Source organism: Micromonospora terminaliae (assembly GCF_009671205.1).
Lineage (GTDB): Bacteria > Actinomycetota > Actinomycetes > Mycobacteriales > Micromonosporaceae > Micromonospora > Micromonospora terminaliae.
The window spans coordinates 5,908,023-5,965,563 of record NZ_CP045309.1; the positions used below are offsets into that span (position 1 = coordinate 5,908,023).

The following is a 57,541-nucleotide window of genomic DNA, read 5'->3' on the forward strand; positions in this document are numbered from 1 at the left end:
GCTGCGCGATCACCTGCCGGAGGCGATCCGGCTCGACGCCGGCCTGGGACCGGCCGCCGCCGCCCGCCCCTGACCGTCCGGCCGCGCCCCCGCCGGCCTGTTTCCGCGAGTTAGGCCCCCCTCAGCGCATACAGGTGTAACGCCGGTCATAGACTCCAACCCGATCGGCTTGTGAAGCATTTCACGAGCATGCGGGAGGAGGCGCGGATGACCGCGGTGGAGAACGACGCCGACGTCATCGTCGTGGGCGCCGGTCCCGGAGGATCGGCGACGGCGTACCACCTGGCGCGGCACGGCGTACGCGTGCTGCTGCTGGAGAAGACCGAATTTCCCCGGGAGAAGGTCTGCGGCGACGGGCTCACGCCCCGGGCCGTGCGGCAGCTCGTCCGGATGGGCGTGGACACCTCGCCCGAGGCCGGCTGGCTGCACAACAAGGGCCTGCGGGTGATCGGCGGCGGCATACGCCTGGAACTGGACTGGCCCGAGCTGGCCAGCTTCCCCGGCTACGGCCTGGTCCGGACCCGGCTCGACTTCGACGACCTGCTCGCGCAGCGGGCCGTGGCCGCCGGGGCGAAGCTGCGGACCAGCGTCAACGTCCTGGCCCCGGTGCTCGACGCCGACGACCGGGTGATCGGGGTGCAGGCCGAGGTGGGCCCGGAGAAGGAGCCCGCCACCTTCCACGCGCCGCTCGTCGTCGCCGCCGACGGCGTCTCCGGTCGCTTCCCCCTCGCCCTCGGGCTGGCCAAGCGGGAGGACCGGCCGATCGGCGTGGCGGTCCGCCGCTACTACCGCTCGCCCGCCAAGCACGACGACGACTACCTGGAGTCGTGGCTGGAGCTGCGGGCCAAGGGCAGCGACGCGCTGCTGCCCGGCTACGGCTGGATCTTCGGCCTCGGCGACGGCCGGGTGAACGTCGGCCTGGGCGTGCTCAACTCGTCCTCGGCCTTCGGCAAGACGAACTACCGCCGGCTGCTCACCGACTGGCTGGCCAACACCCCCGAGGACTGGGGGATGACCGACGAGGCCAACGCGGAGGGGCCGATCCTCGGCGCCGCGCTGCCCATGGGCTTCAACCGCGTGCCGCACTACACCCGCGGCGTCCTGCTGGTCGGCGACTCCGGCGGCATGGTCAACCCGTTCAACGGCGAGGGCATCGCGTACGCCATGGAGTCCGGCGAACTGGCTGCCGAGGTCGCGGTGCAGGCGCTCGCCCGCCCGGCCGGCGCGGAGCGGGAGCGGGCGCTGCTCGCGTACCCGCAGGAGCTGAAGGCCCGCTTCGGCGGCTACTACCGGCTCGGCGGGATCTTCGTGAAGCTCATCGGCCGGCCCGAGGTCATGCGGATGGCCACCAAGCACGGCATGCCGCACCCGATGCTGATGCGCTTCGTGCTCAAGCTGCTGGCCAACCTCACCGACCCCCGGGGCGGGGACGCCATGGACCGGGTCATCAACGCGATGACGAAGGTGGCTCCGGCCGTGTAGACCACCGGTCCCGGGCCCCGGGACCGACAAAGATCGACCCCCGCCGCCGAGGTCGTGAGGGACGTGAATAGTGTGATTTTCGCCAACCACCGAGGTCAGGGAAGGACGAGCAGGAGACAACGATGACGCTCTCTCCTTACGCACCGATCATCGGGCTGTTCGCCCTCGCCGCGGGGTTCGCGCTGTTCTCCGTGGCCGCCGCCCGATTCGCCGGCCCCCGGCGACTGAACAAGGCCAAGCTCGAGGCGTACGAGTGCGGCATCGAACCGAGCCCGCAGCCCGTCGGCGGCGGCCGGTTCCCGATCAAGTTCTACCTGACGGCGATGCTCTTCATCGTCTTCGACATCGAGATCATCTTCCTCTACCCCTGGGCGGTCTCCTTCGACGCCCTGCCGATCTTCGGCTTCGTGGAGATGGTCCTGTTCATCGTCGCGGTCTTCGTCGCCTACGCCTACGTCTGGCGGCGCGGCGGCCTGGACTGGGACTGAGGGAGGTACGTCAGATGGGCATCGAGGAGAAGCTCCCGGCCGGCGTCCTGCTCACCTCCGTGGAGAAGCTGGTCAACTGGTCGCGGAAGTCGTCCGTCTGGGGCGCCACCTTCGGCCTGGCCTGCTGCGCCATCGAGATGATGGCCGCCGGTGGCCCGCACTACGACATGGGCCGCTGGGGCATGGAGGTCTTCCGGGCCTCGCCACGGCAGGCGGACCTGATGATCGTGGCCGGCCGGGTCAGCCAGAAGATGGCCCCGGTCCTGCGCCAGATCTACGACCAGATGGCCGAGCCCCGCTGGGTCATCTCCATGGGCGTCTGCGCCAGCAGCGGCGGCATGTTCAACAACTACGCCATCGTGCAGGGCGTCGACCACGTCGTGCCGGTCGACATGTACCTCCCCGGCTGCCCGCCCCGGCCCGAGATGCTCATCGACGCGGTCCTCAAGCTCCGCGAGAAGATCATGTACGAGCCGCTCGGCGCGAACGGCCGCAAGATGCTGGAGGCCCGCAAGGAGCGCGGCGACGTGCCCGTGGTGCCGTACGGCTCGATGCCGTCGTCGTACCGCAGCGACAAGGCCCGGCGCGCCGAGTGGACCCAGGCGGTCCGCGAGGGGCGTGAGGAGCAGTTGCGGATCGAGAACTGGATGAAGGCGCAGAACCACCTCCAGTCGCAGGGGGGCCCGAAATGACGGCACCGAACGACAAGAACAACGACGGCGGCGTGCCGGTCCCGACCACCCCGGCCGGCGCCAGCAGCACCGCCCCGGCGGAGTACCCGCCGGCCAGCCCGGCCGGGCGCGGCATGTTCGGCAACCAGGGCACCGGCGACGTCTCCGGCTACGGCGGTCTGGTCCGCCAGCGCAAGCCGATCGAGGAGGCCGCCCGGCCGTACGGGGGCTACTTCGACGAGGTGCGCGACGCGCTGGAGGAGGCGTACCCCCAGTTCGGCGACGCGATCGAGAAGGTCGTGGTCGACCGGGGTGAGCTGACCCTGCACGTCCGCCCGGAGCGGATCGCCGAGGTCTGCCAGGTCATGCGCGACGACCTGGCGCTGCGCTTCGAGCTCTGCTCCTCGGTGTCCGGTGTGGACTACCTGGGCGCCGACGGGCGCCGGCTGCACGTGGTCTACCAGCTCACCTCGATGACCTACCGGCGCCGGGTCCGGCTGGAGGCCGCGGTCTCCGCCGAGGACCCGCACCTGCCGAGCGTCACCGCCGTCTACCCGACCGCCGACTGGCAGGAGCGGGAGACGTACGACATGTTCGGCATCGTCTTCGACGGCCACCCCAACCTGACCCGGATCCTCATGCCGGACGACTGGGAGGGGCACCCGCAGCGCAAGGACTACCCCCTGGGCGGCGTCCCGGTGGAGTACAAGGGCGCCGAGATCCCGCCGCCGGACCGGAGGAGGTCCTACCAGTGACGACGTCGAACTACGCGACCGAGCGCGAGACCACCGAGGGCAAGGTCTTCACCGTCACCGGTGGGGACTGGGACCAGGTCGTCTCCGGCACCGACCCGATCAACGACGAGCGGATCGTCGTCAACATGGGTCCGCAGCACCCGTCCACGCACGGCGTGCTCCGGCTGATCCTGGAGCTGGAGGGCGAGACGGTCCGCGAGGCCCGCTCGGTCATCGGCTACCTGCACACCGGCATCGAGAAGAACCTCGAATACCGGAACTGGGTCCAGGGCTCGACCTTCGTGACCCGGATGGACTACCTCTCCCCGCTGTTCAACGAGACGGCGTACGCGCTCGCGGTGGAGAAGCTGCTCGGCATCGCCGACGACATCACCGAGCGGGCCACCACCATCCGGGTGCTCATGATGGAGCTCAACCGGATCTCGTCGCACCTCGTCTGGCTGGCGACCACCGGCATGGAGCTGGGCGCCATCAACATGATGTTGTACGGCTTCCGCGAGCGGGAGTACATCCTCGACATCTTCGAGACCATCACCGGCCTGCGCATGAACCACGCGTACGTGCGGCCGGGCGGCGTGGCGCAGGACGTGCCGGACGACGCGATCGTCAAGATCCGCGACTTCCTGAAGCTGATGCCGAAGAAGCTCAAGGAGTACGAGGACCTGCTCTCCGGCCAGCCGATCTGGATCGAGCGCACCAAGAACGTGGCCGTGCTCGACGTGACCGGCTGCCTCGCGCTGGGCGTGACCGGCCCGGTGCTCCGCTCGGCCGGCCTCGCCTGGGACCTGCGCAAGACCATGCCGTACTGCGGCTACGAGACGTACGAGTTCGACGTGCCCACGCACACCGACGGCGACGTCTGGGGCCGCTACCTGGTCCGGCTGGCCGAGATCCGGGAGTCGCTGAAGCTGGTCGAGCAGGCCCTCGACCGGCTCAAGCCGGGGCCGGTGATGGTCGCCGACCGCAAGATCGCCTGGCCGGCGCAGCTCGCCATCGGCGTGGACGGCATGGGCAACTCGCTGGAGCACGTCGCCAAGATCATGGGTCAGTCGATGGAGTCGCTGATCCACCACTTCAAGCTCGTCACCGAGGGCTTCCGGGTCCCGCCGGGCCAGGTGTACGTCGCCGTCGAGTCGCCTCGCGGCGAGCTGGGCGTGCACGCGGTCTCCGACGGCGGCACCCGGCCCTACCGGGTGCACTACCGGGAACCGAGCTTCGTCAACCTCCAGGCCCTCCCGGCCATGGCCGAGGGCGGCCTGATCGCCGACGTGATCGCCGGTGGCGCCTCGCTGGACCCCGTGATGGGTGGTTGTGACCGATGACTGTGTTTACCGAAGAGACCCGGGAGCGGGCGCGCGAGATCATCGCCCGGTACCCGGCGGACCGGTCCCGCTCGGCCCTGCTGCCGCTGCTGCACCTGGTCCAGTCCGAGGAGGGGTACGTCTCCCCGGCCGGCGTCGAGTTCTGCGCCGAGGTGCTCGGCCTGAACAAGGCCCAGGTCGGCGCGGTCGCGACCTTCTACACCATGTACAAGCGCAAGCCGACCGGTGACTACCTGGTCAGCGTCTGCACCAACACCATGTGCAACGTGCTCGGCGGCCAGGAGGTCTACGACACCCTCGCCGAGCACCTGGGCGTCGGGCACGACGAGACCACCGCGGACGGGAAGATCACCCTGGAGCACGCCGAGTGCCTGGCGGCGTGCGACTACGGCCCGGTCATGACGGTCAACTACGACTTCTTCGACAACGTCGACCCGCAGGGCGCGCTCGGCGTGGTGGAGGAGCTGCGGGCCGGGGGCCGGCCGATGCCGACCCGGGGCGCCCGGCTCTGCACCCTCAAGGAGATGGCCGTCCAGCTCGCCGGTTTCGCCGACGAGCGGGACGGCGCGGTGGCCGACGGCGGGCCGGGCGAGGCGACCCTGCGCGGCCTGCGCCTGGCCGAGCAGCACGGCATTTCGGTGCCGGGCTTCGACCCGAACACCCCGATCCGCAGCAAGGCCGAGGCCGACAAGGCCGCCGCCGAGGCGAAGGCGAAGGCCGAGGCCGCGAAGCCGGCCCCGGCCCCCGAGCCGGTGAAGCCCGCGGCGGCCACCGGGAGCACCGCGCCGGACGTGAAGGCGCCGGACGACAAGTCGCCGCAGGTGCGTACCGCCGAGACCCGGCAGCCGGACGCGAGCACCGCGGTGGCGGACGCCCCGGGCACCAAGGTCCCGACGGACTCCACGGCGCCGGCGCCCCGCGACGCGCAGGCGGCCGAGTCCGCCGGCGTGGCGGCCAACCCGCCGGCCGGTGACGGCAAGCCCGCCGGCGACGAGGCCGGGGCGCAGCAGCGCAACCTCAAGGAAGCGGAGGCCGGGGCGGGCGCCAACGGCGCGGGCCCGGCGGTCGCGAGCGAAACGGGGGTCCAGAAGTGACCGCTCCTCGGCCGGAGACGCTGGCCAAGCTGACGCCGGTGCTCACCAAGCGCTGGCTGTCGCCGGACGCCTGGCGGATCGGCACCTACGAGAAGCTGGACGGCTACGCCGCCCTGCGCAAGGCGCTCAAGGCGCACCCGGACGACCTGATCCAGCTCATCAAGGACTCCGGGCTGCGCGGCCGTGGCGGCGCGGGCTTCCCGACCGGTCTCAAGTGGGGGTTCATCCCGCAGGGCGACGGCAAGCCGCACTACCTCGTCGTGAACGCCGACGAGGGCGAGCCGGGCACCTGCAAGGACCTGCCGCTCATGACCCACGACCCGCACTCGCTGGTCGAGGGCGTCATCATCGCCTCGTACGCGATCCGGGCCAACCGGGCGTACATCTACATCCGGGGTGAGGCCGTGCACGCCGCCCGCCGGCTGCGCAACGCCGTGCAGGAGGCGTACGCCAAGGGCTACCTCGGCCGGAACATCCAGGGCACCGGCTTCGACCTCGAGCTGGTGGTGCACTCCGGCGCCGGGGCGTACATCTGCGGCGAGGAGACCGCGCTGCTGGACTCGCTGGAGGGCTTCCGGGGCCAGCCTCGGCTGCGCCCGCCGTTCCCGGCGACCCACGGCCTGTACGCCAGCCCGACCGTGGTGAACAACGTAGGCACCATCGCCAGCGTGCCGTACATCGTGCTGGGCGGCGCCGACTGGTGGAAGACCATGGGCACGGAGAAGTCGTCCGGCCCGATGATCTACTCGCTCTCCGGCCGGATCGCCAACCCGGGCCAGTTCGAGTGCTCCATGGGCATCACCCTGCGGGAGCTGATCGAGCTGGCCGGCGGCATGCAGCCCGGGCACAACCTGAAGTTCTGGACCCCGGGCGGCTCGTCGACGCCGCTGCTCACGGCCGAGCACCTGGACGTGCCGCTGGACTTCGAAGGGGTGGCGGCGGCCGGCTCGATCCTGGGCACCACGGCCACGCAGATCTTCTCCGACCAGGACTGCCCGGTGTACGCGACCTACCGGTGGCTGGAGTTCTACCACCACGAGTCGTGCGGCAAGTGCACCCCGTGCCGCGAGGGCAACTACTGGATGGTCCGGGTCTACCGGCGGATCCTCGCCGGCCAGGGCACCCACGAGGACCTGGACACCCTGCTCGACACCTGCGACAACATCCTCGGCCGTTCGTTCTGCGGCCTGGGCGACGGTGCGACCAGTTCGGTGACCTCGTCGCTGAAGTACTTCAAGCAGGACTACCTCGACTACATCGAGGGACGTACCGCGCCGAAGCTCTCCGAGAAGCAGCTGGTGGGAGCCCACTGATGACCGACGTAGCCAAGCAGACCGAGACCGTCACCCTGACCATCGACGGCGTCCAGGTCACCGCCCCCAAGGGGGCGCTGCTGATCCGGGTCGCCGAGCAGTTGGGCACCGAGATCCCGCGGTTCTGCGACCACCCGCTGCTGGCCCCGGCCGGCGCCTGCCGGCAGTGCCTGGTGGAGGTGGAGGGCCAGCGCAAGCCGGTCGCCTCCTGCACCCAGACCGTGGCCGACGGCATGGTGGTCCGGACCCAGCTCACCTCGCCGGTCGCCAAGAAGGCCCAGGAGGGGGTGATGGAGCTGCTGCTCCTCAACCACCCCCTGGACTGCCCGATGTGCGACAAGGGCGGCGAGTGCCCGCTGCAGAACCAGGCCATGTCCACCGGCCGCACGGACTCCCGGTTCCACGAGCACAAGCGGGAGTACCCGAAGCCGCTGCCGATCAGCACCCAGGTGCTGCTCGACCGCGAGCGCTGCGTGCTCTGCCAGCGCTGCACCCGGTTCTCCGAGGAGATCGCCGGCGACAAGTTCATCGACCTGATGGGCCGGTCGTCCGCCGAGGAGATCAACATCTACCGGGACGACGCCTATGGCGAGCAGGGCGACGAGGGTGACGTCCCCTTCAACTCCTACTTCTCGGGCAACACCGTGCAGATCTGCCCGGTGGGCGCGCTGACCGGCGCGCAGTACCGGTTCCGCGCCCGCCCGTTCGACCTGGTCTCCACCCCCAGCGCCTGCGAGCACTGCGCGGCCGGTTGCGCCCAGCGCACTGACTGGCGGCGGGGCAAGGTGCTGCGCCGGCTGGCCGGTGACGACCCGGCGGTGAACGAGGAGTGGAACTGCGACAAGGGTCGCTGGGGCTTCCAGTACACCCGCGCGTTCGACCGGCTCACCACCCCGCTGGTGCGGGACGAGCGGACCGGCGAGCTGCGTGAGGCGTCCTGGAGCGAGGCGCTGACCCGGGCCGCCGAGGGGCTGCGTGCCGCCCGGGACGGCGGGTCGGGCACGGCGGTGCTGACCGGCGGCCGGCTCACCGTCGAGGACGCCTACGCGTACGCGAAGTTCGCGCGGGTGGGCCTGCACACCAACGACATCGACTTCCGGGCCCGCCCGGTCTCCCGCGAGGAGGCCGACTTCCTGGCCAGCAGCGTCGCCGGGGTCACCGACGTGACCTACGCGGACGTGGAGAACGCGCCCGCCGTGGTGCTGGTCGGCCTGGAGCCGGAGGAGGAGTGCCCGATCCTCTTCCTGCGGCTGCGCAAGGCGTACCTGAAGAAGAAGCTCACGGTGTACGCGCTCGCGCCGTTCGCCACGCGCGGCCTGGAGAAGCTCGGGGCCAAGCTGGCCCGGGTCGTGCCGGGCGAGGAGGCCAGCGTGCTGGCCGAGCACGCCACGGTGGCCGAGGCCCTGAGCCAGCCGGGTGCCCTCCTGATCGTCGGCGAGCGGCTGGGTGCGGTGCCCGGCGGCCTGTCCGCCGCGGCGGACGTGGCCCGGCGTACCGGGGCCCGGCTGGCCTGGGTGCCGCGGCGCGCGGGTGACCGCGGCGCGGTCGACGCGGGCTGCCTGCCCAACCTGCTTCCCGGTGGCCGCGTGGTCACCGAGCCGGCCGCCCGCGCCGAGCTGGGCGAGGCGTGGGACATCCCGGCCGGGGTGATCCCGAGCCAGGCCGGGCGGGACACCGACGGCATCCTCGCGGCCGCGGCCAACGGTCAGCTCGGCGCCCTCGTGGTGGCCGGCGTCGACCCGGCCGACCTGGCCGACCCGCGCCTGGCCGAGCAGGCCCTGGACGCGGTGCCGTTCCTGGTGAGCCTGGAGCTGCGGATGAGCGCGGTGGCCCGCCGGGCCGACGTGGTCTTCCCGGTCGCTCCGGTGGTCGAGAAGGCCGGCAGCTTCCTGGACTGGGAGGGCCGGCTGCGCACCTTCGAGAAGGTGCTGGACACCGGTGCCATGACCGACGGCCGGGTGCTCGACGCGATCGCCGCGCAGCTCGACGTGCGGCTCGGCACGGGCGACGTGCAGAGCGTCCGCCGCGAGCTGGGCGCGCTACCGCCGACCCGGGTGGACCGGCCGTCCGCCCCGTCGGTCGAGCCGGCCGCCGTGCCGCAGCCCGGCGCCGGGGAGGCCGTGCTGGCGACCTGGCACCAGCTCCTCGACCTGGGCAGCCTCACCGACGGCGACGAGCACCTCGCCGGCACCGCCCGCCCGCCGGTGGTCCGGCTGGGCAAGGGCACGGCCGAGGCGCTCGGCGTCGCGGACGGCGACCCGGTGACCGTCGGCACCGACCGCGGCGCGGTCACCCTGCCGACCGCGATCACCGAGATGCCGGACGGCGTCGTCTGGCTGCCGACCAACTCACCCGGCTCGACCGTCCGGCGCAGCCTCGGCGTGGCGTCCGGCGAGGTCGTGAAGGTCTCGGCCGCGGCGGTCGCCGCGGACGTGGCCGGCCGTCCGGGTCCGCTCCTCAACACCGGGAGTGTCCAGTGAACCTCTACCTCGCGGCGCAGGACCCGACGCTGGCCGACTTCGGCAAGGACCCGTGGTGGCTGGTCCTCGGCAAGATCGTCTTCGCGTTCGTGTTCGGCCTGCTGGCCACGCTGCTCGGCGTCTGGTTCGAGCGCCGGGTGGTCGGCCGCATGGCCGTCCGGCCCGGCCCCAACCAGGTCGGCCCGTTCGGCCTGCTGCAGACCCTGGCGGACGGCCTGAAGATGGCGTTCAAGGAGGACATCCTCCCGCGCGCCGCCGACAAGGTGGTCTTCTTCTTCGCGCCGACCATCTCGGTGATCTGCGCGGTCACCGCGCTGTCGGTGGTGCCGTTCGGCCCGAAGGTGAGCATCTTCGGCCACTGGACGCCGCTGCAGGTCACCGACGTGTCGGTGGCGGTGCTGGTGATCCTGGCCTGCTCCTCGATGGGCATCTACGGCATCGTGCTCGGCGGCTGGGCCTCGGGCTCGACGTACCCGCTGCTCGGCGGTCTCCGGTCCAGCGCCCAGATGATCTCGTACGAGGTCGCCATGGGGCTGAGCATCGTGGCGGTGTTCATGACCGCCGGCACGATGTCGACCAGCGGGATCGTCGCCGCGCAGGGGGACGCCACGCAGCTCACCATCGCCGGCCAGCAGATCCCGGCCCCCGGCTGGTACGCGATCCTGCTGCTGCCCAGCTTCGTCATCTTCTTCATCGCCATGGTCGGTGAGACCAACCGGGCGCCGTTCGACCTGCCCGAGGCGGAGTCGGAGCTGGTGGCGGGCTTCATGACCGAGTACAGCTCGCTGAAGTTCGCGCTCTTCATGCTCTCCGAGTACGTCTCGATGGTGACCATGTCCGCGGTCACCACCACGCTGTTCCTCGGCGGCTGGCGGGCCCCCTGGCCGATCACGCTCTGGGCGGGCGCCAACTCGGGTTGGTGGCCGATGCTGTGGTTCTTCGGCAAGGTCGTCGCCCTGGTCTTCGTCTTCGTGTGGCTGCGGGGCACCCTGCCCCGGCTCCGCTACGACCAGTTCATGCGCTTCGGCTGGAAGGTCCTGCTGCCGATCAACCTGGTCTGGATCCTGGTCCTGAGCGGGCTGCGCTCGATCGAGGACTGGCAGACCAAGGACCGGCTGCTCGCCACCGCCATCGGCGCGGGCGTGCTGCTGCTGGCCACGCTCTTCTGGCCGAGCCGGAAGAAGGCGCCGAAGCAGCCGTTGCAGGAGCAGGTGAACACCCGTCCGCACGGCAGCTTCCCGCTGCCGCCGATGGATCTTCAGGTTCCGCCGAGCCCGCGTACCAAGCGCGTGGTCGCCGAGCGGGAGCCGGCCAACGTCGTCGCCGGCTCGGAGTCAGGGGAGGTGTGACGTGGGCGCGATCACCGGAACGTTCAAGGGCTTCGGGGTCACCTTCTCGCACATGTTCAAGAAGGTCGTCACCACCGACTACCCGTTCAAGCCGCCGGTCTCGGCGCCGCGCTACCACGGGCGGCACATCCTCAACCGGCACCCGGACGGGCTGGAGAAGTGCATCGGCTGCGAGCTGTGCGCGTGGGCCTGCCCGGCGGACGCGATCTACGTGGAGGGTGGCGACAACACCGAGGAGCAGCGCTTCTCCCCGGGTGAGCGGTACGCCAGCGTCTACCAGATCAACTACGCCCGGTGCATCTTCTGCGGGCTCTGCATCGAGGCCTGCCCGACCCGCTCGCTCACCATGAGCAACGAGTACGAGCTGGCCCGGGACAACCGGCAGGACCTGATCTTCACGAAGGAGCAGCTGCTCGCGCCGCTGCTGCCCGGCATGGAGCAGCCGCCGCACCCGATGCGGCTGGGCGACAGCGAGAAGGACTACTACGTCGGCGGGCTGACCAACCCGGGCACCTCGGCCGGCGCCGAGCACTCGCCCATGGGCCCGGGCCGGTACCAGGTGGAGGAGCACCCCGGCGTGACCTTCCCCGGCGCCGAGCAGGCCGCGCAGCGGGCCGAGGCGGGCAAGGGAGCAGGAGCATGACCACGCAGACGGTGCTCGCCGCGGCGGGCCAGGTGTCCGGGGGTGAGGAGGTCACCTTCTGGATCCTCGCCCCGCTGGCCCTGATCGGGGCCATCGGCATGGTCTGGGCGCGCAACGCCGTGCACTCGGCGCTCTGGCTGGTGCTGACCATGCTCTGCCTGGGCGTGTTCTACGTCCTCCAGGCCGGCCCGTTCATCGGCATGGTGCAGATCATCGTCTACACCGGCGCGATCATGATGCTGTTCCTGTTCGTGCTGATGCTGGTCGGCCGGGACGCCTCCGACTCGCTCATCGAGACGCTGCGCGGCCAGCGGGTCGCCGCCGTGGTGCTCGGGCTCGGGTTCGCCGGCCTGGTCGGCTCCGGGCTCTACCGGGCGCTGGAGGGCGTGCAGGCCGTCGGCCTCGACCGGGCCAACGCCGAGGGCAACGTGCAGGGCATCGCCCGGCTGCTCTTCACCAAGTACGTCTTCGCCTTCGAGCTGACCTCCGCGCTGCTCATCACGGCGGCGGTGGGCGCGATGGTGCTGGCGCACGTGGAGCGGCGCAAGGAGGACCGGATGGACCAGATCGCCACCATGAAGGCCCGGTTCCGTCCCGGCAACTACCCCGGCCCGAAGCCCGGACCGGGTGTCTTCGCCACGTCGTCCTCGGTGGCCACCCCGGCCCGCCTGCCCGACGGCCGGCTGACCGACCGCAGCATCCCGGAGATCATGCCGGTGCGGGAGCTCACCGCCGAGGAGACCTCGTTGAAGGGGACGGAGAAGTGACCCCGGACTACTACCTGATCCTCGCGGCGGTGCTGTTCACCATCGGCGCCGTCGGCGTGCTGATCCGGCGCAACGCGATCGTGCTGTTCATGTGCGTCGAGCTGATGCTCAACGCGGCCAACCTGACGCTGGTCACGTTCAGCCGCATCAACGGCGACCTGAACGGCCAGATCATGGCGTTCTTCGTGATGGTGGTGGCCGCGGCCGAGGTCGTGGTCGGGCTCGCCATCATCATGTCGATCTTCCGGACCCGGCGCTCGGCGAGCGTCGACGACGCCAACCTGCTGAAGTACTGAGGGGCTCGTGGTGGAAGAGACTGTGGAATTCGCCCAGGCCAGCGGGCTGTTGGGCAGTGTCTGGCTGCTGGTGGCCATCCCGCTGGTGAGCGCGGCGATCCTGCTGCTGCTCGGCAAGCGGGCGGACCGCTGGGGCCACTGGCTGGGCGTGGCGGCCATCGGCGCCGCCTTCGTGCTCGGCCTGACCTACTTCTTCCAGCTCCGTGGCCTGGAGAACAAGCAGGTCGAGCAGAGCCTCTGGCAGTTCATCACGGTCGGCGACCTTAAGGTGGACTTCGGTCTGCTCTTCGACCCGCTGGCCGCGGTGTTCGTACTGCTGATCACCGGGGTGGGCTTCCTGATCCACCTCTACGCGGTCGAGTACATGGCGCACGACGAGGGCCGGCGGCGGTTCTTCGGGTACTTCAACCTGTTCGTCGCCGCGATGCTGCTGCTGGTGCTCGGCAACAACTACGTGATGCTCTACTTCGGCTGGGAGGGCGTCGGTCTGGCGTCGTACCTGCTGATCTCCTTCTGGTACGGGCGGCCGAGCGCGGCCACCGCCGGCAAGAAGGCGTTCCTCATGAACCGGGTCGGCGACGCCGGCCTGGCCATCGGCATCTTCGTCATGTTCGCCATGCTCGGCACCACCCAGTACGACGAGGTCTTCAACGGGGTCGGCTCGCTGACCTCGACCACGGTGCTGGTGCTCGGCCTGCTGCTGCTGCTCGGCGCGACGGGCAAGTCCGGCCAGTTCCCGCTCCAGGCGTGGCTGCCGGACGCCATGGAGGGCCCCACCCCGGTCTCCGCGCTCATCCACGCCGCGACCATGGTCACCGCGGGTGTCTACCTGATCGCCCGCTCCAACCCGATCTTCTCGGCCGACCACACCCTCCAGCTCGTGGTGGTCAGCGTCGGCGCGGTCACGCTGCTGATGGGCTGCATCATCGGCGCGGCCAAGGACGACATCAAGCGGGTGCTGGCCTGGTCCACGGTGAGCCAGATCGGCTACATGTTCCTCGGCGTCGGCCTGGGCGGCGCGGCGTACGCGCTGGCCATCGTGCACCTGCTGGCGCACGGCTTCTTCAAGGCCAACATGTTCCTCGGCGCCGGCTCGGTCATGCACGGCATGAACGACCAGGTGGACATCCGCCGCTTCGGCAACCTGTCGAAGTACATGAAGGTCACCTGGCTGACCTTCATGACGGGCTGGCTCGCGATCATCGGCATCCCGCCGCTCTCCGGTTACTTCTCGAAGGAGCCGATCATCGCGGCCGCGTTCGAGCGGGAGGGCTGGACGGCCTGGCTCTTCGGCCTGGCCGCGCTGCTCGGCGCCGGGCTGACCGCGTTCTACATGACCCGGCTCTTCGTGCTCACCTTCCACGGCCCGAAGCGGTGGACCGAGGACATCGAGCACCCGCACGAGTCGCCGAAGCTGATGACCATCCCGCTGATCCTGCTGGCGATCGGCTCGGTGGCCGCCGGTGGCCTGATGGCCACCACCGTGCCGGACTGGCTGGAGGCGACCGCCGGCCTCGGCGGTGAGCACGCGGAGCACGCCCCGGTCCTGGCGCACTGGCTGATCACCGCGCTGTCGGTGCTGGTGACCCTGCTCGGCGCCGGGCTGGCCTGGTTCCTGTTCCGCAACGGCACGGCCACCGAGCCGCAGCCGGCCGGCGTGCTGGTCACCGCCGCCCGCCGGAACCTCTACACGGACGCCGTCAACGAGGCGGTCTTCGAGAAGCCGGGCATCTTCCTCACCCGGGCGCTGGTGTTCCTCGACAACCGGGGCGTCGACGGGCTGGTCAACGGCCTCGCCGCCGCGGTGGGCGGTGGCTCGGGCCGGCTCCGGCGGCTGCAGACCGGTTTCGTGCGGTCGTACGCGACCTCGATCCTGACCGGCGCGCTGCTCGTGGTGGCGGCGTTCCTGGCGGTGCAGGCGGGGTGGCTGGCGTGATCGACCTCAACGCGGCCGCCCCCGCCGGCGGGCCACGCAGTCACGACGGAGGTAAGGCCGAATAATGTCCAACTTCCCGTTCCTCTCGGTGCTGACCGTGGCACCGCTGGTCGGCGCCCTGATCGTGGCCCTGCTGCCGCGACGCAACCCGGACCTGGCCAAGCTGGTGGCGTTCGGTTGGTCGCTGCTGGTGCTGGTGCTGTCGGTGGTCATGTGGATCGCCTTCCAGGCCGACGGTGACCGATTCCAGTTCCGCGAGTCGTACGCGTGGATCCCGAACTGGGGCGTCAACTTCACCTTCGAGGTGGACGGCATCGCCCTGGTCATGCTGATGCTGATCGCGATCCTGGTGCCGCTGGTGATCCTGGCGTCCTGGCACGACGCCGAGTCGTCCAGGCGCTCGGTGCCGGTCTACTTCGCGCTGCTGCTCATCCTCGAGTGCACGATGATCGGCGTCTTCGCGGCCGCCGACGTCTTCCTGTTCTACGTGTTCTTCGAGGTCATGCTGGTGCCGATGTACTTCCTCATCGGCAGCTACGGCGGCCACCAGCGGCAGTACGCGGCGGTCAAGTTCTTCCTCTACTCCCTGGTCGGCGGCCTGTTCATGCTGGCCGCGGTGATCGGCCTCTGGGTGGTCGGCGGAAAGACCTTCGACTGGCAGGCGCTCAGCCAGGCCGAGTTCGCCACCGACACGGCCCGCTGGCTGTTCCTCGGCTTCTTCCTCGCGTTCGCGATCAAGGCGCCGTTCTTCCCGTTCCACACCTGGCTGCCGGACGCCGGTGGCGCGGCCCCGGCCGGCGCCGCGGCGCTGCTGGTCGGCGTGCTCGACAAGGTCGGCACCTTCGGGATCCTGCGGTACTGCCTGCCGCTGTTCCCCGAGGCGTCGCGGTGGTTCGCCCCGTGGGCGCTGGCGCTCGGCGTGATCGGCATCATCTACGCCGCGCTGCTGGCGGTCGGGCAGAACGACCTCAAGCGGCTGGTGTCGTACACCTCGATCGCGCACTTCGGCTTCATCGGTGTGGGCATCTTCGCCTTCACCACCCAGGCCGGCACGGGCGCGGTGCTCTACATGCTCAACCACGGCCTGGCCACCGGCCTGCTCTTCCTCGTGGTGGGCATGCTGATCGCCCGCCGCGGCTCGGCGCTGATCAGTGACTTCGGCGGCGCGGGCAAGCTGGTGCCGCTGCTCGCCGGCGTGCTCTTCTTCGCCGGTCTCGCCTCGCTGGCGCTGCCCGGCACCGCGCCGTTCGTCTCCGAGTTCCTGGTGCTGATCGGCACGTTCACCACGAACAAGCCGGTCGCGGTGATCGCCACACTCGGCATCATCCTGGCCGCGGCGTACGTGCTGTGGATGGTGCAGCGCACCACCCAGGGCACCCTCAACCCGGCCCTCACCGAGGTCGACGGCATGCGCCGGGACCTCAGCCTGCGCGAGAAGGTCGTGGTCGCCCCGCTGATCGCGCTGATCGTGCTGCTCGGCTTCTATCCCAAGCCGGTCACCGATGTCATCAACCCCGCCGTCCAGGCGACCATGCAGGACGTCGGCAAGACCGATCCCGCCCCTGAGATCGGCAGCGTCCAGGAGGCTGCGAAGTGAGTGAACTGAAGCTGCCGTCGATCGACTACGCGGCGCTCGCTCCCATCCTGATCATGCTGGGCGCCGCACTGGTCGGCGTCCTCGTCGAGGCGTTCGTGCCGCGCCGCCTGCGCAACCCGGTGCAGCTCGCGCTCGCCCTGGTCGCGGTGTTCGTCGCGCTGACCATGGTGATCCTGAACGCCGACGACCGGCTGATCACCGCCGGCCAGGCCATCGCGGTGGACGGGCCGACGCTCTTCCTCCAGGGCGCCATCCTGATCCTGGCCGCCATGGCGCTGCTGCTCGTCGGCGAGCGCACGGTGGAGCGGGGCGGGGCCTTCGTGGCCCACGCCGCGGTCACCGCCGAGTCCGCCGACGACCGGCGGCAGGCCGACGGGATGGGCGGCACCACCGAGGTGTACCCGCTGGTCACCTTCGCGATCGGCGGCATGCTGATCTTCGTGGCCGCGAACGACCTGCTGACCATGTTCATCGCGCTCGAGGTCTTCTCGCTGCCGCTCTACCTGCTCTGCGCGCTGGCCCGCCGCCGGCGGCTGCTGAGCCAGGAGGCCGCGCTGAAGTACTTCATGCTCGGCGCGTACGCCTCGGCGTTCTTCCTGTTCGGCGTGGCCCTGATCTACGGCTTCACCTCCGGGATCCCGGGCCGGGGCGCGGGCGTCGACTTCGCCACCGTGCACGCCGCGGTGTCCGAGTCCTCGTCCAGCCCGGTGCTGCTCTTCGCCGGCATGGCGCTGCTCGCCATCGGCCTGCTCTTCAAGGCCGCGGCCGCCCCCTTCCACGTCTGGACCCCGGACGTCTACCAGGGCGCGCCGACCCCGGTGACCGGCTTCATGGCCGCCTGCACCAAGGTCGCCGCGTTCGGCGCCCTGCTGCGGGTCTTCCACGTCGCCTTCGCGGGCGCCTCCTGGGACTTCACCCCGGTGCTCGGCGCCGTGGCGGTGCTGACCATGCTGGTCGGCGCGGTGCTGGCCGTCACCCAGACGGACATCAAGCGGCTGCTGGCGTACTCGTCGATCGCGAACGCGGGCTACCTGCTGGTGGGCGTGCTGGCACCCAGCAAGGAGGGGCTCTCCGGCACGATGTTCTACCTGGTCGCGTACGGCTTCTCGGTGCTCGCCGCGTTCGCCGTGGTGACCCTGGTCCGGGACGCCGACGGGGAGGCCACCCACCTGTCCCGCTGGGCCGGGCTGGGCCGCCGGTCGCCGTTCTTCGCGGCGATCTTCACGTTCATCCTGCTGGCCTTCGCCGGTATCCCGCTCACCAGCGGGTTCACCAGCAAGTTCGCCGTCTTCGCCCCGGCGCTGGACGCGAACCAGGCCTGGCTGGTGATCGCGGGCGTGCTGACCAGCATGGTGCTGGCCTTCCCGTACCTGCGGGTCGTGGTGATGATGTGGCTCTCCGAGCCGGGCGACGCCACCCCGACGGTCACCGTGCCCGGGGCGCTCACCTCGGCTGCCCTGGTCATCGGCGTGCTCGCCACGCTGGTCCTGGGTGTCGCCCCGGCGCCCCTGCTCGACCTGGCCAACGGTGCCGCCGAATTCGTGCGATGACCCAGGTTCCACCCGGGGGCCGGTACGCCGTGGCGTGCCGGCCCCCGGTCCGTATCCCCCTCGCTGGGCAGGTCGAACGGGTGTGGCATGGTTGATGGCGTGGTGATTCCGGCTGGCGAGCGTTCAGGTGCCACCGGGCCGGGCGGTCGTCCGGGCCCGGAGGCCACGGGTCAGTTCGGCGCGCTCGGCATGCACCTCGCCGACCCGCGCGTCGAGGCGTCCGTGCTGGGCGTCCTGGAGCGGGTCGAGGTCCACCTGCGGGCCAGCGTGGCCAGCGCCGACCCCCTCATCACCGAGGCGGCCCGGCACCTGCTGGAGGCCGGCGGCAAGCGGTTCCGCCCGCTGCTGGTTGCGCTGGGCGCCCAGTTCGGCGACCCGGACGCCGCGCAGGTCGTACCCGCCGCCGTGGTGATGGAGCTCACTCACCTGGCGACGCTCTACCACGACGACGTGATGGACGAGGCGGCCGTGCGCCGGGGCGCCCCGAGCGCCAACTCCCGCTGGACCAACTCGGTGGCCATCCTGGTCGGCGACTACCTCTTCGCCCGTGCCGCGGACATCGCGGCCGACCTGGGCCCGGAGGCCGTACGCCTCCAGGCGCGCACCTTCGCCCGGCTCGTGCACGGGCAGATCGCCGAGACGGTCGGCCCGCGCGGCGCCGACCCGGTTGCGCACTACCTGCACGTCATCGCCGAGAAGACCGGCTCGCTGATCGCCACCTCGACCCGCTTCGGCGGCATGTTCAGCGGGGCGTCCCCCGAGCACGTCGAGGCGCTGGCCGGCTACGGCGAGATCATCGGGGTGGCCTTCCAACTCTCCGACGACCTGCTGGACATCGCCAGCGAGTCGGAGCAGTCGGGCAAGACGCCCGGTACCGACCTGCGCGAGGGCGTCCCGACCCTGCCGGTGCTCTACGCGCTGGCCGCCGACGACGCCGACGCGGCCAGCGTCCGGCTCCGGGAGATCCTGGCCACCGGCCCGCTGGTCGACGACGCGCTGCACGCCGAGGCCCTCGGCCTGCTCCGCGAGTCCCCGGCGCTCAAGCGCGCCCGGGAGACGGTCCGCAGCTACGCGGAGGACGCCCGCGCCCGCCTCGCCCCGCTCCCCGAGGGCCCGGCCCGCCGCGCCCTCGAATCCCTCTGCGACTACATCGCCGACCGCACCAACTAACGCCCGGACCCACCACCGGGTGGCGCCCGACTGCGCCCCGCTAACTGATCATGAGGTTAGCGGCGGAGTCGATCTCCCCAAGTGCCGCTAACTCCATGATCGCCGGGGCGTGGGCCGGGCCGTGGGCCGGGGTGGGGGTGGGGCCGGGCGGGACAGGAGGCGGGCGCCCGCCAGCATGAGGGCGGCGGCCAGGAGCATGGCTGTCGCGGCCACCAGCCACATCGCCGGGTAGCCGGCCGTGTCGGCGAGGGTGCCCAGGCCGAGCGGGCCGAGGCAGCCGCCCGCGTACACGCCGGTCTGGGTGATCGAGGTGGCGGCGGCCGGGGCCTGCGGGTGGAGGCGGACCACGGCGAAGTTCATCAGCCCGGGCCAGGCCCAGCCGAGACCGAAGCCGAGCACCACGCCGGCGACCAGCGGCACCGGGCCGGCCACCGCGAGCAGGGCCAGCCCCACGGCGCCCACGACCAGCATCCCGGCGATCAATGCGACGTGCCCGGTCGCCCGGCGGTCGGCCAGCCAGCCGGTGCCCACCCGCGCCATCACGCAGACCGCGCTGCCCAGGGTGAGGGTGAGCCCGGCCAGCGCCGGGGACAGGCCCCGACCGGCCGCCGAGTCGACCACGAAGGTGCCCAGCGCATTCGCCGCGGCGGCGGCCAGGGTGGCCGCCACGCCGACCACGACGAGCGGCGTCGTGGCCCGGCCCGCCCCGCCGGCGGCGGCGCCCGGGACCCGGTCCCGCTCGGCCGGGGGTACGGCGGGCAGCGCGGCCAGCGCCGCGAGGGCGGCCACCACGAACGCCCAGCGCCAGCCGGCGGTCAGCGCGATGGTCGGCACCGCCGCGCCGGCCAGCAGGGTGGAGACCGGGATGGCGGCCTGCTTCACCCCGAACGAGAGCCCCTGCCGGTGAGCGGGCACGTGGCGGGCCAGCGCCGCGTTGCTCGCGAGCTGACCGAGGGCGTTGGCGGCGGCGCTGAGCGCGAGCAGCGCCACGAGCACCGGGTACGACCGGGCCAGCCCCGCCACGGCCAGCAGTGAGCCGGCGGAGAGCAGGATGCCGGCGCGGGCCACGACGGCCGGCCCGTACCGCTCGACCAGGGCGCCGGAGGGCACCGAGGCGAGGGCGCTGACGCCGAAGTAGACCGAGACGGCCAGCCCGAGGCCGGCCGGGGTGAAGTGGAGGTCGTCGCCCATCTGCACGGCCAGGCCGCCGAGGAGGAAGACGGGCAGGACGCAGGCGATCGTGGTGGCGATCGCGCCCGCGTTGATCCGGAGGGTGTGCCGGGACGCGGGCGGAGCGGGGGGCGGCGCGGTTTCCATCATGTCCGCCCAAACCTACGCCGGTCCCGTTTCGGCAGCTCATCGTGTCTGTCGGTGCACTGTCTGTGCCCGGTGATCTGGCATCCTCGATCCGAACAGGCATTTCGCACTCGGCCGGTTTTTCATATGGTGTAAGTCCCCGGCGGCGGAGGTGGTTGTGCGTGACCCCTTGGCGGAACCTTCGGACCTGATCCGAAGTGTCTCCCGCGCGCTACGAGTGCTCGAGTCGGTCGGCCGTGCGCCGAAAGGGCTCACGGTCAAGCAGATCGCCCGCCGCTGCGAGCTGACCGTCGCCACCACCTACCACCTGGTCCGCACCCTGGCCTACGAGGGTTACGTGATCCGCCGGGAGGACGGCACGTACATCGTGGGGCTGGAGGTGGCCGACCGCTACCGCGAGCTGGTCACGGCGTTCCGTGGGCCGCCGCCGGTCGGGGAGGCGCTGCGGCGGGCCGCCGTCGACACCGGCTGGAGCCACTACCTGGGCCGGTTCGTGGGCGGCCAGGTGGCCGTCACGGCGGTGGCCGAGGGGCCGCGCTCGCCGTACCTGGAGGACCTGGTGCCGGGCTTCGACGAGGGGGCGCACGCCACGGCGCTCGGCAAGAGCCTGCTGGCCACCCTCACGGCCGAGCAGCGCTTTCGCTACCTGCGGGAATACGGCATGCGGCCGTTCACCGGCGCCACCCTCACCACCACAGAGGCGTTCGAGGCCGACCTGGCCGCCGGCGACCGGCGCGGCATGCAGCTGGAGCTGGGGCAGTTCCGGCAGGGAGTGGCGTGCGCCGCGGTGCTGGTCACGCCCGACAAGGACATCGAGCGCCGGGTCGTGCTGGCCTGCGCGCTGCCGGCCAGCGAGATGATGACCTCCGCCCGGGTGGTCCGGGCCAAGCTGCTCACCGTCGCCCGCGCGGTCGCCGACGGCATCGCCGCGGAGATCTGACCGGGGACGGCCGAAAGGCCCCTTCCCGGCGGGGGAAGGGGCCCTTCGCGGGCAGGTCCAGCGCCGGACCGCCCAGGGTGGGGTCAGCTGCCGACCGGGCGGCCGTCGAGGCGCCAGGTCACGACCACGCCCGGCTTGGCGAAGTCGCCGTCCGGCCAGGTCGAGGCCGGGTTCTCCACCGAGGCGCCGGTGATCTCACCCGGGTGCTGCACGGCCACGAAGACCGAGCGGTTGTCCTTCGTGATGAACGGGCCGCAGGTCTCCGCACCGAGCGGCACGGTGAGGAACTGCTTCAGGTGACCCCGCTCGGGGCCCTCGACGGCGGTGGCGAAGAGGCCGTCGTTGCTGCCCAGCGCGTTCCCGTCGGTCGAGATCCAGAGGTTGCCGGTGGCGTCGAAGGCGACGTTGTCCGGGCAGGAGATCGGGGAGACCCTGCTCTTGTCGTACCCCGCGAAGTGCGTCGACGGGTCGGTCGGGTCGCCGCAGACGATCGGCAGCGACCAGGCGAAGCTCTCGGCCGTGTTGTCGCCGCGGTCCTCGACCAGCTCCAGGATCTGCCCGTGCTTGTTGAGGTTGCGCGGGTTCGCCTCGTCGGCCGCCGCCTTGCCGGCCTTGCCCCGGTCGGTGTTGTTGGTCAGCGCCACGTACACCTTGCCGGTGAGCTGGCTCGGCTCGACGTCCTCGGGGCGGTCCATCTTGGTCGCGCCGACCTTGTCCCCGGCCAGGCGGGTGAAGGTCAGCACGTCCGCGGCGGTCATCCCGTCGACGTACGAGCGGTTCCCGCTCACCAGCTTGATCCAGCGGCCCCGGCCGTCGAACGCCCCGTCGGTGGGGAGCTTGCCGGTGCCGTCGATCTCGGTGGCGCTGTTGCCCTCCAGGGCGGCCACGTAGAGCGTGCCGGACTCCAGCAGCGTCAGGTTGTGCTTGCGGGCCACCCACGAGTTGCCCGGCATGAACTTCTTGTCGGAGACGAACTTGTAGAGGTAGTCGAAGCGCTCGTCGTCGCCCATGTACGCGACCACGTGCCCGCTCTTCGCCACGATGACGTTCGCGCCCTCGTGCTTCACGCGGCCCAGCGCGGTGTGCTTGCGGGGCCGGCTCTCCGGGTCGAACGGGTCGATCTCGACGACCCAGCCGAAGCGGTGCGCCTCGTTCGGGTGCTTCGCCAGGTCGAAGCGCTCGTCGGCGCGCTCCCACTTGCGGCTGCCGCTCGGGTACCGCACGTCGGTCGGGATGCCGTAGCGGAGCAGCTTCGGCTTCAGCTCCTCGGGCGCGCCGTCGCCGCCGACGAAGTACTGGTTGAAGTTCTCCTCGCCGGAGAGCACGGTGCCCCACGGGGTGACGCCGCCGGCGCAGTTGTTCAAGGTGCCGATCACCGTACGACCCTTCGGGTCGGCGGCGGTGCGCAGCCAGGCCGAGCCGGCGGCCGGGCCGGTCAGCTCGAACCTGGTGGCCAGCGCCGTGACCCGCCGGTTGTACTGCCGGCGGCCGCTGCGCACCGGCCGCCACTGCCCGGTCGCGTCGACCCGCTCCAGCTCCACGACGGACATGCCGTGCGCGGCCATGGCGACCCGCACCTGCTCGACCGTGAGGGCCTCCTGGCTGGTGAAGCCGGGGAACATGAGGTCCTCGTTGGTGTACTCGTGGTTGACCACCAGCAGCGCGCGCTTGCGGTCGATCGGCAGCACCCCGACGAAGTCGTTGTTGTAGCCGAACTGCTCGGCCTGGGCGGCGGCCGTCTGGGCGTGCACGTCGAACGCGGGCGCGTCCGGCACCACCGGGTCACCCCACTTGATCACCACTGCGTGGTCGTACCCGTTCGGCACGACGAGGGTGTCGAGCTTGTTCGGCGGGATCGGCTTGAAGGTCAGCGCGCCGCTGCCCACGCCACCGGCCGGCGCGGCGGCCTCGCCCGCGCCGGGGACGGCCGGGGCGGCGGGTGCGGCGGCGGCCGGGGCCGCGCCGGCCAGGGCACCGGCCACGGCGCCCCCGAAGCCGAGCACCAGGGCGCCGGCGGCGCCGGCCCGGACCACGCCGCGCCGGGAGACCTCGGCGTCCACCAGGTCCCCGAAGTACGGGTTGTCGGAACGGTTCGGCACCGGGTGGTCGCAGGCGTTGCCGCACCGGTACAGGCAGGTCATGGCGTCCCGTGCGCCGTGGCGGGGGGCGCCCAGCAGCGGGAGCAGCCGAGGACGGTCGCTCATGGGGTGGAGCCTCCTGATCGGACGTCGGTGGCGCGCCCGGATCGGCCGGACGCGCGTACGGGCCGGACCCTGCCAGGGTGCGGTGAGCGGGTACCGGCGGGAAGCTGAACCGGGCGTGAACAGCTGCGGGGTGACCTGCGGCTGAACCGTTCGGCGTCACGGCACGTATCAAGGGGCGAACGCATCGCCGGTCTCCCCGCCGCCGGAAGCGAGGTACCGCCATCAGCGACCACGACGCCCAACTGCTGCGCGCGCTGCACGACGAGCATGCCGACGCGCTCTTCGCGCATGCCCTCCGGCTCGTGAACGGTGACCGGTCGCGCGCCGAGGACCTGGTGCAGGAGACGCTGCTCCGGGCCTGGCGGCACCCCGAGTCGCTGGACCCGCGCCGCGGCTCGGTCCGCGCCTGGCTGTTCACGACCGCCCGTAACCTGGCCATCGACGCCTGGCGCCGCCGGTCCACCCGGGTCGGCGAGGTCTACACCGACGAGCTGCCCGAACCTGCCGAGACGGTCGACGAGACGGAGCGCGCGGTGGAGGCGTGGACCGTGGCCGAAGCGCTGAACCGGCTCAGCCCGACCCACCGGGAGGTGCTGGTCGAGTGCTTCTACCAGGGGCGGTCGGTGGCGGAGGCGGCCGCGCGGCTCGGGGTGCCGCCGGGCACGGTGAAGTCGCGGACCCACTACGCGCTGCGCTCACTACGGTTGGTGCTGGTCGAGATGGGGGTGACCGGATGACGCGCTGCGAGTTCGAGCACGACGACGGCGCGTACGTCCTGGGTGCTCTCGCCCCCGCCGACCGCGCCGCCTACGAGCGGCACCTGGCCGGCTGCGCGTCCTGCCGGGAGGCGGTGGCCGAGATCGCCGTGCTGCCCGGCCTGCTGGGCCGGCTCGACCCGGCCGGGCTGGAGCAGTTCCTGCCGTCCGCCACGGAGACGTCCCGGGTGCCCGCGCTGCTCGACGCCGCGCGGGAGCGCCGGCGCCGCGAGCGGTCCCGGTCCCGGCGCCGGTACGCGCTGACCGCGCTGGCCGCGGCCGTGCTCGCCGTGCTGGCCGGCGTCGGGGTGTCGCTGGTCCGCCCGCCGGCCACCGCTCCGCCGACGGCCACGGGCACCCCGACGGCCACCGCGGCGCCGGTGACCATGACGGCCATGCGGCCGGTCGCCGGCGCGGTGCCGCTGCACGCCGAGGTCGGCCTGACCGACAAGAGGTGGGGGACCGAGGTCACCATGCGCTGTGGGTACGACCAGCGCGCGGGTCACCGCGAGGCGTACACCTTCCGGCTGGTGGCGCACGGCCCGGACGGCGCGACGGAGCAGGTCGGCACCTGGCTGGCCGCGCCCGGCGACAACGTCCGGGTGGTCGGCGCCACCCACTTCACCCACGGGGAGCTGGTACGCCTCGAACTGGTCCGCGCCGACGGCACCCCGGTGCTCGCCTACGACGCCCGCTGAGGTGCGGTCAGCGGGCGCCGGCGGGCCTCGACGGGCATCGGGGCGGTGGGCTTGTGCTTGCGGTCAGCGGGCGCCGGCGGGCACCGGGGCGGCGGCCCGCGCCTGGGCGCGGGTCCGGCGGGTGTGGCGGAGGGCATCCACCGTGAAGACCACGAGGGCGAGCCAGACCAGGGCGAACCCGGCCAGCCGGGCCGGCGGCATGGGCTCGTGGAAGATCAGTACGCCGCAGCCGAGCTGGAGGATCGGGCCGACGTACTGGAGCATGCCGATCGTGGAGAGCGGCAGCCGGTTCGCCGCGCCGGCGAAGAGCAGCAGGGGGATGGCGGTGGCCGCACCCGCCAGCACCAGCAGCGCCGTGTGCCCCGCCGAGACGTGCCCGAAGGTGGCCGCGCCGCTCCGGGTCAGCCAGCCCAGGTAGGCCAGCGCCGGAAGCGCCAGCACCGCAGACTCGACGAAGAGCCCCTCCGCGGCGGGCAGGCCGAGGCGCTTCTTGACCAGCCCGTACCCGGCGAAGCTGAAGGCCAGCACGAGGGCCAGCCACGGCGGGCGGCCGTAGTCGACGGTGAGCACGGCGACCGCGGCCCCTCCGACGCCGAGCGCCGCCCACTGCGCCGGCCGTAGCCGCTCGCGCAGCAGGAAGACCCCGATCAGCACGATGACCAGCGGGTTGATGAAGTAGCCGAGGGCGGTCTCCACCACCCGGTCGGAGTTCACCCCGTAGATGTAGGTGCCCCAGTTGACGGCGATCAGCGTGGCCGCGGTGGCGATGCCGGCCAGCGCCCGGGGCCGCCGGGCCAGCGCCCGCAGGAAGCCGACGTTGCGCATGGCGGCCAGCACCAGCGCCACGAAGACCACCGACCAGACGATCCGGTGCGCGAGGATCTCCACCGGCCCGGCCGGGCGGAGCAGCTTCAGGTAGATGGGGAAGAAGCCCCAGAGCAGGTACGCGCCGAAGCCGTAGAGGTAGCCGAGACGGGTCTGGTTCACGCCTCCACCGTAAGTGGTGAACCGCCGCTTTGCTCCTTTCCGGTGAGCTGGGTCACCCGCTGGTCGTACTCCATCCAGCGGCCCGGCTCGACCGGCGTGAAGCCGACCTTCGCGTAGACCCCGTGCGCGTCGTTCGTGGCCAGCACGATCCGGCGTACGCCGAACTCGGCCAGGTGGTCGCGGGCGGCCCCGGCCAGCCAGGTGCCCAGCCCCCGGCCCCGCTCCGCGCGGTCGACGTAGACGTCGCAGAGCCAGGCGAACGTCGCCCGGTCGCTGACCACCCGGGCCACCGCCACCTGCCGCCGGTCCCCGGGCCGGTAGACGCCGAAGCCGATCGAGCCGGCGAAGGCCCGTCCGACGGTGTCCCGGTCCCGCCCCAGCGCCCAGTACGCGTCGGTGGCGAGCCAGTGGTGCACCCGGTCCAGGTCGAGCCGGTCCGGATCGGTGGTGAGCAGGTAGCCGTCGGGGCGGGTCAGGGTGAACACCCCTCCGACCCTAGTGGCGGCCGTACCGGGCCTCACCAGCCAATTCCCGCCCACTGGTCTGGGCCGGCGGGCGGGAATCGACGGGGTGGTGCGGATCAGTCGCGGTCGAGGACGGCGCCGAGGATCCAGGTGACGATGCCGACGAAGAGCGCGCCCAGCACCGCGGCGGGCCAGAAGCCGTCCACGTGGAACGGCAGGCCCGCCTCACCGGCGATCCAGCTGGTGAGGAGGAAGAGCAGGCCGTTGACGACCAGCGCGATCAGGCCGAGGGTCAGCAGGTAGAAACCGCAGCCGACGGTCTTGATGATCGGCTGGAGCACCGCGTTGACCACACCGAAGATCACCGCGACAAGCACCAGCGTGGTGACCGTCTCGGTGGCCGAATCCGAGTTCAGTGTGATGCCCGGGATGAGCAGCGTGGCCAACCAGAACGCCACGGCCGTTATGCCCAGCCGGATCAGGACACCCTTCAGAAAATTCATGGCCGGGATCGTGCCACGCCGCGTCGGCTCGCGGAACCCGTGCCGGTTCAGTGGCGGACCGGGCGACCGACCAGTTGCGACTCGATCGGCGTCGGCGAGAGCAGCGCCCAGCGCAGCGCTCGCCGGTTCACCACGGCCACCATGTCGTCCCGGATCCGGGTCAGCCACTCCGCCGCCGCGCCCAGACCGAGCGCCGCGCCGGCCAGCTCGGCCTCGCCGGGATCGAGCGGTTGCAGGACCGCCAGGTCGGCCCGGGCCAGCGTGGCCGTGTCGGCCGGGGTCAGCTCGTCACGGACCACGAGAACGGACTGCCAGGCCGCCGCCGGGCCGGTCTCCGCCGGCACCGGGCCGGCGTCGACCACCAGCAGCAGAGGGCGCAGCGGGGTGCCGGGCGCACCGCCGACCGGCCGCCCCGGCGGGACCAGCGGCACCGCACCGCCCGGCGTGCCGACCCCGCGGACGAACGGCTCCCAGACGCGGGGCCGCGTCGTCTGCACCGCCACCCGCGCGCCGAGCGCCAGTGCCCGCAGGGTCAGCAGCTGGGCGGCGCGCACCCCACCCACGAGCAGCAGCCGGGTCGTGGTGGGGCGGAACAGGCGTACGGTCACCGCGCCGCCGTGCCGGTTGGCGCCCACCATCAGCCCGGAATCGCCGACGGCGAACTCCAGGGCGGCCAGCTCGGGCCCGACCGTGGGGGCGTCCGGCCAGGCCACCGCCAGCGGCAGGGTGGCCGCCAGCCCGAGCAGGTGCTCGCCGTCCAGCCGGCGCAGGTCGGCGCCGAGCTCCCCGGCGAGCCGGCGCAGCGCCCGCTCGGCCAGGGCCAGCTCCGCGGTGGTGTGGGCGGCCAGGCGTACGGTCAGCTCGGCCGGGATGGGCGCGGGGTCGGCGCCGGCACGCGGACCCACGCAGAACGAGACGGTGGTGGCGGTGGCCGGCAGCGCCAGCAGCCGCGGCACGAGCCGCCGCGCGGCGCCGGTGCGCGGATCGGGCCAGCGGCGCAACCGCCAGGTGACCTGCGGCAGCCCGCCCACGGTCACCGCCGGCCAGCTCTCCCGGACGGGCGCCCCGGCGTCGTGGTGGGCCAGCTCGGCCACCACGCGCAGCGCCGCGGGACCGCCGAGTGGCCGGCCGGTGAGCGGGCCGAGCCGGCGGACGATCCGCCGGACGGTGCCGGACAGGCTCCGGCGCAGCTCGTCGTCCGACCAGCCGTCGGTGCGGAGGGCCCGGACGGCGAGCACCACCCGGGAGTGGCCCGTCAGTCGCCCGTCGGTGAGCTGCCGGTAGGACGTGCCGGCCGCACCCGCCGCCGCGACGGGGACCGGCGCGGGCGACGCGGAGAACAGCAGCTGGATCCGGACCGGTGGGCCCTCGGGCCCGGCCGGGGGCAGCAGGGCGAGGGGCGGCGGCAGCTCCCGCCGCCCGTCGCCGAGCAGGTCCTCCGGGTCGCCGATCTCCAGCAGCGCGGTCATGCCGGCGGCGTCCTCCAGCACCGCCGCCGGACTTCCGGCCAGGTCCGCCGCTCGCACTGCGGCGCCGGGCCGGGCCAGCTCGACCAGCGCCGCCGGCCCGGAGCTGGCGGGCAGGGCGCGGCGCCGGGTCAGGTGTGCCACGCCGACGGCGAGCCACTCGAAGAGCCAGCGACCCCGCAGCCGGACCCACGCGGCGGGCACCAGCACCGCGGCGAGGAGCAGGGCGGCCGCGGTCACCGGGACGTCCCGGCCCACGGCCGCGACCAGCGCGGCGACCGCCACCTGAGCCGTCACCACCTGCCCGGCCCGGACCGAGGGTGCCGGCCGTCGCGTCCGACGTGGTGGGTCGGCGGAGGGCGGCCGGTAAGTCGTGGTCGCGCTCACCGCACCTCCTCCGCCGCTTCGCCGGGTGACGCGGCCGTGGCTCATCGTAGAGCTTCGTTGTCCACAGGGGAGCCCGAGGGGTAGCAGAACCGGAGTCGGACGGCTACCGTCAGCGACGAGTTCCGTCGAGCGCGGCCGCCGTCCCCTTCCCCCCCTTCTCCGGTGGCGCGCTCCGGCGAGTCCACGGTGGTCGCTGCGGCGGCCAGCCACGACCGAGGAGACGAGGTGACGTCCGGGGTGTCCCAGACTCAGGCAGAAGCCGCGGTGATGAAGCAGACCGCCGCGAAGTTCGAGCAGGTCGACCAGTCGTTGCAGACCATGCTGAGCGGCCTGATGGCCGAGCTGGAGGTCCTGCAGCAGGCCTGGCGGGGTGCCGGTGGGCGCTCCTTCGAGCAGGTCAAACAGCAGTGGGCGCAGGACCAGGCGGCACTGCAGCGGGCGCTGCGGGAGACCGCGACGGCGATCCGCACCGCCGGCCGGCAGTACGACGTGTCCGACACCGAGGCCGCCGGCCGGGTGGCGGGCGCCAACCGCGGCATCCAGCTGCCCCTCTGACGCACGGGAAGGACCGATCGATGGACCACGGTGTGCTGGTCGTCAACTTCGCCGCCCTGCACCAGGCCGGCGCCGACATCCAGAGGGCGCTGACCACCCTCGAGAGCCAGCTCGGGCAGCTCGAACGCGACGCGGCGCCGCTGGTGGCGAGCTGGTCGGGCGAGGCGCGCGAGGCGTACGAGCAGCGGCAGGCCCGCTGGCGGGCCGCCTCGCAGGACCTCCAGGCCATGCTGCGCGACATCAAGCTGGCCGTGGAGGACTCCGCGGCCGACTACCTCGACACCGAGAAGCGCAACGTCAACCTGTTCCAGTGACCGTCGCGGGGCGGCCCGGGCACTCCCGCCCGTGCCGCCCCGTCGCCCTTCCGCGCCCGGAGCGGAGCGGCGGTGCCGGTCAGGCCGGGCCGGCCGGCTGCCAGCGGCGGCGCGCCCCCCGGGGCAGCACCACGGCGAGCAGCACCACGGCCGCGGCGGCGGCCCCGGCCGCGCCGGCCACCAGCAGCGCCCGGTCCCGGGCCGACGCCCGGCGGGCCCGCCGGGCCAGCTCCGCCTCGTCCGGCCGGTCCACCGGCAGCGCGGCCCCGGCGCGGGGCCGTGCGGCGGCGACGACCGGCGACTCGGTCACCGCGCGGTACGGGTTGAGCACCCCGGCGCCGTAGCCGGTGCCCCGTCCGGGGGCCGGGTCGGCGCCGGCCACGATCCGCCGGGCGATCTCGTCCGCACCCAACTCCGGGTGATACTCCCGCAGCAGGGCCGCGGTGCCGGCCACGAAGGGGGCCGCGTAACTGGTCCCCTCCGCGCGGCGGTGGCCCTGCCCGGGCGCCGCCATGAGCACGTCCGCGCCCGGGGCGACCAGGTCGACGTAGGGGCCGGTCTGGGAGAAGGCGGCCCGGGTGCCGTCGGCCCCGATCGCACCCACCCCGAGCACCCCGTCGTACGCGGCCGGGTAGGGTCGGGGGTCCCCGCTGTCGTGCAGGTTGCCGGCGGCGGCCACCACCACGACGTCCCGCCGGACCGCGTAGGCGACCGCGGCGCGTACGGCCGGGTTGTCCGCGTACAGCACGACGGAGAGGTTCAGCACGTCGGCGTCGTGGTCCACCGCCCAGCGGATGGCCCGGGCGAAGTCGGCGGCGTCGACCGTACGCCCCGACTCCCGCCCGTCGACCACCTGCTGTTCGCTGACGCGTACGGGCAGGATGCGGGCGTTCGGGGCGAGCCCCCGGAAGGCCACGCCCGGCCGGGGCGCGGCGGCGACGAGGCTCGCCACGCCGGTGCCGTGTCCGGCGCAGTCGCGGGTGCCGTCGCCGCCCGGGTCGAGGAAGTCGGCGCCGTCGAGCACCCGGCCGGCGAGCTGCGGGTGCGACCGGTCCACGCCGGAGTCGACCACCGCGACCACCACCCCGGCGCCGGTCGCGAGCGGGGTGAGCCGGTCCGGCGCGTACCGTTGCTGGGGCCACGGCTGTTCGGCGACGGTCCGGGCCGGTGCGGGTGGCGTGGCGCAGCCCGAGGGCCCACGGGCCGAGGCCGGGGCGGCCGGCAACCCGGCGACGAGGAGGGCCGCCAGCACGGCCAGGGCCGGGCGTGCGGTGGGCCGGGACATCGATGCCCTCCGTATCGTGTCGACTCCGGAACGGGATGTTAGCGCCTCGCCGGCACCCCGGCCGACCGGTGACATCCAGGCATTTGTGATCTTGTTACCACCTTGTAGGTTGTAGGCGATGCCTGTGGCCTGTTCGCGGAAGGAGAGGTGGCCGTGACCGGATGGGAGCCGGCCACCGAGGCCGAGGTGGCGCTGCGCGACGCGTTGCGCGCGCAGGACCAGCAGCTCTACTTCCGCATCCTGACCCGCGTCGAGCTGCTCCTGCCGGTCGCCGCGGAGACGCTCGGCGGGCCGGGCCCGGCGGGCTGGGGCACCTGGACCACCGGCGGCCGCACCCACGTGCTGGCCTTCACGTCCGCCGGCGCGCTGCGCGCCTGCCTGGGGGAGAACGCCGGCAACACGCGCCGCGTCCCCTACACCGAGCTGGCCGCGGACTGGCCCAACCACGAGTGGTGGCTGGCGGTGAACCCCGGGCTGCCGATCGAGGGCTACCTGCCGGCCTGGTTCGTCGCGCAGCTCGCCCGGGGCGACGTCCGGCTGCCCGGCCGGACCATGGGCGCGCGCGCCCGACTGGAGCGGGTGGAGAGCGCCGCCCGGGCCGCCCGGGGTGGCCCCGCGGCAGCCGGTCGGGACGTCCCGACCCCGCCGCCCGGCCGGGACGTGCCCCCGCCGCCGGTGTCCGGAGGACGGGTGCCGCCCGGCCCGCTGCCGCCGGTCCGGAACGGCCGCGGGCCCGCCGACGGCGAGCAGTCGACCGTCCCGATCCCGACCGTCCCCGCGCCGACCACCCGGGCCACCGTCCCCGACCCGTCGACCATCCGCCCTGATCCGTCGCTCCTCCGTCCCGACCGGTCAGCCCTCCGTCCCAGCTCGTCGGCCCCGCCGCCGGCGCTGCGTCCCGAGCCGGCCCTCGGCCGGTCGGGCCGCCCGCTCGGCCGTCGCACTCCCGACGACGCGCGGCCCGCGGACCCGCCCGGCCCCGATGCCGGCGCGGACAACCTCGCCGGCTGGCTGACCGACCTGCGCCGGCGTCCCGACGAGTCGGATCCGTTCGCCGGCGCCGGCCGCTCCGGCCCCGCCAAGGGCCGGCCGGACGAGCCGGCGCCGCCACCCGCCCGGTCCTTCTTCGAGCCCGCCTCGGGCCACGCGTCCCGGCGTTCGTCGCCGCTGGACGCGCCGCGCCGCAGCGGGGACCGGGCCGTGCCACCCTCCCGGTTCGCCGGTGGCGGCCAGCCGTTCCCGCGGCGTCGGCCGCTGAACGAGCCGGTGCCGGAGGAGCCGACGCAGGCGTTCCGGGTGGACTCCGCCGGACCGGCCCCGGCGAGCCGGCCGGCGGAACCGGCCCGCCCGTTCCACCCGGCCGCCGCGCCCGAGGAGACCACCCAGGCGCTGCCCCGCCGGCACCCCGGCCCCGGTGACGACCAGGGCTCGGAGGAGCGGACCCAGCCGATCCCCGGCCCGGGAGAGCCCGCCGAGGCCGAGGAGCTTCCGCCGTCGATCGCCGAGCCGGTGTCCGGCCCGCCCGCGCCACCGCGTCGGGGCTTCACCCCGATCGTCATCGAGGGCACCGTCATCGAGTCCCGCGACCTGACCGAGCCGGCGGAGCCGTCGCCGCGCCCCGTCGCGCCGCCCGAGCCGTACGCGGTGCCCACGGTGCCCGCCGCCGCGTCCGCGATGGCGACGGCGGCGGCCGAGGGTGATCGAGCGGCGCCCTGGGCCGGTCCCACCGACCCCACCCTGTCGCTGACGGTCGATCCGCCCGCCCCGTCCGCCGAGCCCGCCCGCCCGGCGCACCCGCCCGCCGGAGCGCCCGCCGAGACCACCGTGCCGCTGTTCGGCGCGTCCGCGCGGGTGGCCACGGGCACGGCGGACGACCTGGCCCCGCCGCCGTATCCCCCGGCCGGATCCGGGCAGGGCCCGGGCGCGCCGGCCGAGGAGCCGACGGCACCGCTGCCGGAGCCGCCGACCGCCCCGTTGGTGCCGCCCCCGCCGGAGCGGGCCGCCTCGGCCGAGGCGACCACGTCGCCGTTCGCGCCGTCCACCCCGACATCCGAACCGACGACGTCGCTGTTCGAGCCACCTTCCTCGGCACCTGAGCCGACGACGTCGCTGTTCGAGCCGGCCGAGCCCGGCGCGCCCGCCGTGGACGAGCGGACGCCGGCCGGGCCCACCACGCCTGCCGTGGACGAGCGGACGCCGGCCGGGCCCATCACGCCGGCCGCCGGGGACGAACCGACCACCTCGGTGTTCGCGCCGGCCGCCGCGGCCGGGCCCGTGCCGACGGAGACGCAGGCCGCCGCCACCACGGCGGTCGACTTCGTGCCGGCCAACGAGGTGGAGGAGGAACTGCTCACGGCGGCCGGCAGCGGCAGCACGGACAGCTTCCTCACCACCCTGCTGCTGGCCCGCGTGCTGCTGCCCATCGCCCCCGAATCCGCGCCGGGCAGCCGACCCGGGGACGCCGGCTTCGTCTGGCGTACGGAGCAGATCGACGGCGGGACCTACGTGGTCGTCCACACCTCGCCGGAGCGCCTGGCGGACCACGCCGCCGGCCCGGTCGAGACGGTACGGGTCAAGTTCGTCCAGCTCATCCGTCGCTGGCCGGACGTGAGCTGGTCGTTCGCCGTGAACCCGGGCACTCCGGTCGGGGCGACGTACCCGGGGGAGCAGGTCCTCGCGCTGGCCAACTGGGCCGCCGAGGTGGGGTTGGGCGACGACCCCGAGACCGAGCCACCGGCCACCGCACCCGAGCCGGCGGCGGAACCCCGGCCCGCCGCGCCGCCGGTGGATCCGGCCCGTCCGGTGACCATGCAGAAGGCGATCGCGCCGAGCCAGCTCGCCTACTACCTGGAGCGGGGCTACGACCGGGTCTCCGGCTTCGTGCACCGCGCCAGCGAGCTGGCGCACCTGCGTACCCCGGCCGAGCTGTACGAGGCGCTCGGCCTCGGCCACGCCGGCTCGCCGTTCGCCCGGGACGCCGACGAGATCTACCTGCTGCGCTGGCCGGCCTACCGGCCGAGCCTCTACCGCATCCCCTACGGCGGGCAGAACGAGGCCGCCATGCGCGCGATGGAGGGCTGGGTGATCGAGCGGCCCCCGTTCCGCGGCAACGGCTTCGCTCCGGGGGAGAGCAGCGACGTGGTGGCCGAGTTCAAGGTGGACAGCGCCCGGCTGCCGCACGGCGCCGAGCTGTGGCGCGTGGGCGCCGACGGCAGCGAGCGGGTGGTCGCGGTGCTGGACGCCGACACGCTCCGGTGGGTCCGGGCGGGTGACGCGTGACCCGCGACGGCTACGTGGCCCGCTGGCGGGGCCGGGAGTACCAGGCCAGCCCCGACGGCACCGACGTCCGCCTGTACCAGCCGGAACCGGGCGAGGGCTTCACCGAGGTACGCCCCGGCCGGCACGTCCGGGTGGTGCCGGTCGCCGAGGTCGAGGATCTGGTGTACGTGCGGACCACCTGCACCTGGCAGGGGCAGCCGTTCATCGTGCTGGCCGAGCACGACGGCTGGCTGCGGGTGGAGTACACCGGTGGCCGCTGGCCGGTCGCCCAGAAGATGGGGCTGGAGGCCTTCGACTTCGGCGTCTACCAGGGCTGGGCGCCCGCGAACGAGGTGACGGACCTGCGCGAGCAGCGGGTCTGAGTCAGGCCTTCGTCCAGCGCAGGATCTCGCCGAGCACCAGGTCCCGGGCCTCCACATGCGGGAAGTGGCCCACCCCGTCGAGCAGCCGCCACTCATAGGGTGCCGTGACGTAGCGGCCGGAGCCCTGGGCGGTGCGGGGCAGGGAGGCCCGGTCCAACGCCCCGTGCAGCTGGAGGGTCGGGGTGACGAGCGGCTTCTGCATCAGCCGGACGAACCGGTAGCCGTGCAGCCGCAGCACCGACCGGAACGCCCAGCGGTAGCCCTCCATGGCGCAGAACGCCGCCTGCGGGATCTGCATGGCCACCCGGCAGCACCGGGCGTACGCCTCGAAGTCGGGGCCGTTCACCCAGCCCGGCCCGCCCCAGCGGCGCAGCATGGCCTCCACCTCGGCCCCGTCGTCGCGGGTCAGCACGTGCTCGTAGCGCGGGAGCTGGAACTTCAGGGTGGGGGTGGACGCCGTGAACTGGCCGCGCGGGTCGGCGAAGATGGCGGCCCGCAGCCGCAGCGGGTGCGGTGCGCCGAGCACCACCAGCCGCCGGACGAGGGTGGGGTGGAACGAGGCGGCGGTCCAGGCGATGAGGCCGCCGGCGCCGCTGCCGACCAGGGTGGCCGACCGCTCACCGAGGGCGCGGATCAGCCCGGCCACGTCGGCGGCGAGGGTGTAGCCGTCGTACCCCCGGGGTGGCTTGTCGCTCGCGCCGTAACCTCGCAGGTCGACGGCGACCGCGCGGAAGCCGGCGTCGGCCACGGCCGGCAGCATCTCGTGCCAGGCGTACCAGTATTCGGGGAAGCCGTGCAGGAAGAGCACCATGGGGCCGGTGCCGGCCTCGACGACGTGGAAGCGGCTGCCGTTCGCGCCGACGAACCGGTGCGTCCACGGCCCCTCGGGGAGGACGCAGGACTCGTCGACGGGTCCGCCGCGCTGGTCGGTCATGGGGCACAGCCTAGGGCGGGCGTCACGCGGGCGGCCCCGCAGGTCGCGAGGATCAGGGGATTCTCCGGGACGGCACCGGACGGGCCGCGGCCGTTCCGGCCGCCGGAAAGGGCGATGCCCGGGCAGGTGACCTGCCCGGGCATCGCGTGGGTACAGCGGTGATCAGCGGCTCAGGAGAAGCGGACCTTCATCGAGGTGCCGTTCTGCTCGAGAACCTTGATCTTGACACCGGCGGCCGGGAGCTTGACGCCGTGGTTCGGCAGCTCCGGGTACCAGTACTGCTTGGTGTCGTCGAACAGCGGCTGCGCGGCCTGGCCACGGATGTACTGCGGCTGGCTGTTGATGTGCAGCGTGAACGAGTCCGCCTTCTTCAGGCTGAACGGCGCGTCGTAGACCTGGACGCGGGCCCGCCACGGGGCGCCGGTCAGGTTGTAGATCGGCCGCGGGTGCGCGTCGATGTAGAGGTTACGACCCTCACCCGGGTGCTCGAAGGTGTCGTTGTCCGCGTACCGGAGGTTCCAGTACGAGATCAGCAGACCCTCCTGGTACGCGTAGTGGTCCACCCAGTCCGGGCGGGTGTTCGCGTAGCCGAAGAAGTACGGGCCGGTCTTCAGGTACTTGTCGTACGAGACGTACGACCGGTTGCCGGCGATGTAGTAGTTGTCGAAGAGGCGGGTGTAGGTCGCCTCGGCGATGGTCCAGCCGGCGAGCGCCCAGTCGCCGGCGCCGGCCTCGGCGCCGTCGCTGAGCAGGGTCTGGCCGTCGGCGGTCACCGTGATGGCGTCACCGAAGAAGCCGCCCGAGGCCACGCCACCGTCGGTGACGTAGTGGAACCGGAACTGCACGACCTTGCCGGCCACCGCGTCCATCGGGATGTTGATGTCCACCCACTTGCCGGCGCTGCTGCCGGTGAGGCCCGGCGTCGGGTCGGTGTTGGACACCGGCGGGATCGGCTTGCCGTTGACCGTGCCGTTCAGCGCGGCCCAGGTCTTGCCGCCGTCCGTCGACGCCTCGAAGAAGAGGTAGTCGTAGCCGGTCTCGATGTTGAAGCGGCCCTTCATGGACAGCGAAGCCGAGGTCTTCCCGGTGAAGTCCAACGTCCTGGTCATGGTGTTGTTCAGGTCGTCGTCGTTACCGGAGAAGTACTGCTTCGTGCCCTCGAACGGAGCGCCGTACTGGAAGGTGTACTCCCGCTGCGGGAGCACCACCACCGCGGCCTGCGCCTTCTTGGAGTTGTACTCCTCCGGGCCCAGGTTCAGGGTGCGCTTCTGCCCGGCCTTGACCACCTCGTAGTCGAGCCAGCCGAGCTGCAGCTTGTTCCAGGCGCCGAGGTCGCCACCGCGCTCGCCGATGCCCTGGTCGTTCTTGTCGCCGAGCCGGCTCTGGGCCATCAGGGTCCAGTGCTCGTTGTTGTTGTCGCCGCCGTTGATGTTGTTGTAGTCGTCCGGCAGGCCGAGGTCGTGGCCGTACTCGTGGTAGAAGACGCTGCGGCCACCGTTCTCCGGCTGGATGGTGTAGTCGCGGATCCAGACGCCGGTGTTGCCGATCTGGGTGCCGCCGATCGGGAAGTTCGGCGGACCCACGCGGGACGTGTTGTACGCCGACCAGCGGTGGCTCCAGATGGCGTCCTCACCCTGGTGCGGGTCACCGTCGGCCTGGTCGCCGCCGGAGTGGACGATCTGGAAGTGGTCGATGTAGCCGTCCGGCTCGTTGAAGTTGCCGTCGCCGTCGTAGTCGAACCGGTCCCACTGGTCGTACGACTGCATGTCGGCCTTGATCTGGGCGTCGGTGCGGCCCTTGGCCTTCTGGTCGGCGACCCACTGGTTGGCGGCGTCGCGGATCAGGTCCCAGGTGTTCGGGCAGACGTTGTCCGCGCAGACCGCCGGGTCGTTGGCCGGGTCGTCCGAGTCGTCGGCGATCGGGTCGTCCGAGCGGCCGTACCGGGCGGCGTTGTACTTGACCTTCACCCAGTCGGTGACCTGCCCGTCGACCGTGTAGCGGCCGGACGACTGGGCCTCGTAGTACTGCTTGAGCGACTCGTCGCCCGGCTTGGTCCCGAAGTACAGCTGGCGGAAGTGCTCCGGGCTGTAGTCGGGCTGCCAGACGGTGGAGTTGTCCACCGCCCGGTTGGGCTGCGGGATCTCGTTGTGCCGCGGACCGTCGAACCGGGTCGGACCGGCGATGTCCGGGTTCGTGTCCTTGTCCGGGTAGGCCGGGTCGCGCTCGTCGCCGAACTCGGCGAGGATCACGAAGATCTTGTCGGTCCGCTCCCGGGCCAGCTCGACGTACTGGTCCTTCTTGCCCGCCTTGGCGGTCCGGGCGCCGGCCGCAGCCGCCGCGCCGCCGGCGGTCTCGCCGACCTTGACGACGGTGCTGCCGTTGATCTTCTGGGCCTTGGCCCGGCCGGACAGGACCTCGCTGAGGCCCTCCTGACGGAGCGCCCGCCGCTTGTCCTCCATCTTGTCCGGCAGATCGTGTGGGGCCTGCGGCTCGGCGACCGCCGGAGCGGCAGCCGGCAGCTTCGGGGTCGGCGCCGCGCTGGCGGTGGCCGAACCAGCCACCAGCCCCGTCGCCGTCAGCGAAAGCCCGAGCAGACCCACTGCGACTTTGCGCACGTGGTACCTCCGGTGTGAGGGAACCGGCCCAACGGGGGTACGGGCCGGTGGACGGTCCCACTTGTGGGACCACTGGTGAAGATAGACATTCCCGTGACGCGTGGGAAGACAGGCGCGTCGATTTGTAGCAACTTTTTGATGGGAACGCTCCTCACCGTCACATCGGGATCGGTCGATCGGGTCGGATGAGCTGGGGCGAAAGGCTTCGGGGTGCGCGAAAGGGGCCGCCGGCGTCTCCGCCGACGGCCCCTGCCGTGTGGTGCTACCCGATCAGTTGGTGACCTTGACGACCATGTCGCTGGTCGGGGTGGTGCCCTGCTTCAGGATCTCGATCTTGGTGCCGGTGCCGGCGACCTTCACCGAGTTCCACGGGTTGTTGCTGTTCCAGTACTTGTTGACCCCGCTGTCGGTGAACACCGGGTTCGGCGCGAGCTCCGGCACGGTGACCGCCACGTCGTTCTTGTGGAAGGTCTGCGCCGGCTTGGCGTAGAGGCTGAAGGTGCCGTCGTAGCCGTTGCGCCGGTTGGTGATGTTGCCCTGGTTGCCGACCTGGATCTTGCCCGGGCGGACGTCGACCGGGAGGTTCAGGCCGTAGCCCGGGTGGGCCGACGTGTTGTTGTCGCCGTAGGCGTAGTTCACGTACCAGACCAGCATGCCCGGCTGGACGGAGAACCGCTCCACCCAGTTCGGCCGGCTGGCGAACCCGTAGTTGTAGCCACCGGTCCGCAGCGTGTCGTCGTAACCGAAGTAGGTCCGGTTCTCGGCGATGTAGAAGCGGGGGTAGCTGTCGGTCACGGAGCCGCCCATCCGGGTCCAGCCCTTGGCGGTCCACTCCGCGGCGAGGGTCTCCGCGTCGTCGGTCCAGGCGACCGCGCCGTTCTTGGTCAGCGAGACGTTGTCCAGGAACGGACCGGCGAAGTGCACGCCGCCGTCGGTCGCGTAGCGGTAGCGGAACAGCACCGACTTGCCGGCGTACGCCGACAGGTCGTAGGTCGAGTCGACCCAGGTGCCGTTGCTGGAGCCGTCGATGCCGCTGTCACCCGCGTCGACCAGGTTGTTCTTCAGGTCGGCCCAGGTGGCGCCACCGTCGGTCGACACCTCCGCGTAGAGGTAGTCGTAGTCCTCTTCGATGTCGTACTGCAGCTTGGAGGTGATCGACGCGGTGGTCGCGCCGGTCAGGTCCAGGGTGCGGGTCAGCGAGGAGTTCAGGTCGTCCGCGCTGCCGCCCCACCACTCGTACGACCCGCCGAACGGCGTGTTGTAATTCGTGGTCTGCTGCTGGTCGGGCAGGTTCACCACGACCGCCTGGGCCTTCGGCCCGTCGCTGTCGCCGGCCGGGCCGAGGGTCACCTGGGTGGTGCCCGAGCCGTAGTCGACCGTGCTGTGGTTCAGCCAGCCCAGGAAGAGCTTCGACCACGGGTCCATGTAGCCCGGGGTCGAACCGATGTCGTCGGTGCCGTGGCTCAGCCACGAACCCGAGGACATCAGGCTCCAGAAGCCGACGCCGTTGTCGCCACCCTGGGTGTCGTACAGGTCCGGCAGACCGAGGTCGTGACCGTACTCGTGCGCGAAGACGCCGAGGCCGCCGTTCTCCGGCTCCGTGGTGTAGTCACGGATCCACATCCCGGTGTCGCCGATCTGCACACCGCCCGCGAGGTTGCCGGCCGGACCGGCCTTGCCCTCGAGGTTGGTGAACGCCGCCCAGCGGTGCGACCAGATGGCGTCCTCGCCCTGGGCGCCGCCGCCGGCCTCCTCGCCCTCACCGGCGTGCACCGCCTGGAAGTGGTCGATGTAGCCGTCGGGCTCGTTGAAGTTGCCGTCGCCGTCGAAGTCGTACCGGTCCCAGACGTCGAACTGCTTGAGGTAGTCCTTGATCTCCTGGGCCGACTTGCCGGCCGTCTTCTGGGTCTCGTACCAGGACGTGGCGCTGTCCCGGACGAAGTTCCAGTAGCCCTCGGCCTCGGAGATGTTGTCGTTCGGGTTGTTCGGGTCGTCGTTGTGACCGTAACGGGCCTCGTTGTAAGGCACCGTGATCCAGTCGCTGACGTCGCCCTTGACCGTGTAACGACCACCGGACTGCTTCAGGTAGAAGTCCCGGAACGACTCGCCCTCACCGTAGAACATGTCCATGTAGTGCTCGCGGTGGAAGTCGGAGCGCCACAGGGTGCTGTTGTCGTCGGTGGAGCTGCCGTCCCAGTTGCGGTCCGGCTCCGCGATCTGGTTGACCACCGGTCCGGCGGAGCCGCCGGCGCGCGGGTCGGTCTTGGTGCCGAAGTTGACCAGCATCGTGAAGATGGGGTCTTCCTTCGGCGCCTGCTGGTACTCGACGAACAGGTCGTCCTTGACCTGGATGACCTTCGAGCCGTTGCGCGTCTGAAGCTTGGCCTTGCCCTGAAGCAGGTTCGAGATCGCCTGCTTCTTGAGCTCCCGCTGCTGATCCGCCTTGGGATCGGGCAGGTTGTCCTTGCCGTGCTTCGCCTTGTCGGCACCGGGGGTGGCCTCCGCCGCCGGGGCGGCGGACGCCGGCGCCGTGACGACACCGGCTGCCAGCAGCGCGGCCGCGGCCGAGGCCAGGCCCGCTGTGACTCGTCTCCTCAAAGGTCCTCCTCCTTTGTGGATCTGTTACATGACAGAGACAGCCAAAACCATCAGTGTCATGTCATGCGTCACTCACAATGACAGGTGTTTGCATCGTTGTCACCGGTCAATCACCCGATGAGGGGGCCTAGATTCCGCGACAAATCCGGGCGAAAGCGTTCAGTGATTCGACGTCGATTCACATTACGTTTTGGCCACGATCACGCTGAGTAACGGCGATTATGAGGTCCCCAAAGGGGAGCGCAGGAGGCCGCGAAAATGTCACACGGTCGCGGAGAAAAATTGCCGGCGCGTAAGACGGACGGGGCCCGTCCGGAGCAGTGTGCTCCAGACGGGCCCCGTCGTGTGGTTCCGACGCGCCCTTCGGCGTGTCAGGTCACGGGGTTGCCGGGGTCACGTACACCGTGGCGTACGAGTTGTCCGCGGCCGCCCGCTTGATGGTGATAGAGACGCCGTACGCGACGCCCGCGTCACCGGGGTTGCCGGTGCCGAGCACGATCGCCCCGCCGCCCAGGGTGGCCCCGTAGTACGCCGGGGCCGGCGTGCCGTCGGGGTTGGTCACCCGGGTGGTGTACTTCGCGTTGCCCCGCGACGGGATGACGACGGAGGCGTCGTTGTCCCGGGCGAACGCGGAGCCGTTGCGGATCTCGATGCCCGGGTACCAGCCCTTGGCGTCCGTGAACGCCGGGACGGGAGCCTGGGCCGCGAAGTTGGTGCAGTACTCGCTGTACGGCTCGTTCGCCGCCTCCAGGCACTCCTTGAAGGGGTACGTGGAGCCCAGCGAGAAGGCCGCGTTGGACGACTGCGGACGGCTGGGCAGGTTGTCCAGCGTCGACGGGTCCTTGACGGCCGCCTCGCCCTGCCGGCGCAGCGGGTCGTTGTGCGAGTCGACGATCAGCAGCCCGCCCTTGGCCCCGTAGCTGGGCAGCGCGGTCATCTGCCCGGTGACGTGGTTGACGTCGCCGAGCACGGTGTCCCGGTACCAGACCAGCATGCCCGGGGCGTTGTAGGAGAGCTTGTCGACCTTCCACGCCTCGTGCGAGTAGACCGTGTCGTACGCGTACTTCAGGCCCTTGTCGAAGCCGTCGAAGTTGCGCCACTCGGCCAGGTAGTAGTGCGCCTTGGTCTGGGTGCCCGAGTCGACGTGCCAGCCCGCGCCGGTGGTGTCGGTGAAGGTGCCGCCGGTCTGGGTCCAGCCGTTGGCGCCGCCCTCGACGTCGTCGCTCCAGGTGGTGGCGCCGCCGCCGGTGACCGAGAAGTCGTCGGCGAACCAGCCGCGCTCCACGAACGCCTCGTCGGTGGCGTACCGCAGCCGGACCTGGATGGTCTGCCCGGCGTACGCCGACAGGTCGACGTAGTCGTGCCGCCAGCCACCGGTGCTGCCGGTCAGGCCGTACTTCTTGTTGCCGAAGTCGACCATCCGGCCGTTCGGGTCGGCGTACCCGTCGTTGGTGGTGACGAGCTTGCCGGTGGCGTCGTAGACCTTCTGCTCGGACCAGGTGGTGCCGCCGTTGGTGGAGACCTCCAGGAAGCCGTAGTCCCAGTCCGCCTCGATGACGTAGTTGTTCCACATCCAGAACTTCGCGTCGGCGGCGTTCGGGACGGTCACCGTGCGGCTCAGCTTGACGTCGGCCCAGTCCTGGTCGGCCCCGGAATACCACATGTTGCTGCCGCTGTGCGGCTGCGCCAGGGTGATCACCTTGTCCGGCAGGTTGACCTTGATGCCGTCCTTGGTGCCGACCGGGGTGTTCGAGGTCTGGCCCAGCTGCACCGAGCGCGGGTCATCGCCCGGGTTCAGCTGCAGCGGGTCGGCCCAGCCGAGCACCCACTTGTCCCAGAGGCCCATGTGGGTGGGCAGCGCCTGGAAGATCTCGCCGCTGTGCGAACCCGAGGCCATCAGGTCCCAGAAGTCGACGTCCGAGTCGGCGTTGCCGGAGGTGTCGTAGAGGTCCGGCAGGCCGAGGTCGTGACCGAACTCGTGGGCGAACACACCGACGCCGGCGTCCTCCGGCTGCACGATGTAGTTCGCGACCTTCTTGTTGGTGCCCGGGATGGTGTAGCCGCCGGCCACCGTCGAGGAGTGCGCCCAGACCGAGTAGACGCCCACGTCGCCGCCGCCCCGCGACTTGCCCTGGTTGGCGTGCACCAGCACCAGGTGGTCGATCACGCCGTCCGGCTCGTTGACGTTGCCGTCGCCGTCGGCGTCGCCCTGGTCCTCGATGTCGTAGTCGGCCCACGGGAAGTTCGGGTCCATCTTGGCCAGCGCGTCCACCGCGTCGGTGGCCAGCCGGCCGGCGCCCTGCGGGTTGTCCGGGTGGCCGTTCATCGACTGCTCACGACCGGCGACCCAGTTGCCGTTCTCGTCCTTGAAGCAGCGGGAGGCCGCGTACCAGCCCTCCGAGTGCGGCACGGTGATCCACGGGCTGGCCTGCCCGTCGACCGTGTACGCACCCTTGGACATCTCCAGGTACATGTTGTGCATGGTGCGCCCGGAGATGTCGACGCCCGGCTTGCCGTCCGGCCCGGTCAGGTCCTTGCGGACCCGCTCGGTGATGCCCTCCTTGGTGTAGAGCATCTTGTCGTAGTGCGCCGGGGAGAAGTCCGGCACCCACATCGAGTTGTTGTCCTCGTGCGGCAGGGTGGCCGGGTCCGGGATCTGGTTGTGCTTCGGGCCGTTCTGCACGGTGCCGAGGACGCAGCTCCGGTCCTCGAAGACCGTCTTCGGCACGTACACGTTGGTGAAGTCGTCGTTCGCCTTGTCGTTGAACTCCACCAGCAGGGTGAGCAGCTTGGCGGTCTGGGTGCCCTTGGCCTGCTTGATCTGGCGGGGGCTCTGCCCCGTCTTGATCGCCTTGGCCTCCAGCTTGGCCAGTTCCCGTGCGGCCTTCGGGTTGCCGCCGGCGAACTTGCGGTCGTAGGCCCGTGCCGCGTCGACCGGGCTCGTGAAGACCCCGTCCTTGCCCTTGACTTCCTTGCCCGGCGTGTCCGGCTGGACCTCCGGCTCGGCGTAGTTGATGTAGTAGTCGTCCGCCCCGATGGTGGCCCGGGCGCCACCGGACGTCTGGGCGGCCGCGCTGCCGGTCACGGTCAGTGACGCGGCGGCGAGGGCGATGGCGGGCAACGCGACGAGTAGGCGTCGACGCGACCCGGACTGCGGATTTCTGTTCATGCCGCTCCGTTTCTCGGGCATGGGGGGAGGAAAGTCGGTTGCCGTTCGTCATCAATGTGACGGTCATCAAAGCGACCCGACCTGCGTGAAACTAAATCAGAACGGAGATCAACGACAGGGCTGGGGCTCGGCTGTGTCCGTTCAGCTTCTCCTGCCTCCCCCAACCGACCGATGTGACGCCGCATGCTCCCTTCTCGTCGGTGAGCGTCAGAGACGGTGGCGGCGTGCCGGACGAGCGTCGTCAGGGCACGAACGAAGCGAGGTGGGTGACGGCCGTCCGGCCGTCACCCACCTCGTGCGTCGTGCTACCTGCCGTCAGTCCTCGTCGGACTTGCCGCCGCCCATCCCCGAGGAGATCAGGTCCATCACCGAGGAGTCCTGGAGCGTGGTGACGTCGCCGAGCGACCGGTTCTCCGCGACGTCCCGCAGCAGCCGGCGCATGATCTTGCCGGAGCGGGTCTTCGGCAGCTCCGGCACCAGCATGATCTGCCGCGGCTTGGCGATCGGGCCGAGCGTCTTCGCCACGTGGTTGCGGAGGTCGGCGATGAGCTGCTCGCCGGCCTTGCCGGAGATCTCCGTGCTGCCGCGCGGGATGGCGAACGCCACGATGGCCTGGCCGGTGGTCGGGTCGGTCGCGCCGACCACCGCGGCCTCGGCCACCGACGGGTGGCTGACCAGCGCCGACTCCACCTCGGTGGTCGAGATGTTGTGGCCGGAGACCAGCATCACGTCGTCGACCCGGCCGAGCAGCCAGATGTGCCCGTCGTCGTCCTTCTTCGCGCCGTCACCGGCGAAGTAGACCCAGTCGTCGCCCTGGTTGGCGCCCGCGCCGAAGCGCGACCAGTAGGTCTCGATGAAGCGGTTGTCGTCACCCCAGATCGTGCGCAGCATCGACGGCCACGGCTCGCGGAGCACCAGGTACCCGCCACCGCCGTTGGGCACCGACTGGCCCTGGTCGTCCACCACGTCGGCAACGACGCCGGGCAGCGGGGTCATGGCCGAGCCGGGCTTGGCCTCGGTGACGCCGGGCAGCGGGGAGATCATGATCGCGCCGGTCTCGGTCTGCCACCAGGTGTCGACGATGGGCAGCTCGCCCCGGCCGATGTGCTGGCGGTACCAGATCCACGCCTCCGGGTTGATCGGCTCGCCGACGCTGCCCAGCAGGCGCAGCGACGAGAGGTCGTAACCGGCGGGGATGTCCTCGCCCCACTTCATCATGGTGCGGATCAGGGTGGGCGCGGTGTACAGGATGGTCACCTTGTACTTGTCGACGATCTCCCAGAACCGGCCCTTGTGCGGGGTGTCCGGGGTGCCCTCGTACATGACCTGGGTGGCGCCGTTCGAGAGCGGGCCGTAGACGATGTAGGAGTGCCCGGTGACCCAGCCGATGTCGGCGGTGCACCAGTAGACGTCCGTCTCCGGCTTCAGGTCGAAGACCGCGTGCGTGGTGTACGACGTCTGGGTGAGGTAGCCGCCGGTGGTGTGCAGGATGCCCTTCGGCCGGGCCGTGGTGCCGCTCGTGTAGAGGATGTAGAGCGGGTGCTCGGCGTCGAACGGCTGCGCGGTGTGCTCGGGCGAGGCCGTCTCCACCGTCTCGTGCCACCAGTGGTCCTTGCCCGACCAGGCGACCTCCTCGCCGGTGCGCCGGACCACCAGCACGTGCTCGACCGACGGGCACTTCGCCACCGCCTCGTCCACGGTCGGCTTGAGCGCGGACGGCTTGCCCCGGCGGAAACCGCCGTCCGCCGTGATGACCACCTTGGCGCTGGCGTCCTGGATCCGGTTGGTCAGCGCGTCGGCCGAGAAGCCGCCGAAGACGACGCTGTGCGTAGCGCCGATCCGGGCGCAGGCGAGCATCGCCACCGCGGCCTCGGGGATCATCGGCAGGTAGATGGCCACCCGGTCGCCGGCCGAGACGCCCAGCTCGGTCAGCGCGTTCGCCGCCTGGCAGGTGAGCTTGTGCAGGTCCGCGTAGGTGACGGTGCGGGTGTCACCCGGCTCGCCCTCCCAGTGGATCGCCACCTTGTCGCCGAGGCCGGCCTCCACGTGGCGGTCCAGGCAGTTGTACGCCACGTTGAGCCGGCCGCCCACGAACCACTTCGCGAACGGCGCGTTCGACCAGTCGAGCACCTGGTCCCACTGCCGGTGCCAGTGCAGCCGCCCGGCCTGGCGCTCCCAGAACGCGAGCCGGTCTTCGGCCGCCTCGTCGTACGCGTCGGCGGTCACGTTGGCGTTCGCGGCGAGCTCCGCCGGCGGCGGGAACTGGCGCGTCTCGTTCAGCAAGTTGGCCAATGCCTCGCTCATGCGGTGACTCCTTCATCGCGTGACCTGCGTCTCCTACCCGGGAGAGGTTAGTCGGGGCGCATCCCCGCCGCGACCGTCCGGTCAGCCGTCACGCGCCCAGTGGCCCTCCGGGCGCGCCGAGCAGTCGCGGAGAGTGGCTCGCGTCGCGTTCCGGCGGCTGGCGCTCCGGCGGGGTGCGGGGATCGCTAGCGTGGCGGGGTGACCACCGACCCGCTCGCCCCGCTGCTCGCGCTCGCCGACATCGCGCCCGCCGTCGAACAGGCCCGCGACCGGGTCGACCAGGCCCACCGGCACCGCGCGCTGCGGCGCCAGGGCGGCCAGGTCGCCGCCGAGGTCAGCCTCCGCTCGGCCGTGGCCAGCGCCGCCCTGGAGGGCCGGGTGCACGACCGCGAGGAGGTACGCGCGGGCACCGTCACCGACCCGCTGCTCCAGGGCGCCCTGCGGGTGGCGGGGGCGCTGCCCGGGCTGAGCGAACTCTGGCCGAAGGCGCCCCGCCAGGCCCTCGCCCGGCTGCACGTGCTCGCGGCCCGCGATGTCGTGCCCGAGGCCGAGCTGGGCCGCCCGGTGGCCGACCCGGTGGTGGCGACCCGCCTCGACGGGCTGGCCGGGCTGGTGGCCGGGGGCACGAAGGTGCCGCCGCTGGTGCTGGCCGCCGTGGTGCACGGTGAACTGCTCAACCTGCGCCCGTTCCCCGGCCCGTCCGGTGTGGTGGCGCGGGCGGCCGCCCGCCTGGTGCTGATCTCCACGGGCTTCGACCCGCGAGGGCTGGTCGCCGTCGACGTCGGCCACCGGGAGCGGGAACCCGAGTACGTCGGCGCGGCCGGCGCCTTCGCCACCGGCACCCCCGACGGGCTGCGCTCCTGGCTGCGTCACTACATGGCGGCCGTCGAGGTGGGCGCGGAGCAGATCACGCTCATCGGCGACGAGATCCTCGCCGCCTCCTGACGTCCCGCGCTGCCTGCGGGTGGCCTCGGCGTCGCCCGCGCGGTCAGACGGTGGGGGTGGCGGCGCGGGTGCGCCGGTGCCGCCCGTACCAGGCGATGCCGATGGCGACGCCGACGCCCACGCCGAGGGCCGCCGCGGCGACCGGCACGGCCGGGCGCTCCCGCAGCCGCCGGCCCAGCGGCACCGGGTGCCGGAACTCCAGCACCGGCCACGAGTTCTCCACGGCCAGCTTGCGCAGCGCCCGGTCCGGGTTGACCGCGGTCGGGTGCCCCACGCACTCCAGCAGCGGCCGGTCGCTGTACGAGTCGGAGTAGGCGTAGGAGTCGGCGAGGTCGTAGCCGCGGGCCTGGGCCAGGTCGCCGACGGCGTCGACCTTGCGCGGGCCGGCCGCGTAGAACTCGACCTCGCCGCTGTAGCGGCCGTCCGCCACCGCCATCCGGGTGGCGATCACGTCGGTCACCCCGAGCAGCTCGCCGATGGGACGGACCATCTCCTCGCCCGAGGCGGACACCAGCACCACGTCCCGCCCGGCGGCCTGGTGCTCCTCGATGAGGGCGGCCGCCTCGGCGTACACGTAGGGGTTGATCAGCTCGTGCAGCGTCTCGGCGACGATCTGGCGGACCTGTTCCACGGGCCAGCCCTTGCACAGCGTGGCGAGGTAGTCCCGGGTGCGGGCCATGGTCTGCTCGTCGGTGCCGCCCAGCCGGAACATCAGCTGCGCGTACGCCGACTTGACCACGTCACGGCGTGTGATCAGCCCGTCCCGGTAGAACGGCCGACCGAACGCCAGTGCGCTCGACTTGGCGATGACGGTCTTGTCGAGATCGAAGAAAGCGGCACTCCGGCCCACGGCGCGAAAGTCTAGCCCGACGAGGCGCGGCCGGCGGGTCCCCGGGGCCTCGGGAACGGATCGATCGGGGGCACGCCACTCCTCTGAGTGACGGCGGTCACACACTCGTACCACGATTTAGCGTTGCGTGGAGTGGACACCACTCGACGTATAAGGGTCCATTGCGGCATGCTTGTGCTCACGACGGGAGCTCACTTCCCGTCCACGAAGGCCCTCGGCGGTTGCACCCCCCGTAACCGCTGAGTGGGTTCGGCTCGACCCCCCCGGAGCCGAACCTCACGACGACCCCCGTCTCCCCCCGACGGGGGTCGTCCCTATTTGGGGTGAGCGCGCCGCCCCAGGTCACAACCCCTCCTCATCCTCGTCGAGAACGCTCTCTGAGGCCGATTCCTCGGCCAGAGGCAGCAGAGAGGCAGCAGAGCCGTCAAAGGCGGCCAGGACGCGAGCGGCGTAGTCGTCCGGGGTGTGCGTATAACGATTGAGCGTCGTGGACGCCTGCTCGTGGCCCATGACCCGCTGCACCAGGTTGATTGGCACGCCGTCGGTGACCAGCCAGGTGGCGTAGGCGTGCCGCAGATCGTGGAACCTCATCCCGCCAGCGGCCCTGGCCGCGACGCAGGCCACCGCTTCCCGCTCGGTGGTGAACTCGGCGGACCACTCGACGCCCTCCCGATCCGGCCAGGCAGCGCGGTAACGGTGGGGGCCGGAGTTGACGACCTGGCCGAGCAGGCCGGCGCGGACCAGGGAAGGCAGCCAGATCCGACGCCGGAAGTTCGATCGCCGCAGTGGGCGCCCCACGCGATCGCGGAAGACGAGGGTTCGCGGGTCCGGGTCGTCGGCGGCGACGTGCAGCTCGCGGAGCACGACCAGGAGGAAGCCGGGCAGCGGCACGGTCCGGACCCCCGCACGACTCTTCGGGTACGGGCGCAGCACTATCCCGCCGTGCGTCTCCTCGGCCACCTGGACCACGGACAGCGATCCCCGGTCGAGGTCGACCGACGACCAGGTCAGCCCGGCGCATTCTCCCCAGCGCAGGCCGGCCCCAGCGGCGGCAGAGACGATCCCCCGGTGTCGAGGTGGAACAGCGGGCAGGAGCCGGCCGAAGAAGTCCTCCCGGCTAATCGTGACCGGCTTGACGTAGCGGGACCGATCACGCGGCAGCCTCACGCCTTCGGCGGGATTGGTGGCGATCAGCCGTGCCTGTACCGCCGTCTTGAGGATGATCGACAGCAGTTGGTAGCACTTGGCCACGGTGGCGGGAGCGAGATCCCGACCGAGGCCGGTCACCCACTCCTGCACCGACATGAAGTCAACCTTCCCGAGTGGCCAGTCACCCCACTTCGGCAGGACGTGCGTGCGCAGCATGGAGACGGTCCGCTCGGTCGTCCGCGCCTCGACTGACCGGGTGGCGAGCCACTGCTGAGCGAAGTCACCGAGACGGGTACGGCCGGCGTGCGGGTTGACGTAGGTACCCCGATTGAGACTGCCCTCGACCTCAGCGAGGAAGGCACTCGCCTCCCGCTTCGTGCGGAAGCTCTTGGATTTCTGCCCACCAGCAGGATCACGCCAGCAAGCGCGGAAGGTTCCCGCCGGAGTCTTGCGGACGAAGCCCATCAGCGCCTCCGCCCGTCAGTGCCGGTGGCGGCTGGCGGTTCGGTGACGCCGTCGAGCCAGGCATGGAACCGGGCACGGGGGATCAGCCAGCGGCCACCGAGGCGGGTCGCCGGGATGGTGCCGTCGCGGACGAGGGCGTAGGTGCTGCCCAGCGAGATGCCGAGCAGCTTGGCAACCTCACGCACGGTGTAGGTGACCGGCTCGACGATGACGGCACCGGGACGAGGTACGAGCCGGACGACGGCTCCGGGGCGAGCGGGGGTGCTCACGGGCTTGACCTCCTCAGGTCGAATCAGGCGGCAGCCGGCACGGTGCCGGCCGGGGTGGTGGCGAGTTCGTGGGCGAGTTCTTCGCGGCCGGTGGTTCGTCGCTCTCTGGCCATGGCGGCGGCGGTGTTGGCGAGTAGCGCGTCTCCGGTGGTGTGCCAGCCGACTCCGGCGAAGGTGAGGGCGCCGACGATGAGCGTGGTGTGCTCGCCGACCTGGGCGGCGGGACTGCCGCCGGCGGCGGGGTGCACGTCGCCCTGGTCCTGGTGCTCATGCCGCCGGTACGCGATGCGGGTGTCGCGCAGGAGTTGGAAAGTCACCGAGTAGCGGCGCCCTTTGGTGAGGAAGTGGCCGCCGTAGCCGAGCATGTGCGCCCACCTCCGTAGCCGGGCGTACGGGTTGGTCGTCGGTCTGCTGGCCGGTTCGGTGTCAAGGGCGGCTTGACGGGCGGCGGTGCAGACGGGGCAGGCGGCGTATCGGGTGTGGGTGCCGCAGTCGGGGCATTCCCAGCGGTCGACGAAGCCGGGCCGGGGCCGGGGCTCGCGGGGCCGTTCGGACAGCGGGATCGGGGTGCCGGTGGGTCGGCCGATGCGCCAGCAGGCGTCGATGAGGCGGGCGGTGTGGTCGCCGTCGGGGTCGGCGTAGTCGCCGATCGAATCGGCGGTCAGGCGGGTGGAGGTGTGCCCGGTGGCCTCGGTGCTCTTGGTGGCGTACTTGGCAAGGTAACCGGCGACCATGCCGTCGGTGACCTCCCCGTCGATGCCGGTGGTGATGGGGCGGATGTCGAGCTGCTCGCCCCAGGTGATGAGCCAGCCCTCAGGCCGGTCGGGGTGCGGCGGGGTGTGGAAGGCGATCTGTGCGGCGGCGTGCCGGAACGCGTCGACCAGGTCGTCGACGGTGAACCCGGCAGGCGGGGGGACGACCGCGTCGGGGTCTGCGGGGTTAACGCCGTCGAGGCGGGCGATGGCGTGGAAGTGCACCGCTCCCCGCGCCTGAAGTTCGGCGACCTTCCCCGGCGACAGCCGGACCGGCGAGACCTTCCGCGTCTTGCCGGAGGCGGTGACGACCTCAACACGGGGAATGCCGCGTTGGCGAGCGAGCTTTGCCAGCCACCGTTCCGCGGCTTGCTTGGTGCGGTGCCACAGCTCACCCGAGAACAGGTTCCACACCACCTGGTGGTCGTGGTCGTAGCAGTCCAGGCACAACGGCCGCCCGAGGACGGCGTCGCCGGCTTCGTGGCGAGCCCAGCAGACAGCCGGCCGGCCATGCGCGCAGAGGCCAGAGGTGGCGTCGGTCGGGCGGCGGGCGTGGCAGGGTTCGGCGCGGCAGTCGCAGCGGCGGCGGTTGGTGCAGGTGTGCCGCTTGACCACCCGGGCGTGGACCGGCCCGAAGGACGGGGCGGTGAACGTCGGGAACACCGCCGGATGCGCAGCGACCGATTCCGGGACGCCCTTGCCACCGACGAGGCCGGCGCGCAGAAGTTGGAACGCATCGCGCTGGTAGGTCTGCGCGCAGGACGGGCAGACCGTGGCGCGACGGTTGCCGCAGGCGGTGTAGATGGCGGCGTCGGGCATGCCGTCGGTCGACCGTTGGTCGAGGACGCGGCCGGTGGTGGCGTCGACGGTGAGGACCTGCCCGGCGAGGCGGATGGGGCGGGTGCAGCCGGCGGCGGCGCGGATGTGTTCGAGCCAGCCGAAGTAGTCGGGTCGGGTGGCGCGTTCGAACGCGGACCCGGCGGCGGTGTAGCCGAAGACCGGTGGGATGGTGTCGGCGTTCGAGCCCACCCCCCGGGCCGAAGCGCGGGGGGTGAGGTCCAGCGTCGAGGCCATCAAGCCGCCACCCCAGCAGGGTGGTTGGTGATGGTGCGTTCGGTGACGATGACCCGGCAGGCGCCGCACTGGCGCTTGGCCGGCTCGTGCCGATAGCAGGGGATCGTGGTGGTCACCTGGCCGCAGCGGATGGTGACCGGTGCCCGGCAAGGGCCGCCGGGGATGACGTCGACGAGCGTGCGGCGAATGTCGTAGGGGTGCGGCTCAGGTTCGCCGGGGCAGGTGTGGATGACCTGCTCGATGTCGACAAGGTAGATGGTCATCGGGCACCACCGGCCAGGGTGGTGAGGAGCTGCCCGGCAACAGCCGGGGCAACATCCAGGCGGTCGGCCAGCTCAGCGGGCGTGATTGGTTGACCGGTGGACTGTTCGTGCTGCACGGCCGCGAAGCGGGCCATGGGCAGCAGGTGGGCAGGGACCTCGACCGGCTCCGAGGCCGGTTCGGGGGCGGGGGTGATGGCAGCCGGCGGTGCCGGCTCGGTGACCTGCTCGGCCACCTGGACCCGGATGGGTTCGACCGGCTGAGCCGGCGGCGTGTCCTCGCGCACCGGGGCGGGGGCGAGGACGAGCTTCACCAGGGCCATAAAGGCGAGTGCCGGAACAGCGGACAGGAGCCACCCGGACGGACCGGCCTTGGCGACCGCGAGTTGGGCGGAGAGGGAGAGTCCGGCGGCGGCGATGAGCAGGGACAGCGGGTAGCCGATCGGAGCGCCGGCCCGGCGGCGTCGGCGGATGGTGAGTAGGGAGGCGATGGGGACGAGTTCGGAGATGACGGCGTTGGCCCAGCCGAACCATTCCCCGGTCCCTTGAGGGGAGTTGGCGAGGGTCCAGTCCTTGACGTGGGTGAAGGAGGCGGCTCCGGCGAAGCCGGCGACGGTGAGCAGGATGAGGACCAGGACCAGGTCCTCGATACGGGTGCCCGTGGTGGGGCGGTCAGCGGCCATGGGTGGTCACCTCCCCGGAGGTGACGGCGCGTTGTTCGGCGGCGAGGCCGGCGAGTCCGACGCGGATGCCGGCGCAGGTGTTGCAGCCCTGCCCGTCCGGAACGGTGCAGTCGGCGAGGTGCGCTTCGCGCACGATGCGCAGGGCTTCGGCGTAGTACCCGGACAGGAACCGTTCGAAGGACAGCTCACCGCGGGCGGCGAAATCCTGGGCGAGGGCGGTGACGACGTAGTCGTCCGGGGTCATCCGCTCCTGGGCGGCGAGGTTGGTGACGACGGTCGTGGTCATCGGGCACCTCCCGGGGTGCAGTCGAGGCAGGAGCCGGTACGGCGGGGGATGTAGTAGGGCTGCACGAGGCCGCAGTGGCGGCAGGTGCGCCGGGCACGCAACGCCTTGGCGATGGCCTCCCGCTGGGCGGGCGTGGCGGTGCGTTTGGGTGCTGCGAGGTCTAGGCGGTAGAGGTAGGCGACACGCTTGCCGCGACGCCAGAGGATCTGCGCGACCGGGTCATGACCGCCCGGTCGGAGGCCGGCGGCACGCAGTTGCCGGCGGGTGGCCAGCCCGCCCGGGGCCAGCCGGTACGGGTAGGTAGGGAACGGGTCGGCGGTGGTGGTCATGCCTGGCCTCCCCAGCGCTGCTGGGCGGCCTGCCGGGAGATGCCGAGCCGGGAGCCGATCTCGGCCCAGGAGTAGCCGAAGGCCCGCAGGCCGATGACGGCCTCGCCGATGGCGTCGTCGAGGTTGGTCGACAGGGCGACGAGGTCGCGGAGGGCTTCGACGTCGCCGGTGGCGACGCGCCGGCCGTGGGCGCGGATGATGCGCCGAGCGAAGGCCGCGAACTGGTCGTTCTCGACGACCTCACGGCGGCGGCGGGATCGCGGGATGCGCGTCAAGGTGTGCTTGACAGTGCTCATCGGTTCTCGCCTCCCTGGGTGTGGAGGCGGTCCCACTCCTTCGCCGCGCCTTCCAGGGCGGCGATGACGTGCTCCGCGGTGCAGAGCGGGTCGTCGTTCCACGAGTACGGGGAGGTGTGCTCGTTGAGCCAGAAGCCGTCGTCGTCGACCAGGCAGATCGGGTAGTGAAGGTCGAGGTAGTCGGTCAGGGCCGCGATGGCGTCGAGGTAGGTGGTCCGGTCGTCCGGGTTGAGGTCGGAGAAGTGGTTGACCGGTTGTCCGGCGCAGGCCATGCCGATGGCCCCGACGGCGCAGGCCGGCGGGGTCGGGGTGTCGGTGGGGGCGTAGTAGGTGCCCTGGTGCCAGCCGTGCCGGCGCAGGTAGAGGGCAGCCATCCGCAGCAGGTCAGCGGGGGTGACCGGCGCGGTGGTGGGCGGTTTCTGGGTAGCCTTCATGGCAGCCACGTCCTTTCGTGGGCTTGTGGTTGGTGGTCGGCAGGACCAGCTCTGCTGCCAGGCGGGACCTGGTCCTGTCGGCCGTTCTTCTTGTTGTCAGCAGCCGGGGCAGTGGCGTTTGCCGCTGCCGAATGCGCTTCGGAGGGCGGCGAGGATGAGCGCCGCGATGGCCAGAAAGCCGGCGATGATCGCAGCGTGGTCGGCCAGGAACGCCACCAGGTGGCCGATGAGGTAGGCGACGGCCGCGACCAGGGCGGCGGCAGCGGCGGTGACGGTGGCGGCGATGGCGATGCGGCGGCGGATGCGTCGCCGCTGGGTGTGGTGGACCCGAGTGGTGATGTGGGTGCCCAGGGAGGCGACCCGGCCCGGCGCGGTGGCCGGGGTGGTGGTGTCGACGAGGCGGACGTTGACGCGGATACGCGGGTCGGTGGGCGACACGGGCCGGGGTGCGCTGAGGGAGATCAGCGTTCCGGCGTTGTGGTGGTTGCGGAGGACGTTGGCGACCTGCTCGGGCAGGCCAACCACGGTCATGGTCCGGTAGCCGATGGTGGTCATGCTGCTGCTCCCAGGTCGAGTCGGGTGAGGTCGGGGACGAGGGCCGGTAACCGGCGGGGTCGGCGGATCCAGGCGGCGTAGTCGGCGATGCCGGCGATCTGGCTGTCGGTGAGGTAGGCGACCTTGATGCGCTGGGGGGTGCCGCCTTCGGCGATGAGGTAGGCCGCGCCCTGGTTGGTAGGCTGGATGTCGGTGGCGGTGTAGCCCTGCTCGGCCCAGCCGTGGCCGAGGACGATGTTCGAGCTGTTGGGTGTGGTGCAGCGGAACGCGGCCCGGTAGCCGAACAGGTCCCGCAGTGACGTGGGGATGATGTCGAAGGACGGCCGCTGGGTGGCGGCCACGACCGGGATGCCGGCGGCGCGGCCCCGGGCGACCAGGTCGCGCAGGAGAGCGACGAACTCTTCCTGCTCCTGCTTGCTGCCGACAGTGGCGGAGTAGAAGGCGATCTCATCGACCAGGACGGTGATGACCGAGAGTCCGTCGGCGGCGGTGACTTTGCGGCGCCCGTGGGCGCGCAGCCAGGCGTAGCGGTTGTTCATCACCAGCTGCAGCCGCTTGAGGACGTCGAGGGCGGCCGTGATGTCGGGACCGATGAACGCATCGGCGCAGTCCTCCCACTGGCCGAGTTCGACGAGCTTGCCGTCCAGCAGCACCAGGCGGCTGTCGACGGAGAGGGCGGCGTGGGCGGCGATGCAGTTGAGCAGGCCGGACTTGCCTCCGCCGGGTTCGCCGCCGGCGAGGAGGTTGCGGTAGGCGAGGGTGATGTAGACGGGGTGACCGAACTCGTCGATGCCGACGAAGATGGGGTCGAACATCGACAGGCCAGGCCCCACCGGCACCGGGGCCGGTTCGGCGGTGACGGACATCGGATGCCCTCCTTGGGCGGGAAGTGGGCGCGGAGAGCCACACGAACGAGCCCGCAGGGCTCTCCGCGACCGAGGTAGGTGTGGGTCAGATCCAGTCGGAGATGTCGTCCTCAGGAGTGGAGGACGAAGCCGCGGGCTTGCTGCCGTTGGCGGTGGCCGGCGGCTTCTTCTGCGCCGGCTTGCCCTGCGTCGGCAGGGTGATGGTCGGGACGTCGACGTCGGGCAGGTCCAGAGCCGTCGGCACAGCCGGCGCAGGCCGATCGGTGGCCGGGGTGGCGGGGTCGATGACGTCGACGAGCGGGGAGCCGACCGTGGCGGTGAGGACCTCTCGGCGTTTGAGGTCGAACCGCAGGTAGGCGGCGTTGCCGTCCGATGCCCGCTCGATCAGGGCGGTGGAGGCGTGGCAGGCAACCGCGATGCGGTCGAGCCGGCCCTCCAGGTCGGCGAGGGACAGGCCGGGGCGCAGGTAGACCCAGACCCGCTCACCCACGGGGGTGGGCTTGGCCCACAGGATGAGCGGCAGGCTGCCGGACTGGTTGGCGATGATGAACTGCGCGAAGCACACGCGCAGGCGGTGCCGCACCACGAAGCACCAGGTCCAGGCGACCAGCGCGCGGCGGCAGGCCGGCAGGGCGGCAGGGACGCCCACGACCAGGGCGACCACCGCGAAGGTGACCGGCATGGGCGTGTAATTGGCCAGCTGTACCCAGCCAGCGCCGAGGAGCGTGGTGATCCCGATTTCGGGGGTCCACCACCACAGCAGCCGCAGCACCGGCCAGATCCGGACCAGTACCCAGACCGCAGCGCCCAGGGGGACGCCGATGAGTGCGCCCAGGAACAGGGCCAGGATGGGGTGGATGTAGGAAGCGGCCACCACGGCCGCAAGCAGGCCGACGATGACCGCCGTGAGGATGAACGCCAGCCGGGCGTTGCGTGCGGAGGAACGGTGGACCTTGGCCTCGATGACCGTCACCGTTCCGGTGTTCCGCCCGAAGGGGCGGCGGGGGCTAGACTTGGACACGACGAGTCCTCCCTTGCACGAGGGTGGGTGAGTTGGAGGGCACGGGGTCGGCAGGTTTGGACGCCAGTACCGACCCCGCGCCAGCTCATTTCGGGTGTGACCACCGGTCGTGGTCACCAGGCCGGGAACGTTGGACGCCAGAGCCGTCCCCGGACTGCCTTGTTCAGTTGGATGCGTTCAGCGGACCTTCGGCCGCTTCGGGTTGCCACGGACACCAGTGGCTGACGCAGCACGGTGACCCGGGGACCTACTTGGCCGCCGAGGTACCCGCCTTCGGCTTCAGCGAGATGGCGCGGAACGCGACGCCGTTGCGCCCGTTGGTCGCCCACGGAATGGCCTCCAACTGCTCGACAGCGACGAGCTGTCCCACCGTCACGCCCGGCTTCTCACCCGCCGTGGTGATGGTGATGATCTCGCCGCCGGTCTCGTCGAGCACGAAGACCTGGGTGGACCACAAGGGCCGGCCAGTTCCCTTCTCCGTCTTCTGGTTCCCGCCGGTCGGGTCGTTCTTCGGCGCAGGGTCCTTCGTCACCTGAACCTGCTTGCTCTGGGTGTCCACGTACAGCTTCACGGCTGTCTCCTGTCTTCTGGGGCACCGATCATCGGTGCACTTCCCATGTCTTCATGTCTTCATGAAGACGTACAGACAAGGTAGGACGGGTCGTCCGATCGCGTCAAGACTTCATGAAGACCTAAACTGAGGGTTGACGGAAGGGGTGTGAAGACGTGGCCAAATGGGAGCGAATCGCCGCAGAGTGGCGAGAAAAGATTCATTCGGGCGAGCTAGAGCCGGGCGACAAGCTGCCGAATGAGCAGACGCTCAAGGCCGATTACGAGGTGAGTTTGCCCGTCGTGCGGCAGGCGCTCGACGTGCTTGAAGCAGAAGGTCTGGTTGATCGTCGTCACGGCCGAGGCACCTTCGTTCGAGCACCCCGCCAGCGGGTACGGCGTTCGCCCGAGCGGTACCAGTGGGAGAAGGACCGAGCCCGGCTCCCCGAGTCTCAGCGACGTCGCACAGGCGCGACCGAGCGCGACACGGGCTTGACCATGCAGGATCTTGATTTTTCGGCGGAGTACCGGACCGTACCGGCAAGCCCCGACCTCGCTCGCCTATTCAGCGTTCCTGTCGGGGCCAAGATGCTTGAGCGCATCTACCGCACGAGTTCCCGCAAGGAGCGGGTGCCGCTCAGCCTCAACACGTCCTACATGGTCTACGACGTAGTTGCCGAGAACCCCGCGCTTCTTGACGACAACAACG

At 71.7% G+C, this 57,541-nt stretch carries 52 protein-coding genes (2 of these 52 only partly in view); 26 read left to right on the forward strand and 26 right to left on the reverse strand.

The window, feature by feature from the left end; translation table 11 throughout:
• The 17 genes from GCE86_RS27355 to GCE86_RS27435 all read left to right on the forward strand — a co-directional run.
• A protein-coding gene (locus GCE86_RS27355; protein ID WP_154229565.1) for a hypothetical protein crosses the window boundary here: on the forward strand, positions 1–73 show its end. Its footprint begins 146 nt before the window's first position; the window shows 73 of its 219 coding nt (coding positions 147–219); its start codon lies off the left edge, out of view; the stop codon is at positions 71–73.
• A gap of 134 nt (positions 74–207) precedes the next feature.
• Positions 208–1,482, forward strand: coding sequence for a geranylgeranyl reductase family protein (locus GCE86_RS27360; RefSeq protein WP_154229566.1), 1,275 nt, complete (start codon positions 208–210; stop codon positions 1,480–1,482).
• A gap of 122 nt (positions 1,483–1,604) precedes the next feature.
• A complete protein-coding gene (locus tag GCE86_RS27365; RefSeq protein ID WP_073834101.1) occupies positions 1,605–1,970 on the forward strand; it encodes an NADH-quinone oxidoreductase subunit A in 366 nt (121 codons plus the stop codon).
• 14 nt (positions 1,971–1,984) lie between these two features.
• Positions 1,985–2,662, forward strand: coding sequence for a NuoB/complex I 20 kDa subunit family protein (locus tag GCE86_RS27370; protein ID WP_154229567.1), 678 nt, complete (start codon positions 1,985–1,987; stop codon positions 2,660–2,662).
• The gene (locus tag GCE86_RS27375) at positions 2,659–3,396 is read left to right on the forward strand and encodes an NADH-quinone oxidoreductase subunit C (protein ID WP_154229568.1); all 738 of its coding nucleotides are present in this window, start codon (positions 2,659–2,661) and stop codon (positions 3,394–3,396) included. The genes GCE86_RS27370 and GCE86_RS27375 overlap by 4 nt, the downstream gene beginning before the upstream one ends.
• On the forward strand, positions 3,393–4,718 hold the full coding sequence (locus tag GCE86_RS27380) for an NADH-quinone oxidoreductase subunit D (RefSeq protein ID WP_154229569.1): 1,326 nt from the start codon (positions 3,393–3,395) through the stop codon (positions 4,716–4,718). The genes GCE86_RS27375 and GCE86_RS27380 overlap by 4 nt, the downstream gene beginning before the upstream one ends.
• Positions 4,715–5,812 (forward strand): NADH-quinone oxidoreductase subunit NuoE, encoded by a 1,098-nt coding sequence (gene nuoE / locus GCE86_RS27385; RefSeq protein ID WP_154229570.1) that lies wholly within the window; start codon positions 4,715–4,717, stop codon positions 5,810–5,812. Before GCE86_RS27380 ends, nuoE begins: the two co-directional genes overlap by 4 nt.
• Entirely contained in the window at positions 5,809–7,125 is a 1,317-nt protein-coding gene (gene nuoF, locus GCE86_RS27390; protein WP_154229571.1) for an NADH-quinone oxidoreductase subunit NuoF, read from the forward strand. Before nuoE ends, nuoF begins: the two co-directional genes overlap by 4 nt.
• Entirely contained in the window at positions 7,125–9,605 is a 2,481-nt protein-coding gene (locus GCE86_RS27395) for an NADH-quinone oxidoreductase subunit G (protein WP_154229572.1), read from the forward strand. The genes nuoF and GCE86_RS27395 overlap by 1 nt, the downstream gene beginning before the upstream one ends.
• Positions 9,602–10,954: an NADH-quinone oxidoreductase subunit NuoH gene (gene nuoH / locus GCE86_RS27400; RefSeq protein WP_154229573.1), complete on the forward strand. Its 1,353-nt coding sequence runs from the start codon at positions 9,602–9,604 to the stop codon at positions 10,952–10,954. The genes GCE86_RS27395 and nuoH overlap by 4 nt, the downstream gene beginning before the upstream one ends.
• A gap of 1 nt (position 10,955) precedes the next feature.
• Positions 10,956–11,597 (forward strand): NADH-quinone oxidoreductase subunit NuoI, encoded by a 642-nt coding sequence (gene nuoI, locus GCE86_RS27405; protein ID WP_091261226.1) that lies wholly within the window; start codon positions 10,956–10,958, stop codon positions 11,595–11,597.
• The gene (locus tag GCE86_RS27410; RefSeq protein ID WP_154229574.1) at positions 11,594–12,364 is read left to right on the forward strand and encodes an NADH-quinone oxidoreductase subunit J; all 771 of its coding nucleotides are present in this window, start codon (positions 11,594–11,596) and stop codon (positions 12,362–12,364) included. The genes nuoI and GCE86_RS27410 overlap by 4 nt, the downstream gene beginning before the upstream one ends.
• Positions 12,361–12,660: an NADH-quinone oxidoreductase subunit NuoK gene (gene nuoK, locus GCE86_RS27415; RefSeq protein ID WP_073834091.1), complete on the forward strand. Its 300-nt coding sequence runs from the start codon at positions 12,361–12,363 to the stop codon at positions 12,658–12,660. The genes GCE86_RS27410 and nuoK overlap by 4 nt, the downstream gene beginning before the upstream one ends.
• 10 nt (positions 12,661–12,670) lie before the next feature.
• Positions 12,671–14,596 (forward strand): NADH-quinone oxidoreductase subunit L, encoded by a 1,926-nt coding sequence (nuoL, locus tag GCE86_RS27420; RefSeq protein ID WP_154229575.1) that lies wholly within the window; start codon positions 12,671–12,673, stop codon positions 14,594–14,596.
• A gap of 64 nt (positions 14,597–14,660) precedes the next feature.
• Positions 14,661–16,193, forward strand: coding sequence for an NADH-quinone oxidoreductase subunit M (locus GCE86_RS27425; protein WP_154229576.1), 1,533 nt, complete (start codon positions 14,661–14,663; stop codon positions 16,191–16,193).
• Positions 16,190–17,743 carry an NADH-quinone oxidoreductase subunit NuoN gene (gene nuoN / locus GCE86_RS27430; protein WP_154229577.1) on the forward strand — a complete coding sequence of 518 codons (1,554 nt, stop codon included), beginning with the start codon at positions 16,190–16,192 and terminating at the stop codon, positions 17,741–17,743. The genes GCE86_RS27425 and nuoN overlap by 4 nt, the downstream gene beginning before the upstream one ends.
• 87 nt (positions 17,744–17,830) lie before the next feature.
• Entirely contained in the window at positions 17,831–18,913 is a 1,083-nt protein-coding gene (locus tag GCE86_RS27435) for a polyprenyl synthetase family protein (protein ID WP_154229578.1), read from the forward strand.
• An 87-nt stretch (positions 18,914–19,000) separates the two neighbouring features.
• Here the strand turns inward: GCE86_RS27435 and GCE86_RS27440 are convergent, their stop codons facing one another.
• A complete protein-coding gene (locus GCE86_RS27440) occupies positions 19,001–20,233 on the reverse strand; it encodes an MFS transporter (RefSeq protein ID WP_154229579.1) in 1,233 nt (410 codons plus the stop codon).
• Between the two features lie 154 nt (positions 20,234–20,387).
• Between GCE86_RS27440 and GCE86_RS27445 the strand changes: the two genes are divergently transcribed.
• On the forward strand, positions 20,388–21,170 hold the full coding sequence (locus tag GCE86_RS27445; RefSeq protein WP_154229580.1) for an IclR family transcriptional regulator: 783 nt from the start codon (positions 20,388–20,390) through the stop codon (positions 21,168–21,170).
• Between the two features lie 83 nt (positions 21,171–21,253).
• Here GCE86_RS27445 and GCE86_RS27450 read toward each other — a convergent pair whose 3' ends face one another.
• Positions 21,254–23,374: a PhoX family protein gene (locus tag GCE86_RS27450; protein WP_154229581.1), complete on the reverse strand. Its 2,121-nt coding sequence runs from the start codon at positions 23,372–23,374 to the stop codon at positions 21,254–21,256.
• Positions 23,375–23,616: 242 nt separating this feature from the next.
• Between GCE86_RS27450 and GCE86_RS27455 the strand changes: the two genes are divergently transcribed.
• Entirely contained in the window at positions 23,617–24,111 is a 495-nt protein-coding gene (locus GCE86_RS27455; protein ID WP_204341781.1) for a sigma-70 family RNA polymerase sigma factor, read from the forward strand.
• Positions 24,108–24,827, forward strand: coding sequence for an anti-sigma factor family protein (locus GCE86_RS27460; RefSeq protein ID WP_154229583.1), 720 nt, complete (start codon positions 24,108–24,110; stop codon positions 24,825–24,827). The genes GCE86_RS27455 and GCE86_RS27460 overlap by 4 nt, the downstream gene beginning before the upstream one ends.
• A gap of 63 nt (positions 24,828–24,890) precedes the next feature.
• Here GCE86_RS27460 and rarD read toward each other — a convergent pair whose 3' ends face one another.
• From rarD to eccE, 4 genes are all read right to left on the reverse strand, one after another.
• Entirely contained in the window at positions 24,891–25,814 is a 924-nt protein-coding gene (gene rarD, locus GCE86_RS27465; protein ID WP_154229584.1) for an EamA family transporter RarD, read from the reverse strand.
• Complete coding sequence (locus GCE86_RS27470) at positions 25,811–26,299, reverse strand: GNAT family N-acetyltransferase (protein WP_154229585.1); 489 nt, start codon at positions 26,297–26,299, stop codon at positions 25,811–25,813. The genes rarD and GCE86_RS27470 overlap by 4 nt, the downstream gene beginning before the upstream one ends.
• A 95-nt stretch (positions 26,300–26,394) precedes the next feature.
• Entirely contained in the window at positions 26,395–26,781 is a 387-nt protein-coding gene (locus GCE86_RS27475) for a phage holin family protein (protein WP_154229586.1), read from the reverse strand.
• Between the two features lie 47 nt (positions 26,782–26,828).
• Complete coding sequence (gene eccE, locus GCE86_RS27480) at positions 26,829–28,679, reverse strand: type VII secretion protein EccE (RefSeq protein WP_204341660.1); 1,851 nt, start codon at positions 28,677–28,679, stop codon at positions 26,829–26,831.
• Between the two features lie 192 nt (positions 28,680–28,871).
• Between eccE and GCE86_RS27485 the strand changes: the two genes are divergently transcribed.
• Both GCE86_RS27485 and GCE86_RS27490 read left to right on the forward strand, forming a co-directional pair.
• Positions 28,872–29,189 carry a WXG100 family type VII secretion target gene (locus GCE86_RS27485; protein ID WP_154229588.1) on the forward strand — a complete coding sequence of 106 codons (318 nt, stop codon included), beginning with the start codon at positions 28,872–28,874 and terminating at the stop codon, positions 29,187–29,189.
• 20 nt (positions 29,190–29,209) lie between these two features.
• Positions 29,210–29,503, forward strand: a complete 294-nt coding sequence (locus tag GCE86_RS27490; RefSeq protein ID WP_154229589.1) for a WXG100 family type VII secretion target — start codon at positions 29,210–29,212, stop codon at positions 29,501–29,503.
• Positions 29,504–29,582: 79 nt separating this feature from the next.
• Here the strand turns inward: GCE86_RS27490 and mycP are convergent, their stop codons facing one another.
• Positions 29,583–30,788, reverse strand: coding sequence for a type VII secretion-associated serine protease mycosin (mycP, locus tag GCE86_RS27495; protein ID WP_154229590.1), 1,206 nt, complete (start codon positions 30,786–30,788; stop codon positions 29,583–29,585).
• Positions 30,789–30,941: 153 nt separating this feature from the next.
• On the opposite strand from mycP, the gene GCE86_RS32230 reads away from it, so the two are divergent.
• Together GCE86_RS32230 and GCE86_RS27510 are read left to right on the forward strand one after the other, a co-directional pair.
• Positions 30,942–34,067 (forward strand): SseB family protein, encoded by a 3,126-nt coding sequence (locus GCE86_RS32230; protein WP_244317087.1) that lies wholly within the window; start codon positions 30,942–30,944, stop codon positions 34,065–34,067.
• Positions 34,064–34,429, forward strand: coding sequence for a hypothetical protein (locus GCE86_RS27510; RefSeq protein ID WP_154229591.1), 366 nt, complete (start codon positions 34,064–34,066; stop codon positions 34,427–34,429). Before GCE86_RS32230 ends, GCE86_RS27510 begins: the two co-directional genes overlap by 4 nt.
• Before the next feature lies 1 nt (position 34,430).
• On the opposite strand, the gene GCE86_RS27515 is transcribed toward GCE86_RS27510, so the two are convergent.
• The 5 genes from GCE86_RS27515 to acs all read right to left on the reverse strand — a co-directional run bounded on the left by GCE86_RS27515 (position 34,431) and on the right by acs (position 46,049).
• Positions 34,431–35,363: an alpha/beta fold hydrolase gene (locus GCE86_RS27515; RefSeq protein WP_154229592.1), complete on the reverse strand. Its 933-nt coding sequence runs from the start codon at positions 35,361–35,363 to the stop codon at positions 34,431–34,433.
• A 170-nt stretch (positions 35,364–35,533) separates the two neighbouring features.
• Positions 35,534–37,963 carry an immune inhibitor A domain-containing protein gene (locus GCE86_RS27520; protein WP_154230701.1) on the reverse strand — a complete coding sequence of 810 codons (2,430 nt, stop codon included), beginning with the start codon at positions 37,961–37,963 and terminating at the stop codon, positions 35,534–35,536.
• A 285-nt stretch (positions 37,964–38,248) separates the two neighbouring features.
• Positions 38,249–40,576 (reverse strand): immune inhibitor A domain-containing protein, encoded by a 2,328-nt coding sequence (locus tag GCE86_RS27525; RefSeq protein ID WP_154229593.1) that lies wholly within the window; start codon positions 40,574–40,576, stop codon positions 38,249–38,251.
• 376 nt (positions 40,577–40,952) lie between these two features.
• Complete coding sequence (locus GCE86_RS27530) at positions 40,953–43,745, reverse strand: immune inhibitor A domain-containing protein (RefSeq protein ID WP_154229594.1); 2,793 nt, start codon at positions 43,743–43,745, stop codon at positions 40,953–40,955.
• A gap of 315 nt (positions 43,746–44,060) precedes the next feature.
• On the reverse strand, positions 44,061–46,049 hold the full coding sequence (acs, locus tag GCE86_RS27535; protein ID WP_154229595.1) for an acetate--CoA ligase: 1,989 nt from the start codon (positions 46,047–46,049) through the stop codon (positions 44,061–44,063).
• 198 nt (positions 46,050–46,247) lie between these two features.
• Between acs and GCE86_RS27540 the strand changes: the two genes are divergently transcribed.
• On the forward strand, positions 46,248–46,994 hold the full coding sequence (locus GCE86_RS27540; protein ID WP_154229596.1) for a Fic family protein: 747 nt from the start codon (positions 46,248–46,250) through the stop codon (positions 46,992–46,994).
• A 43-nt stretch (positions 46,995–47,037) separates the two neighbouring features.
• Here the strand turns inward: GCE86_RS27540 and GCE86_RS27545 are convergent, their stop codons facing one another.
• The 14 genes from GCE86_RS27545 to GCE86_RS27610 form a co-directional block, all read right to left on the reverse strand.
• On the reverse strand, positions 47,038–47,844 hold the full coding sequence (locus GCE86_RS27545) for an HAD family hydrolase (protein WP_154229597.1): 807 nt from the start codon (positions 47,842–47,844) through the stop codon (positions 47,038–47,040).
• A gap of 342 nt (positions 47,845–48,186) precedes the next feature.
• A complete protein-coding gene (locus GCE86_RS27550) occupies positions 48,187–49,458 on the reverse strand; it encodes a site-specific integrase (protein WP_239542179.1) in 1,272 nt (423 codons plus the stop codon).
• The gene (locus GCE86_RS27555) at positions 49,458–49,727 is read right to left on the reverse strand and encodes a helix-turn-helix domain-containing protein (protein ID WP_154229598.1); all 270 of its coding nucleotides are present in this window, start codon (positions 49,725–49,727) and stop codon (positions 49,458–49,460) included. The genes GCE86_RS27550 and GCE86_RS27555 overlap by 1 nt, the downstream gene beginning before the upstream one ends.
• Before the next feature lie 23 nt (positions 49,728–49,750).
• Positions 49,751–51,553, reverse strand: coding sequence for a replication initiator (locus tag GCE86_RS27560; protein WP_154229599.1), 1,803 nt, complete (start codon positions 51,551–51,553; stop codon positions 49,751–49,753).
• Positions 51,553–51,816: a hypothetical protein gene (locus tag GCE86_RS27565; RefSeq protein ID WP_154229600.1), complete on the reverse strand. Its 264-nt coding sequence runs from the start codon at positions 51,814–51,816 to the stop codon at positions 51,553–51,555. Before GCE86_RS27565 ends, GCE86_RS27560 begins: the two co-directional genes overlap by 1 nt.
• Positions 51,813–52,496: a hypothetical protein gene (locus GCE86_RS27570; protein WP_154229601.1), complete on the reverse strand. Its 684-nt coding sequence runs from the start codon at positions 52,494–52,496 to the stop codon at positions 51,813–51,815. The genes GCE86_RS27565 and GCE86_RS27570 overlap by 4 nt, the downstream gene beginning before the upstream one ends.
• Positions 52,486–52,782 carry a hypothetical protein gene (locus GCE86_RS27575; RefSeq protein WP_154229602.1) on the reverse strand — a complete coding sequence of 99 codons (297 nt, stop codon included), beginning with the start codon at positions 52,780–52,782 and terminating at the stop codon, positions 52,486–52,488. Before GCE86_RS27575 ends, GCE86_RS27570 begins: the two co-directional genes overlap by 11 nt.
• Positions 52,779–53,111: an RRQRL motif-containing zinc-binding protein gene (locus GCE86_RS27580; RefSeq protein ID WP_154229603.1), complete on the reverse strand. Its 333-nt coding sequence runs from the start codon at positions 53,109–53,111 to the stop codon at positions 52,779–52,781. Before GCE86_RS27580 ends, GCE86_RS27575 begins: the two co-directional genes overlap by 4 nt.
• Positions 53,108–53,407, reverse strand: a complete 300-nt coding sequence (locus tag GCE86_RS27585; protein ID WP_154229604.1) for a hypothetical protein — start codon at positions 53,405–53,407, stop codon at positions 53,108–53,110. Before GCE86_RS27585 ends, GCE86_RS27580 begins: the two co-directional genes overlap by 4 nt.
• Positions 53,404–53,841: a DUF6197 family protein gene (locus tag GCE86_RS27590; RefSeq protein ID WP_154229605.1), complete on the reverse strand. Its 438-nt coding sequence runs from the start codon at positions 53,839–53,841 to the stop codon at positions 53,404–53,406. The genes GCE86_RS27585 and GCE86_RS27590 overlap by 4 nt, the downstream gene beginning before the upstream one ends.
• Before the next feature lie 96 nt (positions 53,842–53,937).
• Complete coding sequence (locus tag GCE86_RS27595; protein WP_154229606.1) at positions 53,938–54,396, reverse strand: hypothetical protein; 459 nt, start codon at positions 54,394–54,396, stop codon at positions 53,938–53,940.
• A complete protein-coding gene (locus GCE86_RS27600) occupies positions 54,393–55,262 on the reverse strand; it encodes an FtsK/SpoIIIE domain-containing protein (protein ID WP_154229607.1) in 870 nt (289 codons plus the stop codon). The genes GCE86_RS27595 and GCE86_RS27600 overlap by 4 nt, the downstream gene beginning before the upstream one ends.
• A gap of 85 nt (positions 55,263–55,347) precedes the next feature.
• Positions 55,348–56,283 carry a hypothetical protein gene (locus GCE86_RS27605; RefSeq protein ID WP_244317089.1) on the reverse strand — a complete coding sequence of 312 codons (936 nt, stop codon included), beginning with the start codon at positions 56,281–56,283 and terminating at the stop codon, positions 55,348–55,350.
• 247 nt (positions 56,284–56,530) lie between these two features.
• Complete coding sequence (locus GCE86_RS27610) at positions 56,531–56,854, reverse strand: hypothetical protein (RefSeq protein WP_154229608.1); 324 nt, start codon at positions 56,852–56,854, stop codon at positions 56,531–56,533.
• A 155-nt stretch (positions 56,855–57,009) separates the two neighbouring features.
• Here GCE86_RS27610 and GCE86_RS27615 point away from each other — a divergent pair, with 155 nt between their 5' ends.
• Positions 57,010–57,541: the 5' portion of a GntR family transcriptional regulator gene (locus GCE86_RS27615; protein WP_154229609.1), read on the forward strand. 260 nt of this gene lie beyond the right edge of the window; 532 of the gene's 792 nt are visible here — the first part of the coding sequence; it begins with the start codon at positions 57,010–57,012; its stop codon lies off the right edge, out of view.

Coding starts and splice junctions, on each gene's coding strand:
- GCE86_RS27360 (WP_154229566.1), top strand. CDS start 208: ATGACCGCGGTGGAGAACGACGCCGACGTCATCGTCGTGGGCGCCGGT.
- GCE86_RS27365 (WP_073834101.1), top strand. CDS start 1,605: ATGACGCTCTCTCCTTACGCACCGATCATCGGGCTGTTCGCCCTCGCC.
- GCE86_RS27370 (WP_154229567.1), top strand. CDS start 1,985: ATGGGCATCGAGGAGAAGCTCCCGGCCGGCGTCCTGCTCACCTCCGTG.
- GCE86_RS27375 (WP_154229568.1), top strand. CDS start 2,659: ATGACGGCACCGAACGACAAGAACAACGACGGCGGCGTGCCGGTCCCG.
- nuoE (WP_154229570.1), top strand. CDS start 4,715: ATGACTGTGTTTACCGAAGAGACCCGGGAGCGGGCGCGCGAGATCATC.
- GCE86_RS27395 (WP_154229572.1), top strand. CDS start 7,125: ATGACCGACGTAGCCAAGCAGACCGAGACCGTCACCCTGACCATCGAC.
- GCE86_RS27410 (WP_154229574.1), top strand. CDS start 11,594: ATGACCACGCAGACGGTGCTCGCCGCGGCGGGCCAGGTGTCCGGGGGT.
- GCE86_RS27425 (WP_154229576.1), top strand. CDS start 14,661: ATGTCCAACTTCCCGTTCCTCTCGGTGCTGACCGTGGCACCGCTGGTC.
- GCE86_RS27435 (WP_154229578.1), top strand. CDS start 17,831: ATGGTTGATGGCGTGGTGATTCCGGCTGGCGAGCGTTCAGGTGCCACC.
- GCE86_RS27440 (WP_154229579.1), bottom strand. CDS start 20,233: ATGATGGAAACCGCGCCGCCCCCCGCTCCGCCCGCGTCCCGGCACACC.
- GCE86_RS27450 (WP_154229581.1), bottom strand. CDS start 23,374: ATGAGCGACCGTCCTCGGCTGCTCCCGCTGCTGGGCGCCCCCCGCCAC.
- GCE86_RS27460 (WP_154229583.1), top strand. CDS start 24,108: ATGACGCGCTGCGAGTTCGAGCACGACGACGGCGCGTACGTCCTGGGT.
- GCE86_RS27475 (WP_154229586.1), bottom strand. CDS start 26,781: ATGAATTTTCTGAAGGGTGTCCTGATCCGGCTGGGCATAACGGCCGTG.
- eccE (WP_204341660.1), bottom strand. CDS start 28,679: ATGAGCCACGGCCGCGTCACCCGGCGAAGCGGCGGAGGAGGTGCGGTG.
- GCE86_RS27490 (WP_154229589.1), top strand. CDS start 29,210: ATGGACCACGGTGTGCTGGTCGTCAACTTCGCCGCCCTGCACCAGGCC.
- mycP (WP_154229590.1), bottom strand. CDS start 30,788: ATGTCCCGGCCCACCGCACGCCCGGCCCTGGCCGTGCTGGCGGCCCTC.
- GCE86_RS27515 (WP_154229592.1), bottom strand. CDS start 35,363: ATGACCGACCAGCGCGGCGGACCCGTCGACGAGTCCTGCGTCCTCCCC.
- GCE86_RS27530 (WP_154229594.1), bottom strand. CDS start 43,745: ATGAACAGAAATCCGCAGTCCGGGTCGCGTCGACGCCTACTCGTCGCG.
- acs (WP_154229595.1), bottom strand. CDS start 46,049: ATGAGCGAGGCATTGGCCAACTTGCTGAACGAGACGCGCCAGTTCCCG.
- GCE86_RS27550 (WP_239542179.1), bottom strand. CDS start 49,458: ATGGGCTTCGTCCGCAAGACTCCGGCGGGAACCTTCCGCGCTTGCTGG.
- GCE86_RS27560 (WP_154229599.1), bottom strand. CDS start 51,553: ATGGCCTCGACGCTGGACCTCACCCCCCGCGCTTCGGCCCGGGGGGTG.
- GCE86_RS27565 (WP_154229600.1), bottom strand. CDS start 51,816: ATGACCATCTACCTTGTCGACATCGAGCAGGTCATCCACACCTGCCCC.
- GCE86_RS27570 (WP_154229601.1), bottom strand. CDS start 52,496: ATGGCCGCTGACCGCCCCACCACGGGCACCCGTATCGAGGACCTGGTC.
- GCE86_RS27575 (WP_154229602.1), bottom strand. CDS start 52,782: ATGACCACGACCGTCGTCACCAACCTCGCCGCCCAGGAGCGGATGACC.
- GCE86_RS27580 (WP_154229603.1), bottom strand. CDS start 53,111: ATGACCACCACCGCCGACCCGTTCCCTACCTACCCGTACCGGCTGGCC.
- GCE86_RS27585 (WP_154229604.1), bottom strand. CDS start 53,407: ATGAGCACTGTCAAGCACACCTTGACGCGCATCCCGCGATCCCGCCGC.
- GCE86_RS27590 (WP_154229605.1), bottom strand. CDS start 53,841: ATGAAGGCTACCCAGAAACCGCCCACCACCGCGCCGGTCACCCCCGCT.
- GCE86_RS27595 (WP_154229606.1), bottom strand. CDS start 54,396: ATGACCACCATCGGCTACCGGACCATGACCGTGGTTGGCCTGCCCGAG.
- GCE86_RS27600 (WP_154229607.1), bottom strand. CDS start 55,262: ATGTCCGTCACCGCCGAACCGGCCCCGGTGCCGGTGGGGCCTGGCCTG.